The following is a 57671-nucleotide window of genomic DNA, read 5'->3' as shown; positions in this document are numbered from 1 at the left end:
GTGAACCCCGTTCTCCCTGAAGAAACGCTCATTCTTAAACAGCGGGGCCGCCATCTTTATGCCCATTCGCTTTGCTTCAGCCGAGCGGGCAATAACGCAGCCATCGTTATTCGACACGACCACAATGGGCCTTCCGCGCAGGTCGGGCCGGAATACCGTTTCACAGGAGGCGTAAAAATTATTGGCATCGGCCAGCGCAAACATCCCTATTCTCCTGCCGGCCCGTTGAATCCCACCCCGGCCACATCAGTGAGCGCATAGGCAACCACACCCCAGACGGGCAACGTCTGGTTCACATCCAGCACTGTTACCGTTTCGTCCTCGTCCAGCGCCTGCAGGGCGGGAACCGGATTGAGCAGCAGTCGCCTCAGCGTCAGCTCCCCGTCAACCTCAGCAACGATTAGCTGGCGGTGTACAGGCGTCAGTGCACGATCGATAGCCAGCACGGATCCTTTCACAATACCGGCATCGGGGCAGTCGCTTTCGCTGCGCATCAAATAGGTTGAGTAAGGGGAAAGATGAACGAGATCGCCCAGGTTAAGGCGCGTTTCGGTGTAGTTCTGAGCAGGATTCTGAAAGGCCATTAAAATGCTCCATTCTGACCAGCATTGCTGCCTGTCTGCATCCAACAGGCATACACATTTATGACTCCTGTGATGAGTATAAGTCGTTACAGCCGGCAATGCGCATGTGTGTACGCCGGTGTCTGCTACAGGCGGAGAGTAGATTTTGTACTCTTATTCATATTCAAAAGCATCCACGTGGATTGCCGCATATGAAAGATGCAATTGACTGGCATGAGATTCTTAAGAAACCTGAACCCTGACAATCTCTCATTCTATTTTCGACGCCCCAGCTTTAGCCAATTTAACAGCATCGTCAGCAAAGTATTGATTGCCGGTTGAATATTCAACTACAAGCCCTCCTGAAAGACTTGCAATACAGGATGCTGTCGCTACGGCCGATATCCACTCAGGTTCACATCTGCCTGTTGATAAAACAATAGATAGGTTCGTTTTGAAGGTGGCATTTAACTCATTAATTTCATCATAATCCACTTCATGTACATAATATTCAAAGCCTCAAATTGAACCATTTACATGGTAAGGTAATAAATTACTTAATGTTAATGAATTAAATTAGTCATTCAGTACTTACGAAAATCCTGCACAAATAATTAAATCCCTGAGGATCCTGATAGAAGGTAAATTTTAAATAACGATATCGCGTGACAATGCTCATTCCTTCTCAGTCAGGTTCTGGCTTTTAATAATACATGGAAAACTCGATAATCAGCACCATTATGTCCGCTTCTGACACAAAGCGCACTGATATGCAGGCCGGGGGCAGTTAAGCGCGACAAATGGATGCGGTTCGTTCATATCGTGACTATTGTTACGTTGCCCCGCCCAGACATATATCATCCATTCAGCGACTGTCCTCATTGTCCGACTGCGTCTGATGACACCCTGCCTGCCCGTTAATTTGCATCAGAGACTGACAATTCTGAGGCACCACTGGATCTCCGGAAGTTATCGATGTTCTCACACTCAGCGCTTTTTCGTGCCAGAAGCAGACAGGCCAAATACCGGAGAACGGGCGGCTCTCCTCTGACCAGCTAAATAAACTGGACATTTTCTGAACATCCTCAGGCGCCTGCCGATAATCAATAAGGGGTATATCACCAGGTTGCTTTCCAGAGAAAGCTCGTCACATAAAGAAAATAATTTCCTGATAAATAAGGATAAATATGTTTCCTTCACGTATTGCTACAAAAATGACATTGGGTGGCGTCCTGCTGTTAAGCGTGACGACCGCAATTGTCTGTCTTGTACTGTTGTTACGTGGTCAGCCACGCATTATTGAAGCCAGCAATAAATTAATTGAGCAAGCCGGTGGAAACCTGGTCAGCAGGCTGGACCAGCAGCTGGCGGGCATTCAGGGAGAGGCAGTCAGCATGGCGCGTCTGGCAGAAGTGCTGCCACACGATGTTTCGCTGTGGCAGAACAGTTTTCCGCAAATGATCGACAGTAATGGTAATCATACTATCGCCGGTGGAGGCATCTGGCCTGAGCCGGATGCGTTTGTTGCAGGCACTGCACTGCGCAGCTTCTTCTGGGCGCGTGAAGAGAGTGGCAAACTCGCTTACTCTGACGGATATAATCAGCCCGCTACCGGCGATTATCACAAGGAAAGCTGGTATACACAGGCACGCAATGCGCCACGCGATCGCTGTACCTGGTCCGATGTTTATCAGGATCAGGTTTCAGGCGTCAAAATGGTGACCTGCAGCGTACCCTACTATGCCGGTGACCGTTTCGCGGGTGTCGCTACACTGGATGTGACGCTGGATAACCTGGCACAGTTTGTGAAAACTCAGGGTAATGTGACGGGCGGTTATGCCCTTGCGGCAGACAAGACCGGTACGCTGCTCTACTACCCTGGCGTGGATAACAAAGTGCTGAATACCTTATCCACTGTTGCTCAGAAAGAGAGCTGGCTGCAGCCCGTTGTGTCAAAATTAAAAAGCCTCGGGCCTGATGTAACCCTGGCCACAGTCGATCGTATTAATGATGCACACCTGAATCAATCGGCACAGTTTACCCTGTTCCGCATGCCGGGAACTGGCTGGATCATAGGTCTTGTTACGCCGGAGAAAGTGGTCAGTGGCATGGCCCGCACGATCATGTGGGATATTTTCATATTCCTTGTGCCTGCCATGATTATTCTGCTTATTCTCACCTGGTGGTTTACACAGCGTATTGGTCAGCGCCTGCGTCATACCTATGATGCTCTGAACGAGATTGCGACAGGAGATGGCGATCTGACGCGCCGTCTTGAGCGCAATGGGCGCGACGAACTTGCCGACATTGCCGGAGCCTTCAACATTTTCGTCGATAAGATTGCGGGTGTAATCACCCGAGTTCAAGGCAGCAGCGAAACGGTAGCGATCAATGCATCCGGGCTGGCTCAAAGCAATCAGTCATTTTCAGACAAGATTGCGGAGCAGGCCGCTGCACTTGAGCAGAGTGCTGCTGCGATGGAACAACTTAACGCAACAGTACAGCAGAATGCTGAAAACACCCGGCTGGCTGATACGGTCGCGGAGAAAACTTCACAGATTGCGAAGACCAGTTCAGGAACAATGGAGGAAATGGTGCACACTATGGCAGCCATTCAGAACTCCTCACAACGCGTCGCTGAAATCCTGGGACTGATTGACAGCATTGCCTTTCAGACCAATATACTGGCGCTGAATGCGGCAGTAGAAGCGGCGCGCGCCGGCGAGCAGGGAAAAGGATTTGCCGTTGTCGCAGCAGAAGTCCGTGCGCTGGCGCAGCGTAGCGCAAACGCAGCACAGGAAATCAAACTCCTCATTTCCGATTCCGACAGCACGGTCATTGCTGGCAGCAAGCTGGTGAAAGGTGCTGGTGAGCAACTGAAACAACTGGTTAACGACGTACATCGCGTCAGACAGGTTGTTGGGGAGATGCGGGTCGCCGGTGATGAGCAGAGCAAAGGCATTTCTGAAATGACGCTGGCTGTTACACAGATGGAGCGCGGTATTCAGCAAAACCTGTCGCTCATCAACCAGACTGCAGAAAACACTCAGGTTCTGCGAGACGAGGCAGCACAGCTCGCACAGGAAATATCCGCATTCAAAGTGGTTAACGGATAGTGCAAATCAGGATTAGCAGCGATGAGCCCGTAAACTGATCCAGCATTACTGCCCGGGCCAGCAATCTGGCGCCGGGCGATTCACTAACCTGCAAGCATGGCTGCAGCTGAAAGCAATGTGTTCCGGTTGCACGCAGCGATCTCACACTCCCTCAGAAGGACCTCCCTTCACGTGGCGATACATATCTACTCGTATGATGTCTGTGTAATTTCAGACATTTTCCTGCGCGCATAAATTTACCCTTGCAACCCATGCCATAACAGATATGCTATATACGAAACATATACGTTTTATATAGGATTAGCATGGGTATCGTTAAAATCTCGGATTTGATGCATGAGAATCTGCGCATCGCCAGTCAGGCGATGAGCCGCTCCATCAATGCACAGGCTGAACACTGGCTTAAAATCGGCATGCTGGCGGAACTCTATCCCCAGCAGACCCAACACCAACTGGCGCAGATGCTGATCCGGCTGGAGGTGGAAGGCCGCACCGATATCCGGAATATGCTTCCTGAAGAGATCCTCGCCACACAAGGAGATGTGTCATGAACAGCGTTAAAATTCATACCGCAGCAGAAATCGAGATGGCCCGGGCAGCGGGACAGGCTGCCGCGCAGGTGCTGGCCATGATCACGCCACACGTCCGGCCTGGCATCACCACCGAAGAGCTGGATGATATCTGTCACGACTTTATTGTGAACGAACTGAAGGTGACGCCAGCCAACATCGGCTATCAAGGCTATACCCGCACTACCTGCACCTCGGTCAATCATGTGGTCTGCCACGGTATTCCGGCCGGGAAAAAGCTCAAGGATGGCGATATCGTTAATATCGATGTAGCGGTCATCAAGGATGGCTGGTACGGCGACACCAGCCGCATGTACTTCGTCGGCACGCCATCAGTCCGGGCGAAACGGCTGGTTGAGATCACCTATCAGTCGCTGGTGGCCGGGATCAAAACGGTCCGTCCGGGCGCAACGCTGGGCGATATCGGCGCCGCAATACAGCGTGTGGCAGAAGCGGCCGGTTTCTCCGTGGTGCGTGAATATTGCGGTCACGGGGTGGGTGAGATTTACCACACCGAACCGCAGGTGCTGCACTACGGCACACCGGGCCAGGGTATGCCACTCAAGGCGGGCATGATCTTCACTATCGAACCGATGATCAATGCCGGTAAAGCGGGCACCAGCGTGCTGTCTGATGGCTGGACGGTGGTGACGAAAGATCGTTCACTCTCGGCGCAGTGGGAGCACACGGTCGCCGTGACGGAAAGCGGCTTCGATCTGCTGACGCCCTGGCCGGAAGGCACCGGTGATTACCCGGCAATTTAATCCAGTGGCCTGAGAGTGTCTCAGGCTCTGGACTTTTTCAGTCGCGAACTTCACTAAGTGTGTTGAGGGAGGAAGCCCGCCAGACATGCACATCATTGCGTCCGGCGCGCTTCACCTGATAAAGCGCCTCATCAGCGCGTCGCAGCCATTCATGAATCGAAGCCGCTTCGCGCGCTGAAGCAATCCCGATACTCACCGAACTCTGAAAAGTGGACGAAGCAGGCAACCGCAGCAAGGTAATGCCTTCCTGGATCTTTTTAGCCAGTCGCAGGATGCTGGCTTCATCGGCCTCACGCACAATGACGCACAGCTCATCCCCGCCAAATCGGGCGGGAATATCTTTCAGACCGACGCTGTTTCGTAACAGTGCCGAAATCTCTGTCAGCAGAAAGTCGCCCGCCTCATGGCCAAACGTGTCATTAACCTGTTTGAAGTGATCCACATCCAGCAGCATGAGCCAGGCGTTGCCCTCGCCTCGCTGAGTGCGCAGAAATTCGCTTTCCAGTCGCTGCTCAAACAGACGACGGTTCGGGATTTTCAGGCCGGGGTCCATCAGCGCGATGCGCTCCAGCTCGCGATTCTTTTTACGCAGGCTCAGCGTCAGATTGTGCGAAACCACACTGAGCGCCAGCAGATAAACGCTGGCCAGTGGCAGAGTCAGCCAGGCGGTACGGGTAGAGAAGTTCAGCATGATCGGTGCACCCGTGACTGACCATACCAGCACAAAAGTGAGCAAAAAGGCCTGCAGCGCAGATTTCAGCTGTACCCAGCCGCCCGCGGAATAGCGGTCAGAAATCAGTACGGCCATGATAACCAGTGAGGGGAAAGGACTCAGCGCCATCATCCCCACCCAGACGCCGCCAAAAGCCGCATCCAGCGTCAGACTCTTGCGTTCAAATCCTGTGGGGTCGCGCGATCGTAAGGCCAGCCTGTAGGCGGCATAGGGCCAGATAAACGCGTTGATGAACAGCAGCAGGCAGAGTTCCGCGCATTTCCCCCGCTCCACCAGCACTGACAGGATGGGCAAAAAGCAGAGCAGCGTACCGAGCTGACGCATCATAAACATACGGCGCACGAATCGGCTGGCGCGCCGCCTCAGTTGAGCATCGTCAGGTGTGTAATAGTTCATATGCAGACTGAAGCAGCGAAAGGTTACGTCAGTTTATCCAAACTGGTGAATAAAAGTAATATGTTTGCAGAATATTCTTATTGCCGGGTTAAGACTGATCGACTACGCGTTAAAGCCGGTATTGTTCGGCTGACAGATGACTGCTGTCGCCTGCCAGCACGAAGGCTAGGTTTTTATCTGCGGCCCTTAGCAACCGAGGCGGACCAGCTGAAGTCGCTGACTTCACTGGCTGTCAGTGAGGAGGGTTTCTTTTTGCGGAGAGGTTTTTTCGCCTTCAGCGCCTGCGCTTTCTCTTTTTCCTGCTTTGCCGTCATAACGATCCGACGCGCTTCACTGCTGAATTCTTTTTCTTTTTTACTATCCGGCTCTTTACCGGTGCGCTGACGATACTTTTCCATCAGCCCTTTAACGGTCTGTTCGACGGCCAGTCGTTCATCAGCGTTGAACCGATCAATGGAAATCATCTTCTTGTCGTTCATAGCACTCTGTCTCGTGGCGAAGGGTGAGATGAGTGTACCGCATTTACGGTTTATTAAGTCAGAAACCGCCTCTGTCCTGCATCTTCTTCACTTTGCAGCGCATCCATCCCGCTTCATCGGATGGCCATGCGAAAAACAGGGTTGTCTCTTAATATAAAACTAATGTTTATCAGGTTTACTGGCAGTGACCACGTACTGCCGGGAGGCTAACGGAATGACTAAAGAGACCGATCGCCTGTCACAGGCCCTGTTACGGCGGCATGGCATTGGCGTCAGACAGAAACGCATCCACTTTCGGGGACGCGATCTGCTGTTTCAGCTGCGCAATGCCCGTTATGATGTTTTCAACGGTGACCGCTGCATTGCGACCGTGGAAACCAATAACATTCATGACGCCATCAAGCAGTTTAAGGCGCTCGACACACCTGTGGAGAAATAGTCATGCCCGATTACTGCGTGCTTCAGAAAGGCCGTGAAATCATGGCCGTTAATCTCACCCATAAGGACAAGCGGGGGAAGGTATATTTCCCATTAATGCGGGATTAAAAGGCAAAGTGACTGTTAATTCATGTCGTGCCGATTAGAATAAAGGAAATTTTTCCGCACACAGGTTTATGATGAAAATCACTATTCAGAAAGAAGATGCGCTGTTTATGCATAACTTCTTTGCTGCGCCCTGCGACACGCTCGACACAGATTCACCTCAGGCACGACAGATTCAGCAATCGCTTCAGCTGGCTATCCAGCAAAAAGAAGCAGAGATCGACGGTGACTGGAAACGCACTCTGACATTTATGCTGCTGTTCCTGTTTTTATATGCTGCGCTCGGTGCCTCGCTGACGCTGGATCTCAGCACCACCACCGGCCATAAGAGCATCGAATATGCGCTGGAGGCGATTCCGGTGCTGATCGCCTTCTCCGGTTTTTTTGTCTCTATTCTCTATCTGTTTCTGACACGCGCCAGCGCGCGTAAACAGCGCAACTGGGAAAATGCCATCCTGGTGCTGGAAAAATATTCCATCGGCAATCTGTTTAAAGCTACCCATACCCAGGGGGGCGGCACCAGTAACTACTCCGTGCCCAATCTCTACATTTCTCTCGCGCTGTTTATCTGTCTGACCTGGCTGGTCACCTATAACTATCTGACCTTCACCACCAGCGGCGTCTTCGGTAGTGTGATTTCGCTGTTCATCAGCACCATGGTCTATGTGATTCTGGATATACAGCTGCTCAAACCTTTCACTCATGCTGCAGAGAAAGAGGAAGCGGCGAAGGATAAAGCGGATGACGCGCAGGCGTAACTAAAACGCCAGAATCGAGAGGATACCCGGCCCGCAAGCCGGGTATTTTTTGCTGCAACAGGCCCGGTCTGGCTGCTCAGCCCTTTCGCACCCAGCTATCTGAAACCTGATTCAGAAATGCAAAAGTATGTTGTAACTATCATCGCTCATTCAACAACGCGGGCATCGTGAAGGGCACGCCTTCACAGCGTGCCCCTGGCGTTACCAGCGCGTTTTCTGCATATCAATCACAAACCGATATTTCACATCGCTGGTCAGCATACGTTCAAAGGCCGTTTCGACCTCTTCACCGGTAATCATCTCAACATCCGCCGTGATGTTGTGCTGCCCACAGAAGTCGAGCATCTCCTGCGTCTCCTGAATACTGCCAATTGAGGTGCCGGTAATACTCAGACGGCGGAACACCATCGGTGTCACATTCGGTGACGGATGAGGCTGATCGGGGATACCCACCAGCACCAGCTGACCGTTGGTTTTCAGCGCATTCAGATAGGGATCGAGATCGTGTGGCGCAGCCACGCAGTCCAGAATGATATCCAGCGACGCCTGACAGGCCGCCATCTGGGCCGCGTCACGGGAAACCACCACGTTTTTGGCGCCCAGCCGGCGGGCATCCGCCCCTTTCTCCGGCGAGGTAGTAAACAAGGTGACCTCTGCGCCCAGCGCACTGGCCAGCTTAACCGCCATATGGCCCAGGCCGCCCAGGCCTACTACCCCGACGCGATCCCCCGCTTTGACATTAAAGTGGCGCAGCGGTGACCAGACGGTGACGCCCGCGCAGAGCAGTGGTGCCACCGCGTTCAGCGCCAGGTTATCAGGCACCCGCACGACAAAATGGTGATCGGCAATCACATGCTGGGCATAGCCGCCAAAGGTCGTGTTACCGGTGTACTTATCGGTTCCGTTATAGGTCGGCGTAAAGCCTGCCTCACAATACTGCTCTTCATGCTGCTGGCAGAAATGGCACTCGCGACAGGCGTCAACCATCACGCCGACCCCGGCAATCTCTCCGACCGCAAACTGAGTGACGTTTTCACCCACTGCCACCACCCGGCCGACAATTTCGTGACCCGGCACAAGGGGATAGCGGCTTATGCCCCACTCATTGCGCGCCATATGCAAATCGGAGTGGCAGACGCCGCAGTAAAGGATCTCGAGTTTAACATCGTCAGCCTGAAGCTCGCGTAACTCCACCTGACCCGCTCGCAGCGGTCGATCTGCCTGACTGGCGACCAGTGCATTAATCTTCATCTGTTGCCTCTTCTCACCTGATGGTCGTAAAGAAAGCGGCACACTATAGACACATGGGATCGGTTTTGGTAGTAGTTACCTTTTGGTTACCACCCTGCTAAGGAGACAATAATGCCAGCCTGGGTTGATGGAAAACTTTTGTTTTATGCTGATTCACCGCCGCGCCGCCTGCTGGAACTCTTTTCCGTCAAGTGGAGCACGATGGTGCTGCATGCGCTTTATCACTGGCCGGAACACCGTGCGCGCACGGGTGAACTGGAGCGGAGCCTGCAGGGAATTTCAAAGAAGATGCTGATTCAGACGCTGCGCGAGCTGGAGCAGCGCGGGCTGGTTGCACGCCATGTCTGGCAGGTGGTACCGCCGAAAGTGGAGTACAGCCTGACCGCGCTGGGCATGACATTTGCCGGGCCGATTGAGCAGATGTATCAGTGGGGCCTGGAAAATCAGGCTGCGCTGGATGAAATGGAGGATCACGCGCGCAGCCATCGGGAGGTGTGAGGAGAACCAGGTGCGCCAGTCAGCCCGGCCCGGCCTCACTCAAAGGGAAATTCGCGCGCCAGCACGCGGGAGATCACATTCAGCGCCCCCTCTTCATTGTTGCTCTGAGTCTGATATCGCGCCACGGCGGCGACAGAAGCGGCGGCATTCGCCATTGAGAAACTGAAACAGGCCTGACGCAGCATCTCAATGTCGTTGGCGCTGTCACCGATGGCCAGCACTTCGCAGTCGCTGATGCCCCACTTCTCCTGCAGCAGCGCAATGCCATGCGCCTTGTGGCAGCCAGGAATGATCAGGTCGATAAAGCCAAACCCGCTGGAGACCGGATGCATGATGTTTTCCAGCTCGCCGAGTCGGGCATGCAGTCGTTGCAGCAGGGCATCCACCCCTTCATGCTCCAGATTCAGCGAGAATTTAAAAATTGTATCGTCAATGGCATAGAGGTCATCGCGTTTTTCCAGCCGGTGATAGTGATTTGAGAGCTTTGCCATCACCTCGTCAGAAGCCGATGCGTGCATGTAAGCGCCATTACGCCCGCACACCACCACCGCAATATCGGGTTCATGCGCCAGGATATCCAGAATCTTGTGCACCTTCTCGCGGGCCAGCTCGCCACAAAAGATCTCTTCGTTGCAGTCTGAAACCCACGCGCCATTCTCTGCGACGAACGCAATCTCATCTTTGATGTCGGGAAAATAGCGCTGTAACTGGTAATACTGGTTTCCGCTGGCGACCACAAAACGGATGCCCTTCTGCTTCAGCAGCGCATACTGCCGTGAAAACCGCTGAACGTTGTACGCTTTATTGTCGTCCAGAAAGGTGCCATCCATATCCACCGCAATCATCTTAACCGCCATCTCACCTGCCCCTATAGAGTCGCCGTTCTGTCCTTTCGGCTGATTGATTTGATTCATAAAGCTTACTCGCTGTGTGGATTAATGAGAATGCAAATAGTGACGTTGCTAACGGCTTTCGGAGCCTTCCGGTTCCGGAGTTGTGTTATTACGCACGTTTCGGAGCGTTAAAAAGATGTTAATCTCAGTCGCAAATTACGAATGAAGGTTATTTTAATTACATTCGTAACTCAACCCGAATAGTGAGGAGCATGAGATGCGTGATGAGACCCGATCGACCCCATTGCCGGAAGACGTCAAAGCGGCAATACGCGCAGTGAAACAGCAGTTGCGGCAGCAGATAGGTGACGTTGAAGGCCTGTTCCGGCAGGTGTGTGACAGCATCGAAGCGGCGATTGCGGAGGCAAAAGCGGATGAGGAATGGACGGGCAGCGCCTGGCCAGTGGTGCCGATGCAGGATATCGCTGAGGGACAGGTTTCAGATGAAACCCGGGCGCGGATTAAACGGCGCGGCTGTGTCGTGATTAAGCAGCACTTTCCCCGGGACCAGGCGCTGGCCTGGGATAAGTCGATGCTCGACTATCTGGAGCTCAACCGGTTTGACGAACAGTATCGCGGGCCGGGCGATGATTTTTTTGGCACGCTGGCCGCCTCGCGTCCTGAAATTTATCCTGTTTACTGGTCGCAGGCGCAAATGCAGGCGCGACAAAGCCCGGCAATGGCGCACGCGCAATCTTTCCTGAACAGGTTATGGACCTTTGATTCACAGGGCAAAGAGTGGTTTGACCCGGATGTCAGCATCATCTATCCCGATCGCATTCGCCGTCGCCTGCCTGGCACCACCTCCGGCGGATTAGGGGCTCATACCGATTCCGGCGCGCTGGAACGCTGGCTGCTCCCGGCTTATCAGCAGGTTTTCAGTAAGCTGTTTCACGGTGACTTTGATGCTTATGACCCCTGGGACGCGGCACACCGCACTGAAGTGGATGAGTATGATCTGCCTGGCACCACCAAATGTTCTGTGTTCCGCACCTTTCAGGGCTGGACTGCCCTCTCTGATATGATCCCCGGTCAGGGCCTGCTGCACGTCGTGCCGGTGCCGCAGGCGATGGCTTATGTGCTGCTGCGTCCACTGCTTTCGGATGTACCGGAGGATGAGCTCTGCGGCGTTGCCCCAGGCCGGGTCTTGCCGGTTAACGAGCAGTGGCATCCGCATCTGATGGCCGGACTCTGTCCGATACCGGCCTTAGAGGCCGGGGATTCGGTGTGGTGGCACTGTGATGTGATTCACGCCGTGGCGCCGGTCAGGGATCAGCAGGGCTGGAGCAATGTGATGTACATTCCGGCCGCCCCGCTGTGTGAAAAAAACCGCCTCTATGCCCGCCATGTCGCACAGGCGCTGGCGCAGGGCCATTCGCCAGGCGATTTTCCTCCGGAGCATTATGAAGCGGCGTGGGATCAACGTTTCAGGCCGGAAGATCTCAATCTTAACGGACGTCGCTCGCTGGATTTAGCCTGATCTGCCCCCGCGCTGCACCGGCGCGGGGAAAACCCTGATACACTGCCACTCCTGTTTTTCTGCGACATCCCATTATGAATCCGCGACATCATCAGATTATTCAACTGGTTAATAGCCGGGGCAGCGTGACGGTCAGTGAACTGGCACAGCTCACCGGAGTTTCTGAAGTTACCGTGCGTCAGGATCTCACGCTGCTGGAGCGTGACCGTCTGCTGCGGCGGGTTCACGGCTCTGCGCTGGCGCTGGACAGCGATAATGTCGGTACCCGCCTGAACACCCGCTATCCCATCAAGCAGGCGCTGGCGCATCACGCCGCCCGTCTGGTTGAGCCGGGGGAGTCCGTATTTATTGAAGGCGGCAGCACCAACGCTCTGCTGGCGCGCGCGCTGGCCGACCGTGCCGATCTGACCCTGATTACCGTCAGCCACTATATTGCCCAGCTTCTGCGTGAGGCGGCCTGCGAAGTGATTGTGCTGGGTGGGATGCTGCAGAAAAGCAGTGAGTCGGTTGTCGGCCCGCTGACCCGCTACTCCATTCAGCAGGTTCACTTTCACCGGGCATTTGTCGGCGTGGATGGCTGGCATCCGGAAACCGGCTTTACCGGTCGCAACATGCTGCGCTGTGATGTGGTGGATGCCGTTCTGGCAAAAGGGGCGGAAAACTACGCCCTGACCGATGCCTCTAAATTTGGCCAGATCCATCCCTATCCGCTCTCATCCGGTTATCAGGTCGGGCATGTGATTACCGATGAAACGCTGGATGCCGTCACGGCAGAGCAGCTTAAGGCGCGCGCAGTTAACGTGATAACGGTCGCCACGGGTTAAACCGCGCCCGGTCCCTGCGTGACCGAATCGCGCAGCATCAGGCTGGCGGTAAAGGGGGGATGGGCAGACCAGTCACCGCCATCCAGCATGGTCAGCAGGCGATGAATCGTCTCATTGATCATCTCCGTCACCGGCAGTTTCATGCTGGATAATGACGGCGTGATGTAGGGTGCCAGCGGGATATCATCGAAACCGATTACTGAAACCTGATCCGGCACGGCTATCCGGCACGCTGTAAGCCGTTTGATCGCCCCGATCGCCATCTCATCATTACTCGCCACCAGCGCGCTGAAGGCGACTCCGCGTGCCAGCAGCGTATCCACGGCCTCCACCCCGCTCTGAGCCGTCCAGCGGCCTGACACAATACGCGCCGGATCGGCGTCGATACCCTGTGCTGCCAGCGCGGCACGATAGCCGGAGAGGCGTTCCACCCCGGTCGGGGAATCGAGCGAGCCGGTAATAAAGGCGATGTCGCGATGCCCCTGATTCAGCAGATGACTCACCGCCGTGACGCTGCCGGCGTGCTGATCGCTGTAGATGCAGTAGCTTTGATTGACACGCAGCCGCCGGTTAATGACCAGGATCGGCTGTTTGTGACGGGAGATAATGGCATCCAGCGCATCAATGGACAGAAAGCGCGGATAGATGATGATGCCGTCGCAGCGCAGATCGAGCAGAAACTGAATTGCCGCCTGCTCCTGCTCCGCCGTATGTTTGCCATCGGCCAGAATCAGCTGGCGGCCCTGCTGCTCCAGTATGCGCGCCGAGTGCGCCATCAGTTCCGTAAAGTAGCTTCCGCTGTAGAGGGTGTTGGTGATCACCAGCCCGATAGTCTGAGAGGTTTTCGTTGCCAGATTGCGCGCCAGCAGATTAGGCCGGTAGCCGGTTTCGGCAATCGCATCAAGAACTCTCTGACGCTTTTCCTGACCGACATACCCGTTGCCGGAGAGCACGCGTGACACTGTCGCTTTTGAGACGCCCGCCCTGTTCGCCACTTCCTGAATCGTTGCCATGCTGATGCTCCTTTACTGCGTCGTTCTGCAGTCTACCTAAGCCTCTCAATATTGGAAATATTTACCCTCGCGCTCAGCCGGCCTTTGAGCTAATGGCAGGTGACGCCGGTCACAAAACGAAAATCTGGCTGATTTTTGGGCTTGTCCCGGTCATAAAAGCCCTTCATGATTTTATGAAACCGGTTTCCTATCTGCCTGCATGCAGGCGCAAAAACATAACAACATTGACCGATTTACCCTACAGAGAAGAGCGATCATGCCCAGAAACTATGCCGAGGTGTCACGCGCCATCGTCGATGCGCTAGGCGGCCTCAACAATATCGAAGCCGTAACGCACTGCATGACCCGACTGCGGTTTGTGGTGAAAGATGAAACCCAGGTGGACTATCCCCGGCTGAAAGCGATCGATGGCGTGATGGGCGTGGTTCACAACGACACCCAGTGTCAGGTGATCATTGGCAATAACGTCTCTCAGGCCTTTCAGGCGCTGCAGGCGATGGGTTCCCCTGCCGCCTCATCCACGCCGGTAAAACGCAAAATCACGCTGAAAAGCATCGGCGCAGGCATTCTGGATGCGCTGGTCGGCACGATGTCACCGCTGATCCCGGCCATCATCGGTGGGTCGATGGTTAAGCTGCTGGCGATGATACTGGATATGGCCGGTGTGTTTGAAAAAGGCTCCTCTACGCTGGTGATCCTCAACGTGATTGGCGACGGGGCCTTTTTCTTCCTGCCGGTGATGGTAGCCGCCTCTGCCGCGCTGAAGTTTAAAACCAATATGTCGCTGGCGATCGCCATTGCTGGCGTGCTGGTGCACCCTAACTTTATCGATCTGATGGCGAAAGCGGCGCAGGGTCAGGCCGTGGAATTTGCCTTCATTCCGGTCACGGCGGTGAAATATACCTACACGGTGATTCCGGCGCTGGTGATGACCTGGATCCTGTCACACATTGAGCGCGGCGTGGACCGCATTACCCCGGCCGTCACCAAGAACTTCCTGAAACCGATGCTGATTGTGCTGATTGCCGCACCCATCGCGATCGTGCTGATTGGTCCGATTGGCATCTGGATCGGCAGCGGCATCTCTGCGCTGGTCTACACCGTCCATGGCTATCTCGGCTGGCTCTCGGTCGCGATTATGGGCGCGATCTGGCCCCTGCTGGTGATGACCGGTATGCACCGCGTGTTTACCCCGACCATCATTCAGACCATTGCTGAAACCGGCAAAGAGGGCATGGTGATGCCCTCCGAGATTGGTGCCAACCTGTCGCTGGGGGGATCGTCTCTGGCGGTAGCCTTCCGCACCAAAAACCGGGAACTGCGTCAGACCGCGCTCGCGGCGGCGGCCTCCGCTATCGTTGCCGGCATTTCAGAACCTGCGCTGTATGGTGTGGCCGTCCGCCTGAAACGCCCGCTGGTCGCCTGTCTGATCAGCGGTTTTATCTGCGGCGCGGTAGCAGGCATTGGCGGTCTGGCCAGCCACTCAATGGCGTCGCCTGGCCTGTTTACCAGCGTGCAGTTTTTTGATCCCACCAACCCGATGAGTATTGTCTGGGTCGGTGCGGTGATGGTGTTGTCTGTGGTGCTGTCGTTTGTGCTGACGCTGCTGTTAGGCTTTGAAGATATCCCTGAAACCGACGCCACCACCACGGCACAACCGGCAGCCGTACCCGAACGCGTCAACGCCATTAACAGCCACTAGAAAAAAGGGTCTTACCGACCCGGAAAAGAGGAATGCATGTCTGAATCAAGGTTTCCGCAAGGGTTTTTATGGGGCGGTGCACTGGCCGCCAACCAGAGCGAAGGCGGTTTTCGCGAAGGCGGAAAAGGGTTAACCACCGTCGATATGATCCCGCATGGCCCGCACCGGATGCCGGTCAAACTTGGTCTTGAAAAACGGTTTGCGCTTCGCGACGACGAGTTCTACCCCAGCCATAATGCGATCGATTTTTATCATCGCTACCGGGAGGACATCGCGCTGATGGCGGAGATGGGTTTCAGCGTGTTCCGCACATCAATTGCCTGGAGCCGTCTCTATCCCAACGGCGATGAGCTGACACCTTGCCCGGAAGGCATTGCTTTTTACCGTTCAGTGTTTGAAGAGTGCCGGAAACATCAGATCGAACCGCTGGTCACCCTCTGCCATTTCGATGTGCCGATGCATCTGGTGACGGAGTATGGCTCGTGGCGTAACCGCAAAATGATCGACTTTTTTGCCCGCTATGCCCGCAGCTGTTTCGAGGCGTTTGATGGTCTGGTGAAATACTGGCTGACCTTTAACGAGATTAATATCCTGCTCCACAGCCCCTTCTCCGGTGCCGGACTGGTGTTTGAACCCGACGAAAATCCGGAGCAGGTGAAATATCAGGCGGCGCATCATGAACTGGTCGCCAGCGCGCAGGTGACCCGCATTGCGCATGAGGTCAATCCGGCTAACCAGGTTGGCTGCATGCTGGCGGGCGGCAACTTCTACCCCTGGTCGAGTAAACCGGAGGATGTCTGGGCCGCGCTGGAGAAAGATCGTGAAAACCTCTTCTTTATCGATGTGCAGGCACGCGGCGCCTATCCCGCCTACGCGGCCCGGCTGTTTCGGGAGAAAGGCGTAACGCTGAAGATCGAGGAAGGTGACGCGGAGATTCTGAAAAACAGCGTCGATTTTGTTTCGTTCAGCTACTACGCCTCACGCTGCGCCTCGGCGGAGATGAACGAGCAGAACAGCAGCGCCGCCAATGTGGTGAAGTCTCTGACGAATCCCCATGTGCCGCGCAGTGAATGGGGCTGGGGCATCGATCCACTCGGATTACGGATCACAATGAACATGATGTATGACCGCTATCAGAAGCCGCTTTTCCTGGTCGAAAATGGTCTGGGCGCACGCGATGAACCCGATGCCAGTGGCGAAATCCATGACGACTACCGCATCAGCTATCTGCGTGAACACATCCGCGCGATGGGTGACGCGATTGAAGATGGCGTGCCGGTCATGGGCTACACCAGCTGGGGCTGCATCGATCTGGTGGCGGCCTCAACCGGTGAGATGAGTAAACGCTACGGTTTTGTCTATGTTGACCGCGACGATCTCGGGCGTGGTACGCTGGCCCGCACGCGTAAGAAGTCATTCTGGTGGTATAAGAAGGTCATTGCCAGCAACGGAGCCGATCTTGAGTGACAACGTCACTTATTAAGTATTGTGTCTGCGGTGCTACGCCTGTCAGCGACGCCGCAGGTATGCAGTCAACCTGCCGTTGTACTCTGCCGGTAATTATCGTATAACCGATGTCTCCGAGGGGTGTCCTGTCATGGGCTGAGATGGCGAAAGCCGAACCCTTTGAACCTGATCTGGGTCATGCCAGCGAAGGGACGGGTCGGCAGATATTTCTGCGTCATCTCCTGCATCACTCCCTGTTCCAGCCCGTATGCCCGGATCTCCATTGTGACAGGAGATCTGATGACACATCCGCTTTTCGAAACCGGCTTTTACGGTCGTCTGCGTCAGCAGGCTGGCCCTCACTGGCACGCCTATGTGGCACATGACTTTGTACAGCAGCTCGGTCAGGGTACGCTGCCCCCCGCCGCGTTTCGCCATTATCTCACCCAGGATTATCTGTTTCTGCTGCACTTCGCCCGCGCCTGGGGCCTGCTGATAAGCAAGCTCTCCGCGCCGGATGCCCTGCGCAGCGCGACGGCGTCGCTCAACGCCATCGTCAGCGAACTGCCGCTGCATCTGGACTACTGCCAGCAGTGGGGCATCAGCGAAGCGGCAATGGCGAGCGAACCGGAGGCAGTGGAAACGCTCAACTACACCCGCTATGTGCTGGATGTGGGCCACAGCGGCGATGCGCTGGAGTTGCTGACCGCGCTGATGCCCTGTGTCGCCGGGTACGCTGAAACGGGTCTGACCCTGCTACAGGATCCTGCAACCCGCTTCAGCGATAATCCTTATGCGGCGTGGATAGAAAACTACGGCGATGAGTCCTATCTGAACGGCGTTCGCAACGCCCTTTCGTTGTTTGAAACCCTGGCGGGCGAGCGTGCGGCTGAGCAGCGTTTTGCCTCACTGGCGCAGATTTTTACTACTGCCACACGGCTGGAATCCGCGTTCTGGCAGATGGGACTGAATCATGCGGCCAGTCTGCAGGTCCGCCCATGATTGCGTCAGCCTGTTCGGCGCCGCCCGGTATCGCAATCCGTCAGCTGTCACTCAGGTTGGGTCAGCAGCAGCTCTTCAGCCAGCTCACTCTGGAGATTGCGGGTGGCCAGTTTACAGCGTTGCTGGGGGCGAGCGGCGTGGGTAAAAGCAGTCTGATGCGGGTGATTGCCGGTCTGTTACCGCCTTCCTCCGGCCAGGTCAGCGGCAGTGATGGCCTGCCACTGACCGGACGCATCGCCTGGATGGGACAACAGGACTTGCTCTATCCGTGGCTGACAGTGGAGCAGAACGTTTGTCTGGCCAGCCGCCTGAACGGGGAGAAGCCGGATCGTGAGCGGGCACAGCACCTGCTGGCGCGTGTCGGTCTGAGTCGTTATGCCACCGCACGGCCCGCGACGCTCTCCGGCGGGATGCGTCAGCGCGCCGCACTGGCTCGCACCCTCTACACCCGCCAGCCCGTGGTGCTGATGGATGAACCCTTCTCTGCGCTGGATGCCCTGACCCGCAGTCAGATTCAGACGCTGGCCGCGGAAGTGCTGGCCGGGCACACCGTGTTGCTGATAACGCATGATGCCGCAGAAGCCTGTCGATTGAGTCATCATCTGCTGGTAATCGGCCCGACGGGTATCGAAGCCTCTCCCTCCCTCCAGGGGCAGCCTCCACGGGCGGCAGAGGATGTCAGCGTCATCCGGAGTCAGGCTGCCCTGCTGAATCAGCTGAGCAGGTTAGCTGGATGACGTCAGGACAACGATCTGGCGGACTACGCCGGGGTGTGACGCTTTTTACGGGCCTCATCGGATTGTGGTGGCTCGTTTCCCTTTCCGTCCCCGCTTTTTTGCTGCCCTCACCCCCGGCGGTCGCCACCGCGCTCTGGCAGAACGCCCGCTATCTCAGCCAGCACAGCCTCACCACCCTGACGGAGATCCTCAGCGGCATGGCGCTGGGCGTGCTGCTGGGCGCCCTGCTCGCGCTGGGGATGTCCTTTTCGCCGCGGTTGCAGCGCTGGATGATGCCGCTGGTCATTACCAGCCAGGCGATCCCGGTGTTTGCGCTGGCGCCCCTGCTGGTGCTCTGGTTCGGCTTCGGGATGAGCGCCAAAGTCGCAATGGCGGTGCTGGTGATCTTTTTCCCGGTGACCTCCGCCTTTTTTGATGGCCTGCGTCGCGTCCCGCCCGGCTATCTCGATCTGGCCCGCACGCTGGGCGCCTCCCGCGCGGCTCAGCTGCGTCATGTCCGGCTGCTGGCGGCACTGCCCGCGCTGGGATCCGGTTTACGGATGGCGGCCGCGGTGGCCCCGATTGGCGCCATTATCGGAGAGTGGGTCGGTTCAGCGGAAGGACTGGGCTACGTCATGCTGAATGCCAATGCCCGGATGCAGAGTGATCTCTGCTTTGCCGCCCTGTTCATTCTGGTGCTGATGACGCTGCTGCTGTGGCTGTTCATCGATTTCCTGCTCCGTCGCCTGATTAGCTGGGCCCCCGAAACGGATTAATGACCTTAACTGACGAGAAAAAGTATGACGAAAATACCGCTCTTTACCCTGCTGCTGGGTGCCGCCTTCGCCACCCCCCTTCAGGCAATGGAAAAACTGACGCTGATGCTCGACTGGTATATCAATCCCGATCACGCGCCGATCATGGTGGCACAACAGACCGGCGCCTTTGCCGCAGAGGGACTGGAGGTCAGCATCATTCCCCCTTCCGATCCGGCGCTGCCGCCGCGCCTGGTGGCCGCAAAGCAGGCAGACTTAGCCATCACTTACCAGCCTCAGCTGCATTTCTTCGCCGACCAGGGCCTGCCCCTGATGCGGGTCGGCACCCTGATCAATACGCCGCTGAATACGCTGATCACACTCGACAGGTCGATGAAGAGTCCGGGGGCGTTAAAAGGCAAACGCATCGGCTATTCCGTCAGCGGTATTGAGCAGGCGACGCTGGCGACCATGCTGAGCCATGAGGGAGTAAAGGCCGATCAGGTGACGCTGATTAACGTCAACTTTCAGCTCACCAGCGCCCTGCTGACCGGAAAAGTGGATGCGGTGATCGGTGGCTATCGCAACATCGAAGCGCTGGAGATGAAAGATAAGGGGAAAGATCCGCTGGTGTTTAACGTTGAAGATTACGGCGTTCCGGCTTATGACGAGCTGATCATCGTGGCCCATCGGGATGAGGCGCATTCAGAAAAGATCAGAAAATTTCTGCGGGCACTGAAGAAGGGAAATGGGACGTTACAGGCCCAGCCTGAAGCGAGCTGGCAACGGTTTGCCCGCGCCCATCCGGAACTGAATACGCCGTTGAATCACCAGTCATGGATGGCGACGCTGCCGCTGTTCGCCGCCGATCCGGCAAAACTGGATCGCGCACGCTATCAGGCTTATGAACAATTTCTCTTCGATAACCAGCTGATTAAACGCATGACCCCGGTTGATCGCTACGCCACTGACAGCGAATAAGAGACCGGCCCGCAGCGTGCGCTGCGGGCCGATTCCCTAGCGGACCTTCTGATAGAGCCAGTGTTCGATGTCACTGGCGGGCAGCGGTTTTGAGAAGAAGTAACCCTGAATTTCGTCACAGCCGTAACTTTTCAGCAGTGCCAGCGTCGACTCGGTCTCGACCCCTTCCGCCAGAACGGTGTAGTTCAGCTCTTTCAGCATCTGAATAATGCACCTGACGATGATTTTAGACGCCTCATCCTCACCCATGCGCGAGATCAGGGAGCGATCAATTTTGATCACATCCAGCGGGATATCCTGCAGGTAGCTGATGTTGCTGTAGCCTACGCCGAAATCATCCAGTGAAATGACAAAGCCGTGCGATTTCAGTGCCTCCAGCCCCTTGATCCCCACATCGCTTTTGGTGATCAGTTCATTCTCCAGACATTCGATACCCATAATTGAGGCGGGGAGCTGCGCGGCCGTCAGTTTCGCCAGCAGGTTGTCGGCAAAATCTGCTTTTGAGAAATCACGTTCACTGACGTTAATGGAGACCGGAATCAGATCGTATTCGCGATTCCAGCGCGCCAGTTGCTCTATCGTGTGATCGATGACCCAGTTGGTGAGGTCGGAAATCAGATTCGTTTTACCCGCTAACGGAATAAATTCTGAAGGAAAAAGTTCACCCCGCTCAGGGTGATTCCAGCGGATGAGTGCCTCCAGCCCGACGGTTTTGCCGGTTCTCAGGCAGACTTTGGGCTGCCAGGCGAGATAAAGCTCTTCATCTTTATGCAGCGCCTGCGCCAGATCGTTCATGATCATAAAGTCATCGGTGCGACGTGTATCGTAGCTCTCATCAAACACCATCGCGCTGATGTTCTCATCAATCGCTTCGTGCAGCGCGCTCACTGCCTGACGCACCGTTTCATTGGCATCCATCTGCGACGGCACAAATTCGGTTTCGCCGGTGTGAACATCCAGATCGAGCGTAATGTTCTCGGCCAGATCGGCCTTGAGGCCTGTGAACAGCTCAACCATATTCTGCGCAGTGTAGCGACCAGACCAGGGCTGAATGATGGCGAAGCGGCCCGGTGCAAAGCTGTAGAGCGTTTCGTTTTCAGCCAGATTGAGTCGGTGAGCGACATCTTCCGCCATCTGCTTCAGCAGTTTCTCCATCGGGGCGATCCCGACGGCACGTGAAAGCTCATACGCGCGAATAATGTCGATGCAGTCGATTAAGATCAGACGAAAGCGGCTGTGCGGTGCGGTCAGGGTCAGCTGCTGTATATCGCGCAGCAGGCGGGGACGATTCGGCAGATGCGTGATGACATCGGCAAAGCCCGCATTGTTCCAGGCATCCAGAAACGAGGTGACCAGCGTTGCCAGTGAGCGCAGAACCGTCAGTTTCTCGTCGGTAAAGGGGTGAGGCTCGGTATCCGTGACGCAGAGCGTTCCCAGTACCGAACCTTCAAGATTCTGCAGCGAGACACCGGCGTAGAAACGGATATGCGGATCGCCTTTCACAAACGGGTGGGTGACGAAGCGCTCATCCAGCAGGGTGTCCACCACCACCAGATGGCCTTCGCCATCAATCACATGGCGGCAAAGCGACTCATCCCGGGTCGATTGCTGAAGATCGAAGTTGCGAGAGGCTTTAATATACTGATTATGGTCGTCAATAATCGAAATGAAGCTGCCTGAGATACCCAGGACCTCACTGGCAAGATTCACAAATCTCTCCAGCACCTCATCCCGGGTTTCATCCGGTGACAGCAGTGCCTTGATAGCACTCAGTCGTTTTACGTCACTGCCATTTTGCTCGTTATGCACGAAACCTCTCCTATGCAGGCGCAAAATTCGAAATAATTTCGCTGCTTAATGCTCAATTAGCGCCCAATTATCAGATAAATAGCGGCTCAATCTGACAGTAATTCCACAGCGAAACAGTGTCGCACGATATCTGAACGCTGTCGAAATCATTTATTGTCCTTACCACGTGCAACCTGCGGCGATTCCGGCCGGAACCCGAGTCCGATGAGGCGACCGGCCATAAACTTCAGAAAGGGCAGCCGACCGATCATCCCGGGGATGCGACTGCTGCCACCGGTTTTCTTTTTGCTCTTTTTGAGGCTCATTTTGATTTGCAAAAACTGCGTGGCTACGGTAGGAAACTGACGGCGCTTCTGCACTTTTTCCAGGTCGCGTAGCTGCAGCTCACCGGCTTTAAGCGGCGCAGTCAGGATATTCGCCGTCGCCACCGCATCCTGGATCGCCAGATTCACACCCACCCCACCTATGGGCGACATTGCATGCGCCGCATCGCCAATGCAGAGCACGCCAGGCTTCGCCCACTTATCGAGCCGGTCAATGCGGATAGAGAGCAGCTTAAACGCCGTCCAGTCCTTGATTTCCGCCATTCGCGCGGGTTCAAAAGGTGACAGGGCCGCAATCTCCGCTTTAAACGCATCAAGTCCGGCGGCCTGTTTCGCGTCAAACTCCCCCTTGGGGATAGTCAGCCCGCACTGCCAGTAGTCACCGCGATCGATAACGATAAAGTTTCGTCGCGGTCCCGTATGCCCCACGCCCATATCAGGGTCGTGCGGCTGCCTGCTGAGACGGAACCAGATGACATCCCGTGCCGCGCCAAAAGCCTGACTGGTCAACCCTGCCGCTGCGCGTACCTGAGAATGTCGGCCATCCGCACCCACCACCACTTTGCAGCGGACATGAATGCGCTGATTTCCGCGCAGAGCCGTGACGCCACTGACCGTGCCATTTTCCTCATTAAGCGACGCAAAGGCGGTTGACCGCAGGAGAGTGTAGCCCGGATATCGGGCGCTGTGATCGGCAATAAAATTCAGGAAATCCCACTGCGGCATAAAAGCGATAAAGCGGCACTGAACCGGCAGGCGGGAAAAGTCGGCCATGGTGACTTTCTGGCCGGCAATCTCCGCCTCCAGCTTTTCGACCCGCTGATGCGGCAGCGTGAGAAATGCCTCCAGCAGGCCGAGCTGGTGCATCGTTTCCAGCGTAGAGGGGTGAATGGTGTCACCACGAAAATCGTGCAGAAAATCGGCGTGCTTTTCGATGACCACCACGCGCACGCCTGCCCGGACGAGCAGATAGCCCAGCATCAGGCCAGCCGGGCCGCCCCCGACAATACAACAGTCAGCGGTAAGGATTTCAGTAGAATGTGGCTGCATGTCGGCTCCCTGTCACGCCAGTATTGCTATGATTATTGCGTCAACCGTGGCGACAACGCCACAGTCGGTCGATAGTGCGTGGCTCAGACACTGAAAAATCAGGATACGCCAGCCTACCGCGAACGCATGGCGCAAGTGGTTTGTCCACCGCAGGTGAAATAGCCGCTTTCCTCAGCTGAAATTGATCCTGACGTTTGTTTTCACCTTATCTCTCAGTACACTGGAGCGCTGGTCTGGTTGAACAAGAATCCCTCTCAATGAATGAAGAAATACCGCAACCGGTTTATGTTCCCCGCTCCATCGCGGCACGCAGCCGGATGTTCCGCGCCCTGCTCCACCGTGATAAGACGCCGCTGGCGATGCTGTTTTGCGCTGCGCTGGTCGGTTCGCTGGTTGGCCTGGCCGGGGTAGCCTTTGCCCGCGCCGTTGAGGCTATTCAGCAATGGCGCGCCGACACACTGATACCCGCCCACTTTCAGGGCTGGACACTCTATGTGGCCGCCTTTGCCATCTCGGCGTTACTGGCGATGGTCGGCTATTTTCTGGTCAGACGCTTCGCCCCCGAAGCCGGTGGCTCCGGTATTCCGGAAATTGAAGGGGCACTGGAGGAGCTGAGGCCGGTGCGCTGGTGGCGGGTGATTCCGGTAAAATTTTTTGGTGGTATGGGCACGCTGGGTGCCGGAATGGTACTTGGCCGGGAAGGCCCGACGGTGCAGCTGGGCGGCAATATCGGCCGGATGGTGATTGATATTCTCGGCATGCGCAGCAATGAGGCGCGGCATACGCTGCTGGCAACCGGTGCGGCGGCCGGTCTGGCAGCGGCGTTTAACGCGCCGCTGGCGGGCATTCTGTTCATTATTGAAGAGATGCGTCCGCAATTCCGCTATAACCTGATATCCATTAAGGCCGTATTTACCGGCGTAATTATGGCCAGCATCGTCTTTCGCTGCTTTAACGGCGAACAGGCGGTCATCTCCGTAGGCAAACTGGCGGATGCGCCGGTGCAGACGCTGTGGCTCTACCTGGTGCTGGGCATGATTATCGGGATGGTTGGTGTACTGTTTAATCGCCTGATTTTTCTGACACAGGATATGTTTGCCCGCTTCTACGCCGGTAAAACCGCACGGGTTGTACTGGCGGGGGGCTTGTTAGGGGGCGGCTGTGGCATTCTGGCGCTGCTGTTCGCCCCAGGAGCGGGTGGCGGTTCAGAACTGATCCCCCAGGCTGTGCATGGCGTCTTCCCCTTCGCGCTGCTGCTGCTGATCTTTCTGGTCAGGCTGATTACCACCCTGCTCTGTTTCAGTTCAGGTGCGCCGGGCGGTATTTTTGCGCCGATGCTGGCGCTGGGAACCCTGCTGGGTACCGCGTTTGGTGTGGCGATGACCGATCTCTTTCCGTTCTATCAGCTGGAGCCCGGTACGTTCGCTATCGCAGGGATGGGTGCACTGTTTGCGGCCTCGGTCAGAGCACCTCTCACCGGCATCGTGCTGGTGCTGGAGATGACCGACAACTATCAGTTGATCTTACCGATGATTATCACCTGTCTGGGCGCGACGCTGCTGGCGCAGTTCCTGGGGGGCAAACCGCTCTATTCATCTATTCTGGCCCGCACGCTGGCCCGGCAGTCGGCCGTGACGCCTCCCTAGGCGGACATTCACGCCGCGGGATAAAGGTTCTCATCCCAACCGGCTACCCGCCTCTCAGGGCGGGTAGCCCGGTCACTTACTTGTCATCAAAATAGTCCGCAGGCATCTGGCCGGGTGCCAGATTGATCACTTCATCATTATCCGGCCCCTCATTTTTCATGTAGGTGACCTTAGCGAACTCAGGAATAATCACGTAGGGGTAAGCGGGACCTTCGTCGCGGAAGCGATGCATATCCTCAATAAAGTCATTCTGATAGCAGATAGTTTTTTCAGGATGCTGACCTTCTCCGGCGATCCACTGCGGGAAGAAGATGGTCCCGTGCAGCAGAGTGCGATTAAGATCGAACAGCAGGCTGACGCAGGTTCCGGTCGGCTCATGCCAGTCTACTTTGTAGATGCCTGGGGCAAACTGAACCGCGTGCATCTTCTGGTTGGTCACCCAGCGGCCGCCCACCAGCCCCTGATGAATGCGGTAGTCACAGGTCGTTTCGTTACGCGCGTACCACTCATATTTCCAGCCATTATCATAGGTATAGACAAAGTGCGTACCCACGAACTTAGTTAGATCGCTTGCAATATCCTCTGGAGATTCTGCAGACATGTTACCCTCTCTGGACAGGCACCCGGACCGGGCGCAGATAAACGTATAAACCAGCCGGCAAATACTCACTATGGACCAGACTGGCTGAATTGCCATCCATAGCCGGAAATTGTCATCGGATTGTCACAGAGCCGGAACGGTCACATTGAAAGAGAAGGGTCACTGAGCAAGAGTCGATTAAATGCCTGAAAGAAAGATAAAAGCCCTGACTGAGACAGCCAGGGCTTTTAGGTTACTACTGATTTAACATTTACCATTAACTAACTTAATTAACAGGAACAACTTTGGTATAGCTATTTATGAACAGATTCTGAGGATAATAATGAACACGGTTACAGAATGTCACTATTATTAACGGTCTCAACCACCTGAGAGTCTTTCGTGAGACAAAGACAGGTCAGGCCCGTATAAATCTGCACACCCCCATCGCGATATATACTCTTTGATGCGTTGCCTTACATTCATTACGACGTGTAAACCGTAACCGTCGTAAAGTCACGTTCAGAACTACGAGGCCTTACATCATCGCGATGCAATACTGCTTATCTCTCAGTGCGTTACTACGACTCGATTTAACAGGATTGTGATTAACTCAAAAGAGCTGATGACAACAATGTTTAACAGAACCGCCGACAGCTTAAGCGAATAAGTCCATCGACACCGGTAACACCGTTAATTCCCGGTGTGTCAGGGCACTTTCATGCCGCTGATAATTCTTAATCTACCTCTGATATAAATAATGTCAACACTGGAATTTAACCCATGTTTATATCTTCAGTGTTCCGGAAATTAAGCAGGGAGTAATAATCGATATATTGATCCTGAATAATTCGGCAGGTAACTATTTTGACAGAGAGGATTAAAGGCGATTACAAGGGCGCCGACAGACGCCCCTGTGAAAGACCCGACGCTATTTTTTCAGACTCGCCAGCAGAACCTTCGCGGTCTCAGAAGAGGAGCCCGGATTCTGCCCGGTAATGAGCAGACCATCCTGGACAGTATAGGACTGCCAGTCCTCTCCCCGTGAATAGAGACCGCCATTCTGTTTCAGCGCGTCTTCCACGAGGAATGGCACGATGTCGGTCAGGCCAACGCCCTCCTCTTCACTGTTAGTGAATCCCGTGACTTTCTTTCCCTTAACCAGAGGCGTGCCATCCGGATTTTTCACATCGCGCAATACGCCTGGTGCGTGGCAGACCAGTGCTACCGGTTTGCCAGCCTGCAGGGTCTGCTCAATCAGTGCAATGGAGTGTTTGTCATTTGCCAGATCCCATAGCGGGCCATGGCCGCCCGGATAGAACACAGCGTCAAAGGCATTCGGGCTCACGCTGTCCAGTTTGTGGGTAGAAGCCAGCACCGCCTGCGCAGCCGAATCGCTATGGAAACGACGGGTATCCGCGGTCTGAGAGTCGGCTTCATCACTTTTAGGATCGAGCGGAGGTTGTCCTCCCTGTGGTGATGCCAGGGTTACGTCTGCGCCCGCGTCAAGAAAGGCATAGTAAGGTGCGGCAAACTCTTCCAGCCAGAAACCGGTTTTCTTGCCGGTATTACCCAGCTCATCATGTGAGGTCAAAACCATCAGAATCTTCATGTCCGCTCCCTGTAAGCGTTGCAGGTTAAGAGTTCAGGCGCGTCATACCCGATGTTAATCGCGCCTTCTTCTGTTTTGTCCGTCAGTCGTGACGGACTCTGAGGAATCACTGAAATTTACCGCTTAATATTCGGTGATCCGCAACCCATTATAGTTCATCACTATTCTTTTCGTTTTTCTGCCGGATAGGCGTGTCAGACTCTCTGGAAAGGTTCTCTCACCAGCCTGAGATGAGCACAATCCGGCACAACTAATTAGCATGATCACGATTACCGCACTAATAGTTAATATAGATATGGTAACTATGGTTATTATTATTCCCATCGGAGGCACACATCCTCCTCATTGATAAACAGGAATATGACCATGAAAAACGTAAAAGCACTTTCAATTGCCGCTCTCGCCACCCTTTCACTGATCTCATTTGGCAGCTTCGCGCAGAGCGTGTCTGTGACCTCCTCAACACTGGATGGCGCAGAGTCAAAAATCGCTGCTCAGGCGCAGGAACAGGGCGCGCAATACAAAATCACCGAAGCGAACACCAACAACCGTGTTCATATGACCGCAGAACTGTATAAATAACGGATGGTCGCAAACGGAATTGCCAGAAGAGGCTGCCCAACGGGCAGCCTTTTTTGTGTCGGTCAGGCGAGGCGTGCGGCTGGTGCGCTGCCGGTGCGCCACCATAAAATCAGCGCCGCCAGGGCGATCACGCCCAGAACAGCAAAAGCGGTGCTGTAGGAGTAACGCGCGGCGATCATGCCCGTCATGGCCGGACTCAACGCAGCGCCCGCTCCCTGCATCAGCATAATCACGCTTTGCCCGGCGTTAACATGGCCGGAGCCACGCAGCAGAGATACAATATAACCCGGCACCGCCACCCCCAGGATCCCGGCTGCCACCCCATCCAGTACCTGAACCGGTATAACAAAGAGGGGAGCGGCAAAGCCCGCCGCAATCACCGCGCGCAGCGGTAAGATCATCAGGGCGATCATAATAAAGAGTCGGTAGCCGTGCGTTTCGACCCGTTTTGAGACCCATAGCGCCACCGGAATCATCACCAGCTGCGAGATCACCACCGTTGCCGCAGCAAAGAGGCCAGGGCTGACCGCCGCCTGCCCGCCTGCTGAGGCGACGCGCATGCTCAGCATCGGCAGCAGCGCGGCATTGGCAAGATGAAACAGCAGCAGCGTCACACCGGCCACCAGCAGGGCCGGTTTGCGTATCAACATCGATAAGCGCGGTGCGGGTTCACGCTCTTCATTCTGTTCGTAACCGCGGGCAACGTCGTTATCGATCTCATCGCCGCGAATCGCTATCGTGGCAACAGCAGCGAAGAGCGCCATCACCGTCATCAGAATAAAGACCGCGCCCATTCCCCAGTACCAGGCTGAAAATCCCGCCAGCAGTGCGGCGATGGTATTCCCGCCGTGGTTAAAGGCCTCATTGCGACCCATCTGATGGTTAAAGCCGCGCTGGCCGGTCAGTCCCAGGGTGATGCCCGCCACGGTCGGGCCGATAAAGGCCGCCGCTATTCCCGCCACGATTTGTGAGACCATGGCGGTCCAGGTCTGATTGCTGTACCAGAGCAACAGCGTGGCGACCGTGATCACCAGACAACCCAGCAGCACAATCATTTTCTTGTGTCGGGTGGCGTCGGCCGCGATCCCGGCAGGCAGCGTGGCCAGTAACCCGGCGATGCCGCCGCAGGTCATGACCAGACCGATTTCGTCGGGACGCCAGTGTCGCTCCGTCAGAAAGATGCCCAGAAATGGCCCCAGCCCATCGCGAACATCGGCCAGAAAAAAGCTCATCAAACAGAGCGCGTAGAGAGAACGCTGTGACATGTTATTTCCCTGGAAGGTAAGTGTTAAAGGCAATTGCGCTTCGGTTAAAAAGGAAATTATGTGTTACAACGAGGAAAGTCACATTTCGTTATAGTAACAAAATGAAAAAGGCCACCCGTATCTGGATACGGATGGCCCTGACGTGTTTCGCGTTAAATGCGCGGCTTATTTATCGGTGCCGAAACCCTGCTTCAGCAGTGCAGGCAGCACAGCCGGGAAGTAGATGTTTTTGTAATAACCACCGACGCTTGCACTCCAGCTTTCGCCATCCTCGCGGCCGATGTTTTTCCAGTGCTGCACCATCTCATCATTATAAGCGGCAATCTGCTGCTCCAGCCCCTGGGTTTTATAGGTCTCGTCATGGCGGAAGGTCGCCAGCGGCAGACGGGGTTTCTGATGAGCGGGTTCATCAACATGACCAATGACCACACCTGCCACAGGGAACGTCAGCGGCGGCAGATCCAGCAATGAAATCATCGCCTGTGGATCGCGACGGATCCCGCCAATTGGCACAATGCCTAATCCTTCTGCGCGCGCGGCAGCCATCACAGAGCCCAGCGCAATACCGATATCGGTTGAGCCAGAGACGATGCTTTCGATGCTCTGATGCGCGATTTGCTGCTGATCAACCGCAGACATCGCTACGGCAGATTTATGCATATCAAGTACAAAGGTGATGAACACCGGTGCTTTAGCAATCCACGGCTGACCACCCGCAATCGCGGCGATCTCCGCGCGACGGCCTGCATCACGCGTGATAACAACAGAAACCTGCTGCGAGTTGACCGATGTTGGCGCACGGTAAGCGGTACTGATAATCCGATCCAGTACAGCCTCATCAACGGGTTGCTCAGTGAAACTGCGTTCACTTTTGTGACTTGTGAAAATATCAATCAGATCGCTCATAGTTCCTCCCATTCAAAAAGCAACTATAACAGTAACGTATTCGCATGCTTGGTATTTCGAGGGTTTTTGAGCACCCTTTTGTAACCGTTTTTGAACACGTCTGCGTCTGTGTACACGTTTAAAACGCCGGAGTTAAAGTCACCGAATCACTCACCGCCGGTGCGCTATTTAGTCAGTCCCTTTACCGGACATCTTTTAAGCGCTTTGTGAATAAACCGATCACACAATTGCGGGACATCTTTCAGATTATATTGATCAAGCGCATTACTGAAGCGTTAACCATATTTACATAAAAAGAACGGCCAGATAATGTGAGACATAAAACAGGGATGAATGGTTCGAGGGAATGAGCAATGTCATACAGCCATCAGGTGATAAGATATTTACAGCAAAATAAAATTTTAGCTAATCAACTCGATCACGCTGTCTCAGGCGTAAAGGAAGCCGTATTAAATCAGATTGAGATGACAGGCGCTGGCGCCAGGCGCTTGCTCTATTACACCTCCTGCTTTACCGATGAATATAAAGATGTTTGCCAGCAGCAAAAGACCGAAGATATTCGCTTTGCGAAAGGTATTTACCACCTATTGCGACATGAAGATATTATTTATGAAATGCTTAATATCTATTTTAATGAGATATTGCGCTATAAAACATCTGAGCAACTACAACATATTAAGCATTTGCTTATGGCAACAAATATTCATATCGCAGCAAGTTCATTGACTAATTTAGGGTTTGCATCAGCGACGGCAACTGCAGTTTCATTAGGTTTAAATATTCATCAAAACATAGCAGCTCTTGCAGGACGTATGGGAGGGGGCATTGTAATGGCAACGGGTTTTTATGGCATAGTGCAAAAAGCCGCTGATAGTGCTCAAAGCTTACATATTGAATCTCCCGCCTATTATCAGGCTTTATACACGCATGAGCTTGAAATGATGTATTTTTTAATAGAACCACTATTTAAACGTGCTGAGGTATTTCAGCACGTAGCGTCAGACGAAAATATAGCAAACATCATCACCAGGATGATAAGATAATGCTGCTCAATATTATTAAACGACTTCTGAAGCGGATTTTCACTTCCCTGATAGGGTTATATGCTCCACAGGCTATAATAATTGCCTATGCCTTATTCCAGATAATACTATTTCCTTCAGCCCCACTCTGGTTTGTGCCAATATTTGCCCTGATAGTGATATATATATTTAGTCGCTATGTGAAGTGGTGAAGTGCCATTAGTTTTTTAACCTCACAAGGAATTGAAAAAATTATGTCTACACCCGCCCATTTATGGCTTGAAGATGAAAACGGTTCTCCCGTCACAGGCAGCTGTCAGATGCCACTGCGGTTGGGCTCCATCGAATTAAAATCGTTCTCTCACGGCGTAACCATACCTGTCGATCCCAGCAGGGGAAAGCTCACGGGAACGCGAGTCCATAGCCCTGTAACGATAGTCAAAGAATTTGATCAAACAACGCCGCTACTCTACAGAGCAGTCTGTGAAGGCCGGATAATGAAGAAAGGCACTATCCGAATGTATCGCATTCTGGAATCCGGAATCGAAGCCGAATATTTCAATATCATTCTGGAAAATGTCAAATTTACGACAGTCGCACCCTACCTTGCCCCTGGCGGGATGAGCAGTACGCATCTCGAAACGCTGGAATTACGCTATGAGGCAATCACATGGAAATATACGGATGGCAATATCGTATATCGTGATAAGTGGAATAACTACGCGAGATCATAAGTGCTCCTGACTGACTTCACCAATCAACTTCTGAAATTAATAGATAACACAGTTAAGTCACCCCGCGAATTTTTGTCACCTCGGAATATTTCCAATCCGGTTATCTGCTGCTGTTGCATTACTGCCGTCCTGTGAGCAGGTGTAACGAAATGGAGAGTCCGTTACCGTTACACCTGTCGCAGGGAGAAGGCAGCAACCGCGAGCATGCATCACGCCAGCTTCACCGACATTCGTTTCGTCGGGTATGCGTTGAGCGCAGAAGCCATAACTATGCTGCCGTGTCGATGTCAGCCGCCCCAGCGACTTTTCAGATAACTCACCGCCTGCTGAGTCTGCGGCTGATTGAGATAGTTCTCTCTGAAAAGAATGGTGCCATCGATATGGGGCCAGGACTCATTGAGGTCGAGCTGCTTTCTCAGCTCCGGCACTCCGCCCTGCAGCGTCCAGTCAGGCTCAATCCGCGAAGGCTCGCCCACCTTGTAGAGCGCCAGACCGATGTAAAGCCGGGTTCTGGTCGGCTTCACCACCTCTGCCCACCACTTTGCCAGCACGTCATAACGGGCAGCCTGACGGGAGAACGGCCAGTAGAGCTGTGGCGCGATATAATCCAGCAGACCCTGCTGAACCCAGCGACGGGTATCCGCATAGGCTTCATCGTAGGCCGCTGCGCCTCGGGTATCTGAACCCGCCGGATCGTGCGACAGGTTGCGCCAGACACCCGCCGGGCTGACACCAAATTCCACCTCCGGCTTCAGCTGTTTAATGGTACGGGAGACCTGCTCAATAAGCTGTTGCGTATTGTGACGCCGCCAGTCCGCTTTGCTGGCGAAGCCCTGCCCGTAACGGCTGAAGGTCTGACTGTCGTTGAGCAGGGAGCTTGCCGATTCCGCGTAGAAATAGTCATCGAACTGCACACCGTCGATCGGATAGTGCGCCACCACCTCGGCCACAATACTGGTGATCCAGTCGCGTGCCTCCGGGATGCCAGGATCAAGCACGTAGCGGTCGCCCGCGGTACGAATCCAGTCACGGTGCAGCACAAATACACTGGCCGGATGAAGAGAGAGCGTGCGGTTCAGCTCACTGGCGGTAGAGGGTTTGATGTTGACCGAAACCCGATAGGGGTTGAACCACGCGTGGACTTTCATACCGCGTTTATGCGCCTCATCCAGCATAAACTGCAGCGGATCGTAACCGGGATCTTCGCCGATTCTGCCGGTCAGCATATCGGACCAGGGCAGAATTTTAGAGGACCAGAGCGCCGTGGCATCGGGCTTCACTTGGAAAAAGACCGTGTTAATCCCCAGGCTTTTCAGTTTATCCAGCTTGTCGATAAGCGACTGCTGCTGCATCCGGATGCGCTCTGCCGGGCTGGCACCATTGACCGATGCGACGGGAGGCCAGTCAAGACGGGACACGGTAGCTAACCAGACGCCGCGCATCGGTTGCCGGACCTGAGGCTGCACCGGCTGGCTGGCTGGCGGTAACGGCTGTTTCGTGACCGGTGGAAAAGGCGTCACCAGCGACCGCGGCGGCTCAGAGGCGCAGCTGACGAGCAACAGTGCCGCAGCCAGTGCGGCCCCGCGCCTTAACGCCACGCTGGCTGCGGCAGGAATAAGATTCAGTGCGATGATAAACTCCAGTTTTATCTGGTCGGGACGCAAAGAGGAGTATTCTCGGTGACTCTGATTAAATGTCAATGCGTTAGCGCTGGGGACTGAATACAATACCAGCCGCCGCCAGACAGGCTTTGAGGGTGCCAAAGGCATCCTGACACTGCCGTTCATTAACGCAGGCATACCCCAGCAGCAGGCCTCGCGTCTCCTGAGGATGCATATAATATTGTGAAAGTGGCCGCACCTTGACGCCGCGCTTCAGCGCCTCGGCGGCAATGGCGACATCATCACTGCCTGCCGGCAGCGGCATCACCAGATGCAGACCGGCTTCATGGTTAAAAGCCGGTAAGAAGGCGGGCCCCAGATAGCGCTCGATCAGCCGACAGAGAAACTGCCGCCGCTGTCGATAGAGCAGCCGCATCCGCCGGATATGCTCCATGTAATGACCCAGCCGGATGAACTCCGCCAGCGCCCGCTGAATCAGCAGATGTCCGCCGCGATAGAGTTCCGCTGCCGCGATGCGCATCGGCTGAGCCAGCGGTTTTGGCACCACCAGATAGCCAATGCGCAGGGCGGGATAGAGCGTTTTACTGAACGTGCCCATGTAAATCACCGGCGCATCGGCTTCCAGCCCCTGCAGCGAGGGATGCGGCTGTCCGGAGAAACGAAATTCGCTGTCGTAGTCATCTTCGACAATCCAGCTCTGATGACGGCGCGCCAGTGTGAGCAACGCCTGACGACGTGCCAGGCTCAGATGCACCCCCAGCGGGTACTGATGGGAAGGTGTGACAAACACCATTTTGGGTGGCGGCCCGCTGTCGGGCACCAGGCCCTGCTCATCCACCGGCATGGCCCGGATTTTCAGGCCATTCATCCGCAGCAGATTGCGGGTTCCCCAGTAGCCCGGCTCTTCCATCCAGACCCGATCGCCTGGGTCGCACAATACCCGCGTGACCAGATCGACCGCCTGATGAACGCCCTCGGTGATCAGAATCTGATCCGCATCGGCCTGCACGGAACGCGCCACCCGCAGATAATCGACCAGCGCATGACGCAGATCGGGGCAGCCGCCGCCGCTGCTGTAAACCAGCCGATGGACGTCAGGCTCCCGGTTCAGGCGCGCCTGAATCTGACTGAACAGCTTATGGGGAAATTCGGTCACGTCGGGCGCGCCAGGCACAAATGCTCCCCACTGATAAGGGGATGCGGTGGCGTGCCCCAGCAGTGTGGCACCGCGCTTCGACAGGGTGGCCGGTCGCTGCGCCTTCACGGCGGCCAGGTCGGCAATCGCATCACTCTGCAGCGAACTCTCCGGCAGCGTCTCGGCAATCCACGTTCCGCTGCCGGTGCGCGCGGTCACGTAGCCCTGCGCCATCAGACTTTCATACACATGCATGACCGTGTTTCGCGACACGCCGAGCTCACGCGCCAGATCGCGGGTGGGCGGCAAACGACTGCCGCGCGGAAAGACCGCTTCCGTGATCGCGGCCTGCATACAGTTGAGCAGTCGCTGATGCAGGGAACCGGTTTTCATAAACTGTAACCGTGCTAATAGATGATCGGCGTACAAGAGTCGCAATTGGCTCCATCCTTCCTCTGATAATTGGCTCTGGCAACTCACCACGCCTCAGGCATAAATAAACGTGTTTGTCGGGAATTGTAAACACGCATATCAATGAGGTGGATCAAATGAGCGAAAAAAATAACCTGATGCAGGAACGTAAAGCACAGGCTCTGCCTAAGGGCATCGGTACGCTGTGCGACTGGTACGTTGCCCGGGCAGAAAACGCCACCTTATGGGATCAGGCTGGTAACAGCTGGATCGACTTCGCAGGCGGCATCGCCGTGCTGAACACCGGTCATCGTCATCCACGCATCGAGCAGGCGGTGGCCGAACAGTTAACAAAGTTTACCCATACGGCGTTCCAGATCACCCCTTACGAAAGCTATATCGTACTGGCTGAACGCATCAATCAGCGGGTGCCGATTGCCGGTGCAGCGAAAACCGCCTTCTTTACCACCGGTGCCGAAGCGGTAGAAAATGCGGTTAAAGTGGCGCGTGCCTATACCCGTCGTCACGGCATCATCACCTTTGGCAACGCGTTTCATGGCCGCACCTTTATGACCATGGCCATGACCGGCAAAGTCGCCCCCTACAAGCGCGATTTCGGCCCGATGCCCCCTTCCGTTTTCCACGCCCGCTACCCCAGCGCGGTGCAGGGGATCAGCGTTGAGGCGGCACTGACCAGCCTGGATGAGATTTTCACACAGGACATTGCGCCCCATGATGTTGCGGCAATCGTACTGGAACCGGTGCAGGGTGAAGGCGGATTCCATGCGGCTCCGGCAGAATTTATGGTTCAGCTGCGTGAACTGGCTGACCGTCACGGCATCCTGCTGATTGCAGATGAAGTACAGAGCGGATTTGCCCGCACCGGCAGGCTGTTTGCCATGGAACACTACCCGGTGAAAGCCGACATCATCACCATGGCGAAAAGCCTGGCGGGCGGGATGCCCCTCTCCGCCGTGGCCGGTCGCGCCGAGGTGATGGACGCGCCTGCCCCTGGCGGACTGGGCGGTACCTATGCCGGAAATCCGTTAGCTATCGCGGCGGCTCACGCGGTGCTGGATGTGATCGAGGAGGAGCAGCTCTGTCAGCGCGCCGTGGATCTCGGTGGCCGGCTTGTCGCTGAACTGGAGGCGCAGCAGCGCAAACACCCTGATATCGCCGAAGTGCGGGCGCTGGGTTCGATGGTGGCAATGGAGTTCTATCAGGCCAGCACCGCGCAGGCCGTTCAGAAGATGGCGATGGAACAGGGCCTGCTGCTGCTGACCTGCGGCGCGAAAGGCAACGTTATCCGCTTCCTCTACCCGCTTACCATTCCGGATGCCCAGTTCAGCCAGGCGCTGACCCTTCTCTCCACGGTGATCGATCGCTGTGTTGCCTCTGCCGGACACCCTGTCGTCCCGGCATGATTTCACTGGCTCGTTAATCACAAGCCCCTTTCCTGTTCGTCCGGCCAGCATGGCCGGGCGTTCCCCGGAGACGTTGACATGACGATGACTCAGAGTGCGAATGAAGATTCGCTGGCTCAGAACCTGAAACCGCGCCACGTGCGCATGCTCTCGATTGCCGGCGTAATTGGCGCCGGGCTGTTTGTTGGCTCCGGCCATGCTATTTCTGAAGCGGGCCCCGCCGTGCTGATCTCCTATGCAGCCGCCGGGTTGCTGGTTGTGCTGATCATGCGGATGCTGGCGGAGATGGCGGTGGCCTCACCCGATTCCGGGTCATTCTCCACCTATGCGGAGAAAGCGCTGGGACGCTGGGCCGGGTTTACCATCGGCTGGCTCTACTGGTGGTTCTGGGTGCTGGTGATCCCGCTGGAAGCCAATGCGGCAGGCACGATCCTGCACGCCTGGTTCCCCGAGGTGGCCATCTGGCAGTTCACCTTTGCCATCACACTCTTACTGACCATTACCAACCTGCTGAGCGTGAAAAACTACGGTGAGTTTGAATTCTGGTTTGCCCTGATCAAGGTCGTGGCGATCATCCTGTTCCTGGCCGTCGCAGGTGCCGCCGTGTTTGGTCTGCTGCCTGACAGTCACACCAGCGGCCTGTCGCATCTTTATGACACCAACGGCTTCATGCCAAATGGCCTCGGCGCGGTGGTCGCGGCTATCCTGACCACGATGTTCTCTTTTATGGGCACCGAGATTGTCACTATCGCCGCCGCAGAGTCGAAAAATCCCGGCCGGCAGATTACGAAAGCCACCAACTCGGTGATCTGGCGTATCGCGCTGTTCTACCTGCTGTCGATTTTCTTCGTGGTGGCGCTGGTTCCGTGGAATACGCCAGGCCTGGTTGAACAGGGTTCCTGGCAGACCACTCTGCAGGCGATGAGCATTCCTCATGCCCGGCTGATCGTCGATCTGGTGGTGCTGATGGCGGTGTGCAGCTGTCTGAATTCGGCGCTCTACACCTCCTCGCGCATGCTCTACTCGCTGTCACGCCGCAAGGATGCGCCCGCTGCGGCCTCACGCACCAATCGCAGCGGCACACCCTGGGTTGCGGTGCTGCTCTCGACTGCGGCGGCGTTTCTGGCGGTGATCGCCAACTACCTGGCGCCCAGCGCGGTCTTTGAATTTTTACTCGCCACCTCGGGTGCCATTGCGCTGCTGGTCTACCTGGTGATTGCCGCATCCCATCTGGTGCTGCGCAAAAAACGCGAGCAGGCGGGTGAAGTCCTGACTTACCGCATGTGGCTGTTTCCCGGTCTGACCTGGGTCACGATTCTGTTTATCATCACGGTGCTGGTGATCATGCTGTTTGATCCTAAACACCAGACAGAATTAGTGGCGACGGGTGGTTTAACGCTGGTTATTATTGCGACCAGCCTGCTGCTGCGCCGTAAAAAGGCAGAACAGAAAAGCACGCGCTATTTTGTGCAGCGCTCCTCTGACCCGTCATAATTAACTGAAGCGCATTAACAGTGAAAAAGCCCACCTTTTATAAGGTGGGCTTTTTTTTGCATCTGGTTCCCTGGTGCTGACAAAAAGGGTCTGGCGATATAAGGTTTTCTCTGATACCCACTTTTTCGCTGTGGGTTTGGTAACATTACTTTTATTCCTGTTTCACCCCGGGCGCAATCAATTTTCGTCAGAATGGCAGAAAAAATTAAAGATAAGTGAGGGACAGAATCCCTCTGGTTTTTTCGGCGTTTAACCAGTGCATTTTCACTTCTGCAGGTAACCTGTCAAGGGCGTGGAGATTTCTGAGATCAGCCGTCGTCAGCGTAGTCTTTCCCCTGCCAGAATCATAACAACTGAACACGACCTGATTCTTTCCGGTGTTCATATCACATGAATCATTCGTCACCATGCCGCGAAAGGTAATCGTGCCTGAATCCGAACCAGCACTTGCTGCCCCGGCGATTGTCATTAAGAGCGTGGTAAAGCCAGCGAGTAAAAATGATTTCATCCTGCATCCTCCTGAATGTGTGTCAGGAGTTATCGGCGCAGATCGCAAAAGATTAAGCACTGAAAAGGGAATTAAATGTAAATCTTCGCCAGCCGGACTTTTCATCGCCCTCGATTTTTTAACATCGATAGTAAAAAAAGAATTTTTGGCGTTAACGGTATAAATAACATCAACACAGAAGAACAGGATTTAAATGCAAAGACGTCCAGGAGGAAAGCTTAAATAAGCTGAGGCACTTTCTGCAGTGACAGAAATGGGCATGCTGATTTTTATTCTGACTGCCTGTTCAATATAAAACCTGACTCAGGCATTCTTGGATGAGATATATCCGCGCTGCCCGGCGAAATTCACCCAAAATGTTTTCAGCTCATTCCAGATACTGGCTGAACCGCAGCAGATAACCATCCGGATCCTGCAGAAGAAACTCGCGCTGACAGGCGGTTGTCCCGCCGGTGTCATACACCGTATCCCGCAGCGGGCGATAGAGCGGAATACCCTGCTTTTGCACCCGAGCCAGTACGACCTGGATATCATCCACTTCAATCTGAAAATTGATGCCCCGTCCCAGCGGCCAGTGAAGCTCTGCCGTGTTCCAGCCCTGAGGATGAAACTGCTCAATCATCAGTTGCGCCTCGCCATAGCACAGGTAAGCGAAGTCCGGCTGCTGCCGCTGTATTCTCACGCTGAATCCCAGTACCGTCGTGTAAAAATGCAGTGAGGCGGCAAAATCAGTTACGGTGAGTTCTGGCACCATGCGGTTCCAGTAAAGGGGTTGATTGTCACTCATTTGTTCTTCCCTGTTGTCTGTTGTGAGACTGGCTCAGGCATGACTCAAAAGGTTGCGCTGCAGTTCATCGAGTATCAGCCGCAGTGCTGCAGGCTGATGTTCCCGCGACAGGTAAAGTCCCCAGATGCCAATGCGTCCCGGCTCATAATCGGGCAGTAAGGTGACCAGTTTTCCGCTTTCCAGAGCGTGACGCGCCTCCTGCTCGGGCACCATCGCAATTCCACAATCTGCACTGGCCGCATCACACAACAGGGAGGAGATCCCGGCGCTGAAATTTCCTTTGACCGCCACCGCCATTTTCTCACCCTGCGGGGAGGTAAAGTGCCAGCTCTGTCCGGCGAAATGGCTGTAACAGAGGCAGTTATGGTGCGCCAGATCGTCAGGCGTTTGCGGCATCCCGTGCTGCTGCAGATAGGCCGGTGAGGCGCAGAGGACAGAGCAGCAGTCACCCAGGCGGCGGGCGATAGTGCCCGGCTCCGGCGTATCAGTAATGCGGATGGCGAGATCGATTCGTTCACCAATCAGGCTGACAGGCTGATTATTGATCTCCAGCTCGATGCGCAGGGCCGGATAGCGCGCCAGAAAGTCAGGGATCACCGGACCGACAAGGTGGACAGCCGTGAAGTGCGCGCAGGCGATGCGCAATGTCCCGGCGGGTATTCCCTGCGGGGTCTCCTGGCGGATCTCCTCCGAAAGGCGTGCCAGCTGGCGGGTCTTTTCCAGAATCGCCTCGCCTGCAGGGGTGATCGTCAGACGACGTGACGAGCGATGCAGCAGACGCGTTCCGGCCCAGCTCTCCATCTCTTCCAGATAACGGCTCACCATGGGACGGGAGATCCCCAGTGCGCGTGATGCCGCACTCAGGCTTCCCAGTTCACAGATCCGGTTAAAAACGGCCGCCGCAGTCACTCTGTCCATCTGTTTTACCTGTTCGGATTATGAAACTCAGCATCTCTGATTTCGGGAATTCTAACAGATATCAGAATGCGTAAAATAGCGCCACTGACACAAAACATGATCATTTGCGCTGCTCTGTGCGGCGATTACCCTCTGAGGATAAACATGAAAATTGCCGCTCACGCTTTAATTATGATGCTGGCTTCAGCCTCTGCCAGCGCCACGACCCTGAAACTTGAAACCTATAATCCGCAGGAAAAGGGCCTGTTTGCCGTTTCATCTACGCTGGTCTCCGGCCCCACCGAAGCCATTCTGTTTGATGCGCAGTTCAGCACGCAGGATGGTGAGAAGCTGGTGGCGAAGATTAAACAGAGCGGCAAAAAACTGAAAGAAATCGTGATAACCTCCGGCGATCCCGACTTCTATTTTGGCCTGGAACCGATTGTTAAAGCCTGGCCGGATGTGAAGGTGGTGGCCTCACCTGCTGTGGTAAAACATATTCAGGAGACGCATGAGGCGAAGCTGAAATACTGGGGTCCGCAGATGAAGCAGGGCGCGCCTGACGCGCTGACCGTGCCAGAGGTGACGCATGAGACACGGTTTAGCGTAGACGGTGAAGTGCTGGAGCTGCGTCATCCGGATCAGTATGCCGCTTACGTCTGGATCCCCTCCGCCAGCACCATTCTGGGTGGGACGGCCCTCTCTTCCGGCATTCATGTCTGGACAGCAGATACCCAGACCCCTGAAAGCCGTGCGGCGTGGCGTCATATCCTGACAGAGATGCAGACGCTGCATCCGCAGAACGTCATCCCGGGTCACTATCTGGGTGCGCGCCCCGCCGGATCGCAGGCCGTGGATTTTACCCTCAACTACCTGAAGTCCTTTGAGCAGGCGCTGTCGCAGCACAAAACCTCAGCAGAGGTGATTGACGCCATGACGGCCGCCTGGCCAGGACTGGCCGAGCCGGGTTCGCTGGAGCTCAGCGCGAAAGTGAACACCGGCGAGATGAAGTGGTAAACCCGCAGAGAAACGGCTGACTTTGCGGCACAACGCGGGGTGCATCAGGGCGCTATTTTTTAGCCAGATAGCGTCTGTCATCCCGCGCCTGCAATCGCGCCTCAGCGGGTGTGGGGAAGATGTAGTGAAACAGCTCGCGGTAAAAACTCAGGTGTTTCAGCAGACCTTCCTGAATCGATCGGCTGATATCTTTGATCAGAAATTCCTGCGTGGTGTTGAAGTTCGTCACGCTGAAAAAGGTTTTGTCGTAGACATTTACCACCCCTTCCCATTTCATCACCTGCTCCTCCGGGGAGAGGCCTTCCGAGACGGTAAAGATCCCCTTGTGGGATTTCACGCCCTGTTTACTGACATAGGTGGTTAAGGCGTCGTAGCCGCGTTTGTTGCGCCAGCGGCAGAATTCGTAGGGCACGTCGTAATGGGGCAGCACAAAGTCCGGGCTGCGAAAATGCTCATCTGCAATCAGGCCATCCAGCGTCACGGTAAAATGCAGAAAGTCCTGCAGAAAATCGAACTGGCGGGTTTTGGTCAGGGTGACATTAATTGAGTAGTGACCGGCCTGCACAAACCAGTAGTTGGTAAAGCCTGTCACCAGAACAGTGAACGCCTGCCAGTCACTGATGCGTCGATCGCCCGCCAGTCCCCTGAAACGGCTGATCATCATCCGTGACTTCGGATGCTGATACGCTTTCAGCAGCGGATCGTTCATACCTTTCAGTAACATCAGGCTCACTCCATGATAGTTTGCGCTTATCCTGCCACGCTCTGATCAGAGTGAAAAGTGTCGCTGTTCTGAATGTGACCGCTTTATGGCTGTGGCGGATGGGGTCCGGCGGAACGACCGGGGAGGTTTGGGATCTTTCACCGCACAGAGCAGGCAGCTGAGAGGCGCGTCCTGATGACGCGCGATGTCCGGCTTATGAGATCACAACTGCGCGAGGGTTTTGAGCACTTCACTCAACCGCGCCACCAGCGTGCGTACCCGGTGAGGAATAAAACGGGCATCAGGGAAAATGGCGTAGAGATAGCGGTCGGGAAGCCGCCAGTCCGGTAACAGCCGTACCAGCCTGCCGGATGCCAGCGCCTCCGCGCCAATCGGGGTCTGCAATCCGCCAATCCCCAGCCCGGCCTCCAGAGCCTGCCGCAGGGCATCGCTGTTATTGGCGCGAAACACGCTTTTCACCGGAACAGAGATCCTATCTGTCGCCGAGAGCAACTGCAGCGGGGCGTCCGGGGAAACGCCGCTGAAACGGACATGGGGATGATGCGCCAGCTCAGCCGGTGTCTGGAGAGTACCGTGACGGGCAATCCAGTCAGGGGACGCCACCAGCACGGTTTCAACGGTGGTCAGTACCCGGGCCGCCAGCGTGGGGGGCGGCGACTCACTCAGGCGAATTGCCAGGTCAACGCCCTCCGCAATCAGGTCTGACAGACGATCTTCCAGCGCAAGGGTTAACTGCAGGGCCGGATGCGCCTGCTGGAACGCAATCAGAGACGGCATCAACCGCTGGCCGATGCCGCTCGGTAACTGGATGTGCACCCTCCCGCTCAGCGGTTGCGAGTCGGGCCGCAGTTGCTGCTCCAGCTCCTCCATCGCATTGAGCAGGTGTCTGACCTGCTGCAGATAACGCTGCCCCTGCTCCGTCAGCGCCATGCTGCGGGTAGTGCGGTGCAGCAGCACGACGCCCAGCGCCTCCTCAAGCGCTGCAATCTGCTGACTCACGGCCGATTGTCTCATGCCGTTCTGTCGTGCCGCCGCCGAGAAGGAGCCCGCTTCCGCCACCCGGATGAAGGTCCAAATGGCGTTAAGTTTGTTCTGCATTCAATGATTTTCCTGATAAGTGATATCCGGTTGGTGGGATTTAATCAGAATCTTTGGCAGGTGAGAATGCGTTCCGTTACTCAACAAGAGAGTGGAGGTAAGCATGACGCAGAAAAACAGGGTGGCATTAGTGGCAGGCGCCAGCGGGATTGTCGGGCAGCAACTCTGTCAGGCGCTGGCTGACAATCACTGGCAGGTCAGGGCGCTGACCCACCGCGCTGCCGCTGCCGGGAGCGGGATGGAAACCTTCCGGGTCGATTTGCGGGATCCGGAGCAGAGTGCGCAGCAGCTCGCTTCGCTGACTGACGTCACGCATCTCTTCTACAGTGCCTGGCTCAGCGCCGCTGACTGGCAGGCGATGGTGGAGCCTAATCTGGTGATGCTGCAGAATCTGGTGCGGGTCATTGAGGCTATCGCGCCGCTTGAGCATGTCAGCCTGATGCAGGGATACAAAGTCTACGGCGCGCATCTCGGCCGGTTCAAAACCCCGGCGCGGGAGAGCGACCCCGGTGTGCCGGGTGCCGAATTTAACGCCGCACAGCTGGCCTGGCTGAGCGCACAGCAGCAGGGTAAAGCCTGGCACTGGAGCGCCCTGCGACCCGGCGTGGTGGGCAGCGACCGGCCGGGCAACAGCATGAATCTGGCCCTGAGTCTGGCGCTGTATGCTTCGCTATGCCGGGCGGCGCGGCTGCCGTTACGCTTTCCGGGTTCGCTGGCAACCTGGCACAGTATGGTCGACTTTACCGACGCCTCACTGCTTGCCGATGCGACGCTCTGGGCCGCACGTGCGCCCGCGGCGGCCAACCAGGCCTTCAATATCAACAATGGCGATCTCTGGCGCTGGAGTGAACTGTGGCCGGTCATCGCCGCCTGGTTTGAACTGGCGATCGCGCCGCCAGTTGCTCTCTCCTTCCGGCAGCTTTTTCAGGATTACCGTGGGCTCTGGCGGAAGATTGCGCAAGAGAACGCCCTGGTGCAGCCCGACATTCTGGCCCTGAGTGATGGAACATTTGCGGATTTTGTCTTTGGCTGGGATTACGACATGTTTGGTGATGGCAGCAAGCTGCGGCGGGCGGGGTTTCACCACTATCGCGCGACGGATCAGATGTTTTGCGATCTGTTCAGTCGCTTCAGAGCGGCCCGCCTCATTCCGTGAAGCCCGGATCAGAGACGTGAGGCAGAGCGCGCAGGGGTGGCGCTCTGCGAGGGCAAGGCCTCAGCGCCCTTTCTTCTTGCGGCCCGGCTGGGTAAAGCGCTTGCGTGAGGCACCACCGGCATCCGCTTTTTCAGCCGGTTTCGCCGGGCCTTTCTGCGCTTTTTTTCCCGCCGCAGGTTTAGCAGGCGCTTTGGCTTTCTTTGCCGGTTTTTCTTCCGACGAAGAATTTTCCAGCAGTTTAAACAGCTCAATGAGTTCGTCGTCAGTCAGATCGCGCCACTCGCCCAGCGGTATGCCTTTGAGATTGACATTCATGATGCGGGTACGCTCAAGCTTCGTCACTTCATAGCCAAAGTGCTTACACATACGGCGGATCTGGCGATTCAGCCCCTGCACCAGCGTGATACGGAAGACAAACGGCGCTTCCTTTTTCACTTTGCACTTTTTAGTGACGGTGCCGAGCATGGGCACGCCCGCGCCCATACCGGCAATAAACTCATCGGTGATCGGTTTGTCGACGGTCACCACATACTCTTTCTCGTGGTTGTTACCGGCGCGCAGGATTTTATTTACCAGATCGCCGTGGTTGGTCAGGAAAATCAGGCCCTGAGAATCTTTGTCGAGACGGCCAATCGGGAAGACGCGCTTACTGTGATTAACGAAGTCGCTGATGTTATCGCGCTCGCCCTCTTCCATCGTGGTGATAATCCCCACCGGCTTGTTCAGCGCGATCAGCACCAGATCCTCTTCATCACGCGGCTCGATCAGCTGACCATTCACCTTCACCACATCGCCTGCAAATACCTGCGCGCCCACAGTGGCGCGTTTGCCGTTAATGAAAACGTTGCCCTGCTCGATGTATCGATCGGCGTCGCGGCGGGAGCAGATACCGCTCTCGCTGATGTATTTATTGAGACGAGTTGATGAGTCAGTCAGCATGGTTCCTCCAAAAAACGCGGACTATACCTTACCGGCGTGAGCTTGCGAAGTCTTTGCGCGGGAAACTTGTGGCGCGCCCCGCGCAGCAGAGCGTCAGAGCGTAATCGCCATCTCCACACAGCGTAACGCACAGCCCGCCAGCTTCGAAGGATAGAGGCTTTCGCCCAGAACCCGGAAGCCATGCTGCTGATAAAAGCCGGCGGCGTTGGGCGTCGAAGCCAGCGTCAGACGGTGATAGCCACGCTGTAGCGCCTCCGCTTTGATTCTGTCGATAATCCGGCCCGCCAGGCCCTGTCCGGTAAATTCAGGCAGCGTAAAAATCGCCTCCACGCTGGCCGCGCTGAGATCCAGTAACCCGGTCGCAACCGGCTCGCCGTCCGGGCCATCAATCACAAAAAAGGGGTTCTCGCGGATCATCGCCGTAAAGCTGGCGGGCATCCGGTCTGGCGTCCAGGCGGTCAGCATCTCTGGCGGGTAGACATGCTGGCAGCCGTGGCGGATCGCCCGATTTCTGATCTCCCATAAACGATGCGCCTCTTCAGGCGAGGCTTCTCTGACTATCATACTGCCCTCCTTTTGCTGAACACCCGGTTCGCTATCACACCACGTTGCGGCGCGCTCGGCTAGCGACTGAAGAGAGCTGTTGCATCGGCAAACCGGCTGTTTTCATCCTGCTGCATCTGCAACAGTACCGGCGGCGTCAATCCGGATTCACTGTTGTTAAAACAGCGGCTTACTGACTGGCATGGTTACTGCTTAGCCCTTTCTTTTATATCTGAAAGTTTGGATGAATTTACGTTACCAGTGATTCAGCTATATCAGGAGAGCAACGATGTCAGAAACTCAACCCCTGCAGTTCGCCTACTGGGTGCCGAATGTCTCAGGCGGACTGGTGATCAGTCAGATAGAGCAGCGTACCCGCTGGGATGCCGGATATAACCGGAAACTGGCACAGATTGCCGAAGAGGCGGGCTTTGACTACGCGCTGACGCAGATCCGTTTTACCGCCGGTTACGGCGCGGACAATCAGCATGAGTCGGTCACCTTTTCTCAGGATCTGCTCAGCCAGACGTCGCGATTGAAAGTAATTGCGGCTCTGCTGCCCGGCCCGTGGAATCCGGTGCTCGCGGCGAAGCAGATCGCCACCATCAGTCATCTCTATGGGCCGCGCATCGCCGTGAATATTGTCAGCGGCTGGTTCCGGGGCGAATTTAAGGCGATCGGCGAACCCTGGCTCGATCATGAAGAGCGTTACCTGCGCTCGGAAGAGTTTATCCGCTGCCTGCGCGGCATCTGGAGCGAAGAGAGCTTTACCTTTGCCGGGGATTTTTATCGCTTTCGCGACTACGCCATGAAACCGAAACCGCTGTCACCGCTGCCGGAAATTTTTCAGGGCGGCAGTTCACGGGCGGCGCGGGATATGGCCGCCCGGGTGTCAGACTGGTACTTCACCAACGGCAATACCCCGGAGGGGGTGCGTCAGCAGGTGGCCGACATCAGGGCGAAAGCCAGCGTCAACCAGCACAAGGTGCGGATCGGCCTGAACGGTTTTGTGATTGCCCGTGACAGTGAGCAGGAGGCGCAGGCGGTGCTGCAGGAGATCATCCGCAAAGCTAACCCGGATGCGGTCAAAGGCTTTCAGCATGAGGTCAGAAATGCGGGCAGCGCATCACCGGAGGGCGAGGGAAACTGGGCGAAATCGTCGTTTGAGGATCTGGTGCAGTATAACGATGGCTTTAAAACCAATCTGATCGGTACACCGCAGCAGATTGCCGAACGGATTATCGCGCTGAAGCGGGCCGGTGTGGATCTTCTGCTACTGGCGTTTCTGCACTTTCATGAAGAAGTCGAATTCTTCGGACGCGAGGTCATACCCCGGGTGCGTGAGCTGGAGGCGCAGGAAGCGCTGGTTCGCGCATAGCTGCCGCTTTCTTTGCTGGCTGTGCTGCAGGTTATCTGCCGCTCCGCGCTGGCGGGGCAGCAGGTTCAGGACGTCAGCGCCTTTGATCTGCCCGGTTAAAAACGGGCATTCACTCCCACGTTCCACGTCACCTGATGCGTCTCACTGTTACCCGCCACGGCCGAAACGCCCGCAAAGGCATTCACTGCGGCACCCAGCGGCACGCTGGCTCCCACGGCCATGTTGATCCAGTTGTCATCCCTGCCATCACTGCTGCGGGTAAAGGCGGTGCGGGTCGATTTCAGTCCGGCCGTTACCGCGGAATCACTGTTACCAAACTGATGGTTGTAACTGATCTGCGCCCAGGGATTGACCGGCAAATCTTTGCTGTCGATACGCCAGCCCAGGGAGCCGACCTGTGCGTGCAGCGTCTGGTCGCCAAAGCGCATAGAGGTGCTGCTGTTGCCCTCTTCCTGATAGCCGCCGACCCGCGTGTAGTCGAGCGCATAGCTCGCCACCGGCCCGGTCGTGACGTAACGGCCAACGGGAAGATCCCAGCCGGTCTGCACCCGCATCCCCAGCACTTTCCCGCCACTGTTACCCTGTTCGGTACGGGTCGCAGGCCCCAGTTTCACCTGGCGTTTAATATCGTCGAAATTCAGATCGGCATAGTGGGCGTCCGCGTTTATCCAGCCGTGGTCGAGGTAGTTCAGCTGGCTCCAGATCGCCACCAGATTACCTCGCAAGCGGTAATCGAAGCGCGACGAGGGCTGCTGGCGCTGCGAGGTGGTGGAGAGCATCGCGCCGGCCTGCCACGCATCGGTCAGCTGATAGCCCACCCCCACGGTGCCGGTGGCGCTGGTGGCATCCCCATCCAGCAGACTGTCGCCTCGAAAATCCCGCTGCTGCCCGGCGTAACCGCCAAAAACGGTTAACGTGCCCGCCTCTGCGGGCTGCTGACGCTGCTGCTGCAGATGACCATCCAGCGTATTCTGCGCATCGCCCACCAGCATTGAGGGGGCACGGCTCAGCGCCGCCACCTGCAGCGGTGCGTTAAGCACTGACTGAATGTAATCGGCGATCAGCGCATGGACGGCCGGGCTGGGATGCAGCCGGTCGGCAAACAGATACTGCTGCGAGGATGAAAATCCCGGCGTGGAAGTGGTGCAGTCCATTGACGACACGCCGGGCGGGCAGGCCATGCCGGCGGTGTTGGTGAGTCCATAACGGCCCGGATTATCGATCACCTCATTAAACAGGCCATTGATATCTACCCGTGCGATGTTGCCGCGGGCAGCCAGCAGCCCCTCCTCTTCGGCCTGATTGTAACGGTCGGTCAGCGCCGAGGCGGCCTCACTCAGCAACCGCCAGGCAGCAATCAGCTGCTGCGCGAGCGCCTCACGGATCGGCGGAATCGCAGAAAGCTGCCCCGCCGCCTCACCCAGGGCCGTTTCAATCGCCTGCTCGCGCGCGGCCCGGTCTGGCGTGGTGCGGGTGCTCAGCGACTGAAACAGCGCCGCCGTGGCCGGTTGCGCGGCAGGTCCGAGCGTCTGCAGAATCGCCTGCAACAGCGCGGGGGTGGCCCCCACGTTGGGCACCGTCGGCACAATCACCGTTCCGGCGCCGGCATCCAGCAACCGGCTAACCTGTGAGGCCGCCGCACCGGCGCTGTTATCGACCAGCTGCCGGGCAGTCAGGGGGGAGAGCGCCGCCGCCGCTAAGTCATTGCCGCCGATCCAGTGGATATAGAGGCCATCGGGATCGGCCCGCCCGCCGCGGGCTGCCAGATAACTTTGCAGCTGATCCTGGGTGTTAAACAGGGGATTGATCGCCGGTACCGCGACGGCGCCGCCCTCGGCATAGTTGTTTCCGCCCTGCGATGAAGGACGTAAGGTATCGCCCAGCGACTGCGCGACGATCTCGTCATAGAGCGGGTGGGTTGCGCCATCATAGGTAAAGCGCCCTACGTTCCCCCCATCGCTCAGGCTGTCGCCAAAGACGGTGAGGTGGCTCCATGCCGCGGCGGGCAACGGTGACAGCAGACTCAGGATCGCACAGCAGAAAAGGGTTTGCGCGTGAAGGGGTTTCATCAGCAGCTCCGCACAGGGGTAAAGGAGGACGAACCGCACCCGATGGCGCGGTTAGCAGTAAGCGTAGTCGTCCGGCGAAAGAGGCTGAGAAAAAGGCGAGACCTGGCTCGCAAAGCGGGAAAAATCTGGCGTGAAAGCGGTCTGCGGCCGCACCAGCTACAACGGAGTCAGCGCGGCTACTTTTTAGTGGCGGGCTTCAGGCCACGATAGAAATCCTGCAGACGTTTCATGGTTTTGACCGTGCGCTGCGGCATCGCAGAAGCCACCGACAGGATCAGCATCTCCAGACAGACCATGATGGTGCCATGCAGCGGAATGCGTCCTTTTTCACCGCCGCGAGGCACGTTGATCACCACATCGGCTTCGCGGGCAAAAAAGGAGTCGGTGGCGTTGGTCAGCAGGACAAGCGGAATGCCGAGCCGTTTCGCCTCACGCACGACCGTTGTCCCCTCCCGGTGCGCCGACTGCTGCGCCATCATCACCAGCACATCGCCCCGCTGCATCGCCAGCATCTGTTCAGCCAGCGCCACACCGGAACGGTTCAGTGAAAAGGCTGGCAGGCCGATGCGGTTAAGCAGCCGCACGCTATAGTCCGCCAGAATGCCCGATGCGTTGATGCCAAAAATCGCGACGGCGCGCGCTTCGCTCAGCAGTGTGACCGCATCCGCGACCGCCACGCGGTTCTGCGGCTGAGAGAGCACCTCACAGGCGTGGCGGTGGCCCGACAGCACAAAGTCGATGGCGCTGCTCACGTCGCTGGTCACCTCACTGACGGTCGTCACCATCTTATCTTCGGAGGTCAGCGCCGGGCCGAACCAGACTTTCAGCGTCTCTTTCAGGTCGCGCAGGCCGCTAAAACCCAGGGCCTGAATCGCGCGGATGACGGTGGCATCTGAGGTCTGATTTGCCAGGGCGATCTCCATTGCCGTGCTCTCCAGCACCGTTTCGCGCTGTTGATCGAGGTAACGGGCTACGGCAAGCAGACGCGGCGAAAGCTGCTTTTCCCTGGCGCGCAGGCGCTCTGCCAGCACATCGGTTCTGTTCTTTACTGTCCGGATCGATTTCATGCTTAACCTGATTGAGGGGAAATTAATTTTTCGTCTCTCTCTTGCTCTCATTTTCACGACTCGATCGGCGAAAAAGATGTAGTGAAAGAGTCGGGGTGTCTGATTATTCACCTGTTAACACTGTGGATTAAGCGTCAACATTCAGACTAAAAATAAATAATTTAATTATATTACAGACAGATAAACATAGCTTCACTTAGCCTTCCGCTGAAAATTTGCCTCAGGCGAAATGTAGTATTTTACGATTAAATTATATTTACTACTACACCGGCTGATGATTGAATGATTCTCAATTACAGATGAGAAGCATTGTCGTCGGGGCGGTGAGAGGTTCTTCCCCCCTTCCGGCTTAACGCTTCGCTGTTTAACACACTGCATGTTGCAGAAGACCTCCAGGGAAGCCCTGTGTGACCGACAGAAGGTCATGCCGGGCGTTATTGACCTCAGCTTCAGAAACGAAAAGAAAAATGAAAAACAGTTCAGACTCCCGTTATCCGGCCCGGCACTCTGCTCTGGTCGTGGCGATCTGCGGCAGCATCCTGCTGCCGCAGGCTGAAGCAGCAACCGACAGCGCACCGGATATCACCGTCACCGCAGAGGCGAATCCGGAGGGAAATTACAGCGCCAGCCAGAGCAGCGTTGCCAGCAAAATGCCCACTGCCCGGCTTGATGAAGCACAGTCGGTCAGCGTGGTAACACAGCAGCAGCTGGAGGATTATCAGGTCAGCTCGCTGGCAGAAGCGATGCGTTTTGTCAGCGGGGTGAGCGAAGCGAACACCCTGGCCGGAACCGAGGATGGCTTTGTGCGACGCGGCTTCGGCAGCAATGCCGACGGGTCGATCTACCGCGATGGGATCCGCAGCAGTCAGGGCCTTAACGTCGATGCCACCACGGAGCGGGTGGAGGTGCTGAAAGGCTCCTCCTCCCTGCTCTATGGCATTCAGAATCCGGGCGGCATCATCAATGTGGTCAGCAAAAAGCCGCAGTACAACTGGCACTCCAGCGTCAGCGGACGCTACGCCAGCGAAGGCGGCGGAGCAGGTACGCTGGACGTCACCGGGCCGCTGGGCAAGGGTTTCGCCTTCCGGCTGATTGCCGAGAAACAGAATCAGGATTACTGGCGCAACTTCGGCCGTGAGGAGCACACGCTGGTGGCCCCCTCACTGCAATGGTTCGGTGAGCAGGCCAGCTTTCTGATCAGCTATGCCGACTACCGTTATGATATCCCCTACGATCGCGGCACCGCCTTTATCAATGGCCGGCCGATTGATATCGGCTATAAAGATCGTCTGGATGACAAAGCCAATCACGCCTGGGGACATAACAAAACCCTGAACGCGCACTACGACTGGCAGTTTAACGACGAGTGGACCACCCGTCTGACCCTGGGCTGGAACCAGCGGCGCTATGACAACAATGAAGTGCGGGTGACGGCGGTGAATGCCAGCAGCGGCGTGGTCACGCGCCGTGCCGATGCCAATCGTGGTTTTAACCATAAAACCAAATATGTCAGCTGGGATCTGCTGGGGAATACAGAAATCCTCGGTATGTCGCACGCGCTGGTGGCGGGGACAGATTATGAGATGAACCAGACCTACCGCGCGCATCAGTATCAGGGCAGGGTCAACCGTCAGTTCAGCTACTTCAGTCCCGACTATGACCTGCTCTCTCCGGTGACCGATGCCAGCACGGAAAACAGAACCGCGGCCAATAACCTGAACCGCATTCACAGCCGTTCACTCTATCTTAAGGACAGCATTTCGCTCTCATCCGACTGGATTGTGGTGCTGGGCGGCCGTTATCAGCACTACGAACAGCGGGCCTCACGCGGTGTGAATCCGCAGGTGGAAACCCTGAACGATGAGGGAAATAAATTTCTGCCGCAGGCAGGGGTGATCTACAAACTGACGCCCGATCTCTCGTTCTACACCAGCGTGAGCAAGTCGTTTACCCCTTCCACCGACGTGGATGACAATGGCAACGTCGGCAGGCCGGAACAGGGCACCAGCTGGGAGGTCGGCAGTAAATGGCAGCTGTCGCCGACACTCCTGGCGACCGTGGCTCTCTATCGCATTGATGAAAAGGCGATGTCGCTGAATATCAATGGCAGCACGCGGGCGATTGATAAGGCGCGATCTACCGGCGCGGAGTTTGAACTGAACGGCGAGATTTCTCCCGGCTGGGATCTCAGCGCCAGCTACAGCTATGACCAGGCGGAGATCGTCAGCGACCGGGTTAATCCGGACAACAACGGCAACCGGCTGCAGAATGCGCCTCGCCAGTCCGGTGCGCTCTATCTGAGTCATGAGATGCAGGTCAGCGGGTTGCCAGGCTCACTGCGACTCGGCGGCGGTGCCCGCTATGTCGGCACCCGTGCAGGCGATCCTGATAACAGCTTTACCCTGCCCGACTATGTGGTGGCAGACACCTTTGTGGCGTGGAACAATCACCTGTTTGGTGAAAAAACCCAGCTGCGTCTGAACCTGAATAACCTGTTCAACCAGCACTACTACAGTTCAAGCGGCGGCAATCTGCGCGTCCGTGAAGGTGAAACCCGTAACCTGATGGTACAGGCCCGTGTGGAATTTTAAATCGCTGCGTGCCGGGCTGCTGCTCGGCCTGCTCTGCATCAGCGTCGGCGCAGGCGCGCGGACGCTGACCGACATCACCGGTCGCCAGGTGACGCTGCCCGATCATCCGCAACGCATCGTGCTGGGTGAAAGCCGGATGCTCTACAGCGTCGCGCTGCTGACCCCAGGCAATCCGCTGCAGCATATCGTGGGGTGGCCGCTCGACCTGAAAAAGTATGATCCTCAGACCTGGCAGGCTTTTGCCCGCCAGTTTCCGCAGATGCGCGAGATTACACCCCTGGGGCTGGATGGGGTCAATGACATGAACCCTGAACAGGTGATTGCACTCAGACCCGACGTGGTTGTCCTGCCGCAGCTGGCGCGTGACGGTGAAAACGGCGCCCTGCTGGAGAAGATGCTCAGCGCGGCGCATATCCCGGTGGTGAAGATCGACCTGCGGGTTGACCTGCTGAACAATACGGAACGCAGCATGACGCTGCTGGGGGACGTGCTGAATCAGCCTCAGCGGGCTGCTGAGTTTAATCATTTTTACCGCACCCATATGCAGCGCATTGAAACGCGGCTGGCTGATTATCCTGGCCCCCGGCCCCGCGTGCTGTTGCAGTTGCATCTTGGCCGACGAAATGAATGCTGCGTGACCTCGGTAAAGGGTAATCTGGGCGACCTGCTGCGCTTTGCCGGCGGGGATAACATCGCCAGCCAGCAGGTCAACGGGGTGTTCGGGCGACTGAGCGAGGAGAGCGTCATCGCCGCCCGGCCCGACTTCTACTTTGCCACCGGCACCGGCAGCGCGGATGAGGCTGGGGCACTTCAACTCGGACCCGACGTCTCCGCCGCGCAGACCCGGCAGAGCCTGCTGGCACTGACCGGTCAGCAGCACGCCCTGAAGCAGCTGACCGCACTGCGGGACGGCCACACCGGGGCGATCTGGCACAACTTTTACCTCAGTCCGTGGCACGTGGTGGCAACCGAGTTCTTTGCCACCACGCTCTATCCGCAGCTGTTCAGCGATGTTGACCCGGAGCAGACGTTGCGTGAACTGTTCCAGCGATTTCTGCCGATCCCCTTCTCCGGCACTTACCTCTACCGGCTGGCACCGGACACGGCGCGGTCAGGCGGCTGACTGGCCGCCGTTTTTGATGCAGACAATATCGGCCATTACCGACAGCGCAATCTCTGCCGGGGTTTTGCTGCCGATAGGCAGACCGATGGGCGCATGGATGCGATCCAGTTCGGCACGATCCATACCGCCGATCTGTTGCAGACGCGCCCGCCGCTTCTCACTGTTTTTTGCTGAGCCCATAATGCCGATGTAGAAGGCAGGGGTGGCGATCGCCTCCATCATGGTCAAATCGTCGATGCGCGGATCGTGGGTCAGCGCCACAATCGCCACCGCCGCATGCGCCCCGTTGAGTTCCAGCCAGCGCGCCGGATGCTGTGACACCAGCGTCACGTTGTCTGCGCCGCCGAAATGGCTCTCCAGCTCCGTCAGCATCTCCGGACGGTGCTCACAGACCCGCACATGAAAACCCAGTATCTGGCCGAGCCGGATGCACTCATAGGCTACGCTGGAATAGCCCGCGACCAGCAGTTCCGGAATCGCCCCCACCGGCAGCACGATCTGCTGCTCGCTGGCATCCAGTGCGGGTAATACCCGACTGGCGGCGATGGCCTCCCACTGCGCCCGTTCACCGGGGCGTATCATTTTCACCAGCGGCTGCTGCCCGCTCAGCGCCCGCTGCATCGCCGTCAGCAGGGCCAGCGTGGCCTCATCGGGCGGCAGAAACTCAATAACGATCTCCAGACTGCCGCCACAGGGCAGGCTGACATCAGGCCGCATCCCGCCCTCGCCGTAACGCACCCGCTGACTGCTATTGCGGTAAGCCCCGGTAGCCAGCTGCGCCAGAAAATCCTCTTCGATACAGCCGCCCGACAGCGAGCCGCAACTCTCTCCGGTCTCACTGACCGTCATGAGTGTTCCCGGTGCGCGCGGGGAGGAGCCGTAGGTGCGCAGCACCGTGCAGAGCCACACTGCCCGCCCCGCCTGAGAGTGGCGGAGGGCGGCATTAATGACGCGTTGATCCAGCGTTATCATGAAAATTCCTTTATTAACTGCAGATCGGCAGGAAAATCGATGTCACACAGACAGCCGCGATCGTGCAGCGGCAGGCGGACGGCAGACGCGTTCACCAGCGCCTGCGGTCCGCTGTCGCCCTGCAGGCTGCTCAGGACCGGATAACAGTGACGCTGAAAGCCCACCGGATGCCCCGGCCTGCCCGTCACCCAGGGTCGGACGACAGGCGCGTCTGCCAGCGCCGTGCTGACGGCGCGGTAACTCGCGGCTGACACAAACGGCATATCCCCCAGCGCAATCAGCCAGCCGTCATAGTCGCGCGTGGCGTTAACGCCTGCCGCGATCGACTCCCCCAGTCCGCCGCTGTCACACAATACCAGCGTGGCGGAGGTGCAGAGCGCCTGAAGCGCAGGGGCGTCGGGACGCGTCACCACGAACAGGTCAAGTCCACTGGCCGCGGCCTGCTCCAGCGTATGTTGCAGCAGCGGTTTGCCATCAAGGCGGGCCAGTAACTTATGCTCGCCCGCCTGCTGACGAAAACGGCGGCTCAGTCCGGCAGCCAGCACAATTAACGCTATCTTCACACTCTCTCCCTGCAGCGTAAAAGCGGGCGCAGCCCTCAGCCTGCGCCCGCCTGACCTCTGTCCGGCCTGCCGGAGCAGGTCAGGAACCGTCTCAGATGATCTTGTCGAGCGTAATCGGCAGATCGCGCACGCGCTTGCCGGTCGCGTGGAACACGGCATTACTGATTGCCGCCGCCACGCCGACAATCCCCAGCTCACCGACAGCTTTCCCGCCCATCGTGGTCGCCTCAAAATCGGGCTCCCCCACGTTGATCGTGGTAATGCTCGGGATGTCGCCGTTGACCGGCACCAGGTAGTCCGCCAGGTTGTTATTGATCACCCGGCCATTGCGCGGATCGATAATGCCCTCTTCCATCAGCGCCTGACCGACCCCCATGATCATGCCGCCAATCCACTGGCTGCGTGCCAGTTTCGGATTGTAGAGACGGCCACTGTCGAGCGCGGCCACCATGCGTTTTACCCGGATAGTGCCGAAATCCTCATCAACCCGCACTTCCACAAACTGCGCGCTCCAGCTGTGCGCCGAAAACGCTTCGGGACGGCTCATGTCGTTCAGGTTGCGCACCATTTTGTCGCGCTCGCTTTGCGACATGTCATCCGGGAAGGTGCCGCCAGTGACCGTGAGACTCTCTGCCGGTGCCAGCGTCGCCAGCTGTGCCAGTGAAACCGCCAGCCCGCTGCGCAGAGTGTGCTGCACGCCGTCGCCTTTCAGCGTGAGCTGAGAGGCGGGGGTGCCATTGAGCGGCGACTGTGGCAGCTCGCTGGCCAGCTTCAGCAGCTGCGCGCGCATTCTTTTAGCGGTGTCGTTCACTGCGGCGGTGACGTTACCTGCCAACTGCGAACCGCCCGCGACGCCGGCGCGCGGTAAGCGGGTGTCACCCAGCTCAACCTCAATGGTGGTGGAGTCGACGCCCAGAATGTCGGCGGCGGTCTGCGCCAGAATCGTGTAGGTGCCGGTACCGATATCTGCGCCTGCACACTGCACCACAAACCGGCCGTGCGGCGTCAGGATGATTTTCGCCTCCGCCGGCAGTTTGTTGACCGGATAGGTGCCGGAGGCCATGCCCCAGCCAATCAGTTCGCGTCCTTCCCGCATTGAGCGCGGCGTCATAATCCGCCTGTCCCAGCCAAACGCCTCTGCCCCTTTCTGATACGCCTCTTTCAGACGGCGCGAACTCCAGGGGAGATCCAGCTGGTAATCTTTATCGGCCCAGTTGCGCAGCCGCAGTTCCAGCGGGTCGATGTTCAGGGCATAGGCCATCTCATCCATGGCCACTTCAAGGCCAAAGGCGCTGGGATTTTCACCCGGCGCGCGCATCCAGCCAGGCGTGACGGTGTTGATCGGGCGCGCCTGATGCTGAGCGGAGACGTTCTCCACCGCATACATGCGGGCGGTCACCTTGCTGCAGTTCTCGGCGAAGACGTCAATCAGTGACGTTTCACTGAAGCTGCGCTGGATAATCGCCTGAATTTTACCGTCACGCGAGGCGCCCAGCTCCAGCTGCTGCGAGGTAGCCGGACGACCGCCCAGGCCGGTAAAGGTCTGCGGGCGGGTCAGCGACACTTTGATCGGACGCTTCAGCGCGCGTGACGCCACGCACGCCAGTGCAACGTGGGTGTAAGGCACCGGTTTTGAACCAAAGCCGCCGCCGACGTAAGGCGAGATAATCCGCACGGCTTCGGTGTCAATGCCCATCCACTCGCCGATCTCCACCTGCGCGCCCGCCACCCACTGACTGGGCTCCCAGACGGTGATCCTGCCCTCCTGCCAGTGTGCCACGCAGGCGTGCGGCTCCATCGGCATGTTGTATTCGCGCGGGGTGGTGTAACGCTCGCTCAGGCGCACGTCGGCCTGCTGCATCGCCTGCTCTGCGTCACCCATATCGATATCCTGCTTCGACACCGGTTTCGGCTCCACGCCCTCATCGGTGGCGAAAATCAGGCCTCTGGAGGTTTCATACTCAATCTCAACCAGCGAGGCGGCCCAGGTAGCCTGTTCAAAGGTTTCTGCCACCACCAGCCCGATGTTCTGACCATTGTGAATGATCTTATCGTCCTGAATCGGGGTGTAGGTTGACTGCGCTGCGCCACCGTCTGCGATGGCGGTAGGCTTGTTAATCTTCAGGGGGTTCAGGTGGGTGT

The 57671-nt window shown here is 56.6% G+C and carries 53 protein-coding genes and 1 riboswitch (2 of these 54 only partly in view); of the genes, 25 read left to right on the top strand and 28 right to left on the bottom strand.

The genetic code is table 11. The annotated features are described in order from the left end of the window. The 3 genes from umuC to HFD92_RS21755 form a co-directional block, all read right to left on the bottom strand. Positions 1–204: the start of a translesion error-prone DNA polymerase V subunit UmuC gene (umuC, locus tag HFD92_RS06725; RefSeq protein WP_167428570.1), read on the bottom strand. The gene continues 1059 nt to the left of window position 1, outside the view; only the first 204 of its 1263 coding nucleotides appear in the window; the start codon lies at positions 202–204; its stop codon lies off the left edge, out of view. A 2-nt stretch (positions 205–206) separates the two neighbouring features. Beyond that, a complete protein-coding gene (locus tag HFD92_RS06720; protein WP_009092864.1) occupies positions 207–584 on the bottom strand; it encodes a peptidase in 378 nt (125 codons plus the stop codon). Between the two features lie 249 nt (positions 585–833). Further along, positions 834–1058, bottom strand: a complete 225-nt coding sequence (locus tag HFD92_RS21755) for a hypothetical protein (RefSeq protein ID WP_255461700.1) — start codon at positions 1056–1058, stop codon at positions 834–836. Positions 1059–1750: 692 nt separating this feature from the next. Between HFD92_RS21755 and HFD92_RS06710 the strand changes: the two genes are divergently transcribed. The 3 genes from HFD92_RS06710 to map all read left to right on the top strand — a co-directional run bounded on the left by HFD92_RS06710 (position 1751) and on the right by map (position 5012). Continuing rightward, positions 1751–3679 carry a methyl-accepting chemotaxis protein gene (locus tag HFD92_RS06710; RefSeq protein ID WP_255461699.1) on the top strand — a complete coding sequence of 643 codons (1929 nt, stop codon included), beginning with the start codon at positions 1751–1753 and terminating at the stop codon, positions 3677–3679. Positions 3680–3984: 305 nt separating this feature from the next. Next, positions 3985–4230 (top strand): ParD-like family protein, encoded by a 246-nt coding sequence (locus tag HFD92_RS06705; protein ID WP_009092856.1) that lies wholly within the window; start codon positions 3985–3987, stop codon positions 4228–4230. Further along, positions 4227–5012: a type I methionyl aminopeptidase gene (gene map, locus HFD92_RS06700; RefSeq protein ID WP_009092855.1), complete on the top strand. Its 786-nt coding sequence runs from the start codon at positions 4227–4229 to the stop codon at positions 5010–5012. Before HFD92_RS06705 ends, map begins: the two co-directional genes overlap by 4 nt. 37 nt (positions 5013–5049) lie before the next feature. Here map and HFD92_RS06695 read toward each other — a convergent pair whose 3' ends face one another. Further along, entirely contained in the window at positions 5050–6141 is a 1092-nt protein-coding gene (locus HFD92_RS06695; protein WP_167428569.1) for a diguanylate cyclase, read from the bottom strand. Between the two features lie 173 nt (positions 6142–6314). After that, positions 6315–6620 carry a hypothetical protein gene (locus tag HFD92_RS06690; RefSeq protein WP_167428568.1) on the bottom strand — a complete coding sequence of 102 codons (306 nt, stop codon included), beginning with the start codon at positions 6618–6620 and terminating at the stop codon, positions 6315–6317. A gap of 214 nt (positions 6621–6834) precedes the next feature. Between HFD92_RS06690 and HFD92_RS06685 the strand changes: the two genes are divergently transcribed. After that, the gene (locus tag HFD92_RS06685) at positions 6835–7059 is read left to right on the top strand and encodes a hypothetical protein (protein WP_009092851.1); all 225 of its coding nucleotides are present in this window, start codon (positions 6835–6837) and stop codon (positions 7057–7059) included. A gap of 178 nt (positions 7060–7237) precedes the next feature. After that, a complete protein-coding gene (locus tag HFD92_RS06680; RefSeq protein ID WP_058957095.1) occupies positions 7238–7921 on the top strand; it encodes a hypothetical protein in 684 nt (227 codons plus the stop codon). A gap of 201 nt (positions 7922–8122) precedes the next feature. On the opposite strand, the gene HFD92_RS06675 is transcribed toward HFD92_RS06680, so the two are convergent. Further along, positions 8123–9172 (bottom strand): NAD(P)-dependent alcohol dehydrogenase, encoded by a 1050-nt coding sequence (locus tag HFD92_RS06675; protein ID WP_167428567.1) that lies wholly within the window; start codon positions 9170–9172, stop codon positions 8123–8125. A gap of 111 nt (positions 9173–9283) precedes the next feature. On the opposite strand from HFD92_RS06675, the gene HFD92_RS06670 reads away from it, so the two are divergent. After that, complete coding sequence (locus tag HFD92_RS06670) at positions 9284–9670, top strand: helix-turn-helix domain-containing protein (RefSeq protein WP_009092848.1); 387 nt, start codon at positions 9284–9286, stop codon at positions 9668–9670. 35 nt (positions 9671–9705) lie between these two features. Here the strand turns inward: HFD92_RS06670 and HFD92_RS06665 are convergent, their stop codons facing one another. Further along, positions 9706–10527, bottom strand: a complete 822-nt coding sequence (locus HFD92_RS06665) for a Cof-type HAD-IIB family hydrolase (protein ID WP_140029457.1) — start codon at positions 10525–10527, stop codon at positions 9706–9708. A gap of 253 nt (positions 10528–10780) precedes the next feature. Here HFD92_RS06665 and HFD92_RS06660 point away from each other — a divergent pair, with 253 nt between their 5' ends. Together HFD92_RS06660 and HFD92_RS06655 are read left to right on the top strand one after the other, a co-directional pair. Further along, positions 10781–12043, top strand: coding sequence for a DUF1479 domain-containing protein (locus HFD92_RS06660; protein WP_167428566.1), 1263 nt, complete (start codon positions 10781–10783; stop codon positions 12041–12043). A 74-nt stretch (positions 12044–12117) separates the two neighbouring features. Further along, positions 12118–12867, top strand: a complete 750-nt coding sequence (locus tag HFD92_RS06655) for a DNA-binding transcriptional regulator YciT (protein WP_167428565.1) — start codon at positions 12118–12120, stop codon at positions 12865–12867. Here the strand turns inward: HFD92_RS06655 and HFD92_RS06650 are convergent. Beyond that, positions 12864–13880: a LacI family DNA-binding transcriptional regulator gene (locus HFD92_RS06650; protein WP_167428564.1), complete on the bottom strand. Its 1017-nt coding sequence runs from the start codon at positions 13878–13880 to the stop codon at positions 12864–12866. The two genes, HFD92_RS06655 and HFD92_RS06650, sit on opposite strands and share 4 nt — an antisense overlap. A gap of 256 nt (positions 13881–14136) precedes the next feature. On the opposite strand from HFD92_RS06650, the gene ascF reads away from it, so the two are divergent. From ascF to HFD92_RS06620, 6 genes are all read left to right on the top strand, one after another. Continuing rightward, entirely contained in the window at positions 14137–15582 is a 1446-nt protein-coding gene (gene ascF, locus HFD92_RS06645; protein ID WP_167428563.1) for a PTS cellobiose/arbutin/salicin transporter subunit IIBC, read from the top strand. A gap of 36 nt (positions 15583–15618) precedes the next feature. Then, a complete protein-coding gene (locus HFD92_RS06640) occupies positions 15619–17049 on the top strand; it encodes a 6-phospho-beta-glucosidase (RefSeq protein ID WP_009092841.1) in 1431 nt (476 codons plus the stop codon). A gap of 106 nt (positions 17050–17155) precedes the next feature. Further along, a riboswitch (TPP riboswitch) is annotated at positions 17156–17258 on the top strand. A gap of 70 nt (positions 17259–17328) precedes the next feature. Then, on the top strand, positions 17329–18030 hold the full coding sequence (tenA, locus tag HFD92_RS06635; RefSeq protein WP_111207281.1) for a thiaminase II: 702 nt from the start codon (positions 17329–17331) through the stop codon (positions 18028–18030). Beyond that, positions 18027–18767, top strand: coding sequence for an ABC transporter ATP-binding protein (locus HFD92_RS06630; RefSeq protein ID WP_058957086.1), 741 nt, complete (start codon positions 18027–18029; stop codon positions 18765–18767). The genes tenA and HFD92_RS06630 overlap by 4 nt, the downstream gene beginning before the upstream one ends. Further along, complete coding sequence (locus HFD92_RS06625; protein WP_167428562.1) at positions 18764–19522, top strand: ABC transporter permease; 759 nt, start codon at positions 18764–18766, stop codon at positions 19520–19522. Before HFD92_RS06630 ends, HFD92_RS06625 begins: the two co-directional genes overlap by 4 nt. Before the next feature lie 24 nt (positions 19523–19546). Next, positions 19547–20482, top strand: coding sequence for an ABC transporter substrate-binding protein (locus tag HFD92_RS06620; protein ID WP_167428561.1), 936 nt, complete (start codon positions 19547–19549; stop codon positions 20480–20482). 36 nt (positions 20483–20518) lie between these two features. Here the strand turns inward: HFD92_RS06620 and HFD92_RS06615 are convergent, their stop codons facing one another. Continuing rightward, positions 20519–22291, bottom strand: a complete 1773-nt coding sequence (locus tag HFD92_RS06615) for an EAL domain-containing protein (protein WP_167428560.1) — start codon at positions 22289–22291, stop codon at positions 20519–20521. Between the two features lie 146 nt (positions 22292–22437). Further along, on the bottom strand, positions 22438–23664 hold the full coding sequence (locus HFD92_RS06610) for an FAD-dependent oxidoreductase (protein WP_167428559.1): 1227 nt from the start codon (positions 23662–23664) through the stop codon (positions 22438–22440). Positions 23665–23921: 257 nt separating this feature from the next. On the opposite strand from HFD92_RS06610, the gene clcA reads away from it, so the two are divergent. Beyond that, a complete protein-coding gene (clcA, locus tag HFD92_RS06605; protein WP_046102766.1) occupies positions 23922–25310 on the top strand; it encodes a H(+)/Cl(-) exchange transporter ClcA in 1389 nt (462 codons plus the stop codon). A gap of 76 nt (positions 25311–25386) precedes the next feature. On the opposite strand, the gene HFD92_RS06600 is transcribed toward clcA, so the two are convergent. Then, complete coding sequence (locus HFD92_RS06600) at positions 25387–25911, bottom strand: phenolic acid decarboxylase (RefSeq protein ID WP_167428558.1); 525 nt, start codon at positions 25909–25911, stop codon at positions 25387–25389. Positions 25912–26821: 910 nt separating this feature from the next. Beyond that, complete coding sequence (locus HFD92_RS06595; RefSeq protein ID WP_058957080.1) at positions 26822–27502, bottom strand: type 1 glutamine amidotransferase domain-containing protein; 681 nt, start codon at positions 27500–27502, stop codon at positions 26822–26824. 366 nt (positions 27503–27868) lie between these two features. On the opposite strand from HFD92_RS06595, the gene HFD92_RS06590 reads away from it, so the two are divergent. Beyond that, entirely contained in the window at positions 27869–28084 is a 216-nt protein-coding gene (locus HFD92_RS06590; protein ID WP_009092831.1) for a YdgH/BhsA/McbA-like domain containing protein, read from the top strand. A gap of 62 nt (positions 28085–28146) precedes the next feature. Here the strand turns inward: HFD92_RS06590 and HFD92_RS06585 are convergent, their stop codons facing one another. Together HFD92_RS06585 and HFD92_RS06580 are read right to left on the bottom strand one after the other, a co-directional pair. Continuing rightward, positions 28147–29349 carry an MFS transporter gene (locus tag HFD92_RS06585; RefSeq protein ID WP_009092830.1) on the bottom strand — a complete coding sequence of 401 codons (1203 nt, stop codon included), beginning with the start codon at positions 29347–29349 and terminating at the stop codon, positions 28147–28149. Between the two features lie 165 nt (positions 29350–29514). After that, on the bottom strand, positions 29515–30255 hold the full coding sequence (locus HFD92_RS06580; protein WP_111207276.1) for a nitroreductase family protein: 741 nt from the start codon (positions 30253–30255) through the stop codon (positions 29515–29517). Between the two features lie 353 nt (positions 30256–30608). Here HFD92_RS06580 and HFD92_RS06575 point away from each other — a divergent pair, with 353 nt between their 5' ends. After that, on the top strand, positions 30609–31298 hold the full coding sequence (locus tag HFD92_RS06575; protein WP_111207275.1) for a hypothetical protein: 690 nt from the start codon (positions 30609–30611) through the stop codon (positions 31296–31298). 233 nt (positions 31299–31531) lie between these two features. Then, on the top strand, positions 31532–32011 hold the full coding sequence (locus tag HFD92_RS06570; protein ID WP_167428557.1) for a type VI secretion system tube protein TssD: 480 nt from the start codon (positions 31532–31534) through the stop codon (positions 32009–32011). Between the two features lie 287 nt (positions 32012–32298). On the opposite strand, the gene HFD92_RS06565 is transcribed toward HFD92_RS06570, so the two are convergent. Together HFD92_RS06565 and HFD92_RS06560 are read right to left on the bottom strand one after the other, a co-directional pair. Next, complete coding sequence (locus HFD92_RS06565) at positions 32299–33675, bottom strand: glycoside hydrolase family 10 protein (protein ID WP_185185191.1); 1377 nt, start codon at positions 33673–33675, stop codon at positions 32299–32301. Positions 33676–33715: 40 nt separating this feature from the next. Continuing rightward, positions 33716–35206 carry a PLP-dependent aminotransferase family protein gene (locus tag HFD92_RS06560; RefSeq protein WP_181161937.1) on the bottom strand — a complete coding sequence of 497 codons (1491 nt, stop codon included), beginning with the start codon at positions 35204–35206 and terminating at the stop codon, positions 33716–33718. A 110-nt stretch (positions 35207–35316) separates the two neighbouring features. Here HFD92_RS06560 and gabT point away from each other — a divergent pair, with 110 nt between their 5' ends. After that, positions 35317–36603: a 4-aminobutyrate--2-oxoglutarate transaminase gene (gene gabT, locus HFD92_RS06555; protein ID WP_111207273.1), complete on the top strand. Its 1287-nt coding sequence runs from the start codon at positions 35317–35319 to the stop codon at positions 36601–36603. 84 nt (positions 36604–36687) lie between these two features. After that, positions 36688–38097, top strand: coding sequence for a GABA permease (gene gabP / locus HFD92_RS06550; RefSeq protein ID WP_370525221.1), 1410 nt, complete (start codon positions 36688–36690; stop codon positions 38095–38097). 205 nt (positions 38098–38302) lie between these two features. Here gabP and HFD92_RS06545 read toward each other — a convergent pair whose 3' ends face one another. From HFD92_RS06545 to HFD92_RS06535, 3 genes are all read right to left on the bottom strand, one after another. Beyond that, on the bottom strand, positions 38303–38605 hold the full coding sequence (locus HFD92_RS06545; protein WP_009092822.1) for a type 1 fimbrial protein: 303 nt from the start codon (positions 38603–38605) through the stop codon (positions 38303–38305). A 367-nt stretch (positions 38606–38972) separates the two neighbouring features. Further along, positions 38973–39392 carry a VOC family protein gene (locus tag HFD92_RS06540; RefSeq protein ID WP_111207270.1) on the bottom strand — a complete coding sequence of 140 codons (420 nt, stop codon included), beginning with the start codon at positions 39390–39392 and terminating at the stop codon, positions 38973–38975. Positions 39393–39425: 33 nt separating this feature from the next. Then, the gene (locus HFD92_RS06535) at positions 39426–40310 is read right to left on the bottom strand and encodes a LysR family transcriptional regulator (protein ID WP_111207269.1); all 885 of its coding nucleotides are present in this window, start codon (positions 40308–40310) and stop codon (positions 39426–39428) included. A 144-nt stretch (positions 40311–40454) separates the two neighbouring features. Here HFD92_RS06535 and HFD92_RS06530 point away from each other — a divergent pair, with 144 nt between their 5' ends. After that, positions 40455–41306 carry a Vmh family MBL fold metallo-hydrolase gene (locus HFD92_RS06530; protein ID WP_167428556.1) on the top strand — a complete coding sequence of 284 codons (852 nt, stop codon included), beginning with the start codon at positions 40455–40457 and terminating at the stop codon, positions 41304–41306. A gap of 52 nt (positions 41307–41358) precedes the next feature. Here HFD92_RS06530 and HFD92_RS06525 read toward each other — a convergent pair whose 3' ends face one another. Together HFD92_RS06525 and HFD92_RS06520 are read right to left on the bottom strand one after the other, a co-directional pair. Further along, entirely contained in the window at positions 41359–42030 is a 672-nt protein-coding gene (locus HFD92_RS06525; protein ID WP_167428555.1) for a hypothetical protein, read from the bottom strand. A gap of 201 nt (positions 42031–42231) precedes the next feature. Next, the gene (locus HFD92_RS06520; protein ID WP_167428554.1) at positions 42232–43128 is read right to left on the bottom strand and encodes a LysR family transcriptional regulator; all 897 of its coding nucleotides are present in this window, start codon (positions 43126–43128) and stop codon (positions 42232–42234) included. 103 nt (positions 43129–43231) lie between these two features. Between HFD92_RS06520 and HFD92_RS06515 the strand changes: the two genes are divergently transcribed. Next, positions 43232–44284 (top strand): SDR family oxidoreductase, encoded by a 1053-nt coding sequence (locus HFD92_RS06515; protein WP_167428553.1) that lies wholly within the window; start codon positions 43232–43234, stop codon positions 44282–44284. A gap of 60 nt (positions 44285–44344) precedes the next feature. Here the strand turns inward: HFD92_RS06515 and rluF are convergent, their stop codons facing one another. Both rluF and HFD92_RS06505 read right to left on the bottom strand, forming a co-directional pair. Beyond that, entirely contained in the window at positions 44345–45223 is an 879-nt protein-coding gene (rluF, locus tag HFD92_RS06510; protein ID WP_140923264.1) for a 23S rRNA pseudouridine(2604) synthase RluF, read from the bottom strand. 93 nt (positions 45224–45316) lie between these two features. Beyond that, positions 45317–45787, bottom strand: coding sequence for a GNAT family N-acetyltransferase (locus HFD92_RS06505; RefSeq protein ID WP_140923265.1), 471 nt, complete (start codon positions 45785–45787; stop codon positions 45317–45319). A gap of 268 nt (positions 45788–46055) precedes the next feature. On the opposite strand from HFD92_RS06505, the gene sfnG reads away from it, so the two are divergent. Then, positions 46056–47144, top strand: a complete 1089-nt coding sequence (sfnG, locus tag HFD92_RS06500) for a dimethylsulfone monooxygenase SfnG (RefSeq protein ID WP_167428552.1) — start codon at positions 46056–46058, stop codon at positions 47142–47144. Positions 47145–47239: 95 nt separating this feature from the next. Here the strand turns inward: sfnG and HFD92_RS06495 are convergent, their stop codons facing one another. Next, positions 47240–49213 (bottom strand): autotransporter outer membrane beta-barrel domain-containing protein, encoded by a 1974-nt coding sequence (locus tag HFD92_RS06495; protein WP_167428551.1) that lies wholly within the window; start codon positions 49211–49213, stop codon positions 47240–47242. Positions 49214–49389: 176 nt separating this feature from the next. After that, positions 49390–50280: a MurR/RpiR family transcriptional regulator gene (locus tag HFD92_RS06490; protein WP_009092811.1), complete on the bottom strand. Its 891-nt coding sequence runs from the start codon at positions 50278–50280 to the stop codon at positions 49390–49392. 467 nt (positions 50281–50747) lie between these two features. Here HFD92_RS06490 and HFD92_RS06485 point away from each other — a divergent pair, with 467 nt between their 5' ends. Both HFD92_RS06485 and HFD92_RS06480 read left to right on the top strand, forming a co-directional pair. Further along, positions 50748–52871 (top strand): TonB-dependent siderophore receptor, encoded by a 2124-nt coding sequence (locus HFD92_RS06485; RefSeq protein WP_167428550.1) that lies wholly within the window; start codon positions 50748–50750, stop codon positions 52869–52871. Further along, on the top strand, positions 52858–53994 hold the full coding sequence (locus tag HFD92_RS06480) for an ABC transporter substrate-binding protein (protein ID WP_167428549.1): 1137 nt from the start codon (positions 52858–52860) through the stop codon (positions 53992–53994). Before HFD92_RS06485 ends, HFD92_RS06480 begins: the two co-directional genes overlap by 14 nt. Here HFD92_RS06480 and HFD92_RS06475 read toward each other — a convergent pair. The 3 genes from HFD92_RS06475 to HFD92_RS06465 all read right to left on the bottom strand — a co-directional run. Further along, positions 53983–54966, bottom strand: a complete 984-nt coding sequence (locus tag HFD92_RS06475; protein WP_167428548.1) for an XdhC family protein — start codon at positions 54964–54966, stop codon at positions 53983–53985. The genes HFD92_RS06480 and HFD92_RS06475 overlap by 12 nt on opposite strands. Further along, entirely contained in the window at positions 54963–55529 is a 567-nt protein-coding gene (locus HFD92_RS06470) for an NTP transferase domain-containing protein (RefSeq protein ID WP_167428547.1), read from the bottom strand. The genes HFD92_RS06475 and HFD92_RS06470 overlap by 4 nt, the downstream gene beginning before the upstream one ends. Before the next feature lie 91 nt (positions 55530–55620). Further along, a protein-coding gene (locus HFD92_RS06465) for a xanthine dehydrogenase family protein molybdopterin-binding subunit (RefSeq protein WP_167428546.1) crosses the window boundary here: on the bottom strand, positions 55621–57671 show its 3' portion. 334 nt of this gene lie beyond the right edge of the window; the window shows 2051 of its 2385 coding nt (coding positions 335–2385); its start codon lies off the right edge, out of view; the stop codon is at positions 55621–55623.

It is taken from the genome of Pantoea sp. EKM101V (assembly GCF_011800325.1).
Taxonomy (GTDB): Bacteria; Pseudomonadota; Gammaproteobacteria; order Enterobacterales; family Enterobacteriaceae; genus Pantoea; species Pantoea anthophila.
This window is presented reverse-complemented; position numbering and strand designations above follow the sequence as displayed.

Bases quoted from the DNA above. Each gene is read 5' to 3' on its own strand.
- HFD92_RS06720 (WP_009092864.1), bottom strand. From the start codon at position 584: ATGGCCTTTCAGAATCCTGCTCAGAACTACACCGAAACGCGCCTTAAC.
- HFD92_RS06710 (WP_255461699.1), top strand. From the start codon at position 1,751: ATGTTTCCTTCACGTATTGCTACAAAAATGACATTGGGTGGCGTCCTG.
- HFD92_RS06705 (WP_009092856.1), top strand. From the start codon at position 3,985: ATGGGTATCGTTAAAATCTCGGATTTGATGCATGAGAATCTGCGCATC.
- map (WP_009092855.1), top strand. From the start codon at position 4,227: ATGAACAGCGTTAAAATTCATACCGCAGCAGAAATCGAGATGGCCCGG.
- HFD92_RS06695 (WP_167428569.1), bottom strand. From the start codon at position 6,141: ATGAACTATTACACACCTGACGATGCTCAACTGAGGCGGCGCGCCAGC.
- HFD92_RS06690 (WP_167428568.1), bottom strand. From the start codon at position 6,620: ATGAACGACAAGAAGATGATTTCCATTGATCGGTTCAACGCTGATGAA.
- HFD92_RS06685 (WP_009092851.1), top strand. From the start codon at position 6,835: ATGACTAAAGAGACCGATCGCCTGTCACAGGCCCTGTTACGGCGGCAT.
- HFD92_RS06680 (WP_058957095.1), top strand. From the start codon at position 7,238: ATGAAAATCACTATTCAGAAAGAAGATGCGCTGTTTATGCATAACTTC.
- HFD92_RS06675 (WP_167428567.1), bottom strand. From the start codon at position 9,172: ATGAAGATTAATGCACTGGTCGCCAGTCAGGCAGATCGACCGCTGCGA.
- HFD92_RS06670 (WP_009092848.1), top strand. From the start codon at position 9,284: ATGCCAGCCTGGGTTGATGGAAAACTTTTGTTTTATGCTGATTCACCG.
- HFD92_RS06665 (WP_140029457.1), bottom strand. From the start codon at position 10,527: ATGGCGGTTAAGATGATTGCGGTGGATATGGATGGCACCTTTCTGGAC.
- HFD92_RS06660 (WP_167428566.1), top strand. From the start codon at position 10,781: ATGCGTGATGAGACCCGATCGACCCCATTGCCGGAAGACGTCAAAGCG.
- HFD92_RS06655 (WP_167428565.1), top strand. From the start codon at position 12,118: ATGAATCCGCGACATCATCAGATTATTCAACTGGTTAATAGCCGGGGC.
- HFD92_RS06650 (WP_167428564.1), bottom strand. From the start codon at position 13,880: ATGGCAACGATTCAGGAAGTGGCGAACAGGGCGGGCGTCTCAAAAGCG.
- ascF (WP_167428563.1), top strand. From the start codon at position 14,137: ATGCCCAGAAACTATGCCGAGGTGTCACGCGCCATCGTCGATGCGCTA.
- HFD92_RS06640 (WP_009092841.1), top strand. From the start codon at position 15,619: ATGTCTGAATCAAGGTTTCCGCAAGGGTTTTTATGGGGCGGTGCACTG.
- tenA (WP_111207281.1), top strand. From the start codon at position 17,329: ATGACACATCCGCTTTTCGAAACCGGCTTTTACGGTCGTCTGCGTCAG.
- HFD92_RS06630 (WP_058957086.1), top strand. From the start codon at position 18,027: ATGATTGCGTCAGCCTGTTCGGCGCCGCCCGGTATCGCAATCCGTCAG.
- HFD92_RS06625 (WP_167428562.1), top strand. From the start codon at position 18,764: ATGACGTCAGGACAACGATCTGGCGGACTACGCCGGGGTGTGACGCTT.
- HFD92_RS06620 (WP_167428561.1), top strand. From the start codon at position 19,547: ATGACGAAAATACCGCTCTTTACCCTGCTGCTGGGTGCCGCCTTCGCC.
- HFD92_RS06610 (WP_167428559.1), bottom strand. From the start codon at position 23,664: ATGCAGCCACATTCTACTGAAATCCTTACCGCTGACTGTTGTATTGTC.
- clcA (WP_046102766.1), top strand. From the start codon at position 23,922: ATGAATGAAGAAATACCGCAACCGGTTTATGTTCCCCGCTCCATCGCG.
- HFD92_RS06600 (WP_167428558.1), bottom strand. From the start codon at position 25,911: ATGTCTGCAGAATCTCCAGAGGATATTGCAAGCGATCTAACTAAGTTC.
- HFD92_RS06595 (WP_058957080.1), bottom strand. From the start codon at position 27,502: ATGAAGATTCTGATGGTTTTGACCTCACATGATGAGCTGGGTAATACC.
- HFD92_RS06590 (WP_009092831.1), top strand. From the start codon at position 27,869: ATGAAAAACGTAAAAGCACTTTCAATTGCCGCTCTCGCCACCCTTTCA.
- HFD92_RS06585 (WP_009092830.1), bottom strand. From the start codon at position 29,349: ATGTCACAGCGTTCTCTCTACGCGCTCTGTTTGATGAGCTTTTTTCTG.
- HFD92_RS06580 (WP_111207276.1), bottom strand. From the start codon at position 30,255: ATGAGCGATCTGATTGATATTTTCACAAGTCACAAAAGTGAACGCAGT.
- HFD92_RS06575 (WP_111207275.1), top strand. From the start codon at position 30,609: ATGTCATACAGCCATCAGGTGATAAGATATTTACAGCAAAATAAAATT.
- HFD92_RS06570 (WP_167428557.1), top strand. From the start codon at position 31,532: ATGTCTACACCCGCCCATTTATGGCTTGAAGATGAAAACGGTTCTCCC.
- gabT (WP_111207273.1), top strand. From the start codon at position 35,317: ATGAGCGAAAAAAATAACCTGATGCAGGAACGTAAAGCACAGGCTCTG.
- gabP (WP_370525221.1), top strand. From the start codon at position 36,688: ATGACTCAGAGTGCGAATGAAGATTCGCTGGCTCAGAACCTGAAACCG.
- HFD92_RS06545 (WP_009092822.1), bottom strand. From the start codon at position 38,605: ATGAAATCATTTTTACTCGCTGGCTTTACCACGCTCTTAATGACAATC.
- HFD92_RS06540 (WP_111207270.1), bottom strand. From the start codon at position 39,392: ATGAGTGACAATCAACCCCTTTACTGGAACCGCATGGTGCCAGAACTC.
- HFD92_RS06535 (WP_111207269.1), bottom strand. From the start codon at position 40,310: ATGGACAGAGTGACTGCGGCGGCCGTTTTTAACCGGATCTGTGAACTG.
- HFD92_RS06530 (WP_167428556.1), top strand. From the start codon at position 40,455: ATGAAAATTGCCGCTCACGCTTTAATTATGATGCTGGCTTCAGCCTCT.
- HFD92_RS06525 (WP_167428555.1), bottom strand. From the start codon at position 42,030: ATGTTACTGAAAGGTATGAACGATCCGCTGCTGAAAGCGTATCAGCAT.
- HFD92_RS06520 (WP_167428554.1), bottom strand. From the start codon at position 43,128: ATGCAGAACAAACTTAACGCCATTTGGACCTTCATCCGGGTGGCGGAA.
- HFD92_RS06515 (WP_167428553.1), top strand. From the start codon at position 43,232: ATGACGCAGAAAAACAGGGTGGCATTAGTGGCAGGCGCCAGCGGGATT.
- rluF (WP_140923264.1), bottom strand. From the start codon at position 45,223: ATGCTGACTGACTCATCAACTCGTCTCAATAAATACATCAGCGAGAGC.
- HFD92_RS06505 (WP_140923265.1), bottom strand. From the start codon at position 45,787: ATGATAGTCAGAGAAGCCTCGCCTGAAGAGGCGCATCGTTTATGGGAG.
- sfnG (WP_167428552.1), top strand. From the start codon at position 46,056: ATGTCAGAAACTCAACCCCTGCAGTTCGCCTACTGGGTGCCGAATGTC.
- HFD92_RS06495 (WP_167428551.1), bottom strand. From the start codon at position 49,213: ATGAAACCCCTTCACGCGCAAACCCTTTTCTGCTGTGCGATCCTGAGT.
- HFD92_RS06490 (WP_009092811.1), bottom strand. From the start codon at position 50,280: ATGAAATCGATCCGGACAGTAAAGAACAGAACCGATGTGCTGGCAGAG.
- HFD92_RS06485 (WP_167428550.1), top strand. From the start codon at position 50,748: ATGAAAAACAGTTCAGACTCCCGTTATCCGGCCCGGCACTCTGCTCTG.
- HFD92_RS06475 (WP_167428548.1), bottom strand. From the start codon at position 54,966: ATGATAACGCTGGATCAACGCGTCATTAATGCCGCCCTCCGCCACTCT.